This is a genomic window from Candidatus Sulfurimonas baltica (genome assembly GCF_015265455.1).
In the GTDB taxonomy this organism is placed as follows: domain Bacteria; phylum Campylobacterota; class Campylobacteria; order Campylobacterales; family Sulfurimonadaceae; genus Sulfurimonas; species Sulfurimonas baltica.
Genome location: NZ_CP054492.1, coordinates 1,900,907 through 1,958,577, shown reverse-complemented (window position 1 = coordinate 1,958,577; position 57,671 = coordinate 1,900,907). Strand labels below are relative to the sequence as shown.

The window sequence follows — 57,671 nt, the reverse complement described above, 5'->3', positions numbered from 1 at the left end:
TTCTTGAGTGGTTCTGCCAATTCCAAAAGTTTTTCTTTTGAGATGTATCCCATCTCATAGGCTATTTCTTCTATACAGGCAACTTTTAGTGACTGACGATTTTCAATAGTTTGTATAAACTGAGAAGCCTCCAGCAAAGACTCATGAGTTCCAGTATCAAGCCAAGCATAACCTCTTCCCATAAGTTCAACTTTGAGCCTATTCTCATTTAAGTAGTCTTGGTTTAGAGTTGTGATTTCTAATTCACCTCTGTCACTAGGTTTAACATTTTTCGCTTTTTTTACCACATCGTTAGGGTAAAAGTAAAGACCGATTACTGCATAGTTTGACTTTGGCTCAGTAGGTTTTTCTTCAATAGAAGTTACATTACCAGCTTTATCAAACTCAGCAACACCATAACGCTCCGGGTCACTTACGTAGTATCCAAACACGGTGGCTTTATTTTCCTCAGATGCATTTTTTACGCTTGTTGATAGAAGATTTGTTAATCCATGACCATAAAATATATTATCACCGAGTACTAAACATACATCATCATTGCCAATAAACTCTTCTCCTAAAATAAATGCCTGAGCAAGACCATCTGGACTTGGTTGAACCACATAAGAGAATTTCATACCAATATCAGACCCATCACCTAATAATTCTTCAAATCTTGGTAGGTCTTTTGGAGTGGAAATTATTAAAACTTCAGTTATACCAGAAAGCATTAGTACAGAAAGCGGATAGTATATCATTGGTTTATCATAGATAGGCATTAACTGCTTGGAGACGCCTTTAGTTATAGGGTAAAGTCTTGTACCAGACCCTCCTGCTAAAATTATTCCTTTCATAAAGACTCTCCTTCTTTTAGCTTATTTAATCCATTTAAACAAATATAGCGATTTTTGTCAAAAGCCTCTTTTAGAATTTTATCATTTATTCCAAGGTCCACATTATTAAAACCTTTTTTGTGATAAAGATGATATACATTAGCAATATTTCTACAAGATATTACTTCAATACCGCTTGCTCTGAAGCGCCAGTTGATATCAACATCTTCACCAACAGATGGTAGTTTAAAGTCTTCATTGAACCCATTTATTGACTCCATATCTTCTTTATAACATGAAAAATTACAGCCTATTAGATAATTGATGTGTTTTTTTTGAATGATTTTATTATATAAAAAGCCTTTTGGATTAATATATATTCCATCTTCATAATGCCTTACATTGTCTTTATGTAAAGATATAATTCTTCTTATAAAGCTATCTGATAATTCATCTATGGTTAATTCATGTGCTAAAAGTTTTTGAGTGTAGTTGGGACCAAGTTCTACTCTTTTACCTGAGCAAACTCTTTTTGGTTTTGAGCAATAAATATGCCCCTCCACAAATCGTTTGTGCAGGACAACATCACCATCTATAAATATAAGATAATCACCACTTGCTTTTTTTATAGATTTGTTTAAGGCTATGTTTTTTCTCCATTTTAAATCTTCTTGGTTTAAATGTATAAGGTGTGGGATTGTTAAACTATCTATAAACTCTTTCATCTCAGGAGATTGACCATCTTCTGAAACAATTATCTCATTTACATTTATAGTTTGATTTAAAATAGAGTCCAAAACAAGCTTAAGTGCTTTTACATTTTTATAAACTGAAATTATTATGGTTGTTGTCATATAATTGTTTTTTCCATCTTTAATCTTCATATTTGTTTAGCCTTTTATTAGATCTTCTTTTTTTGCATGAATCCATTTGCCTCTTGGCTTATCAATATATTGAAAATACTCGTTTGTAAAACTCCCTTGCACACATGTAATACGGTAAAATCTGTGATTTACCTTTTTGTCTCCAATAGCAATGTTTAATACATTAGGACCTGTTAGGTTATATATTCCACCATCTAGATTTTTATTTACTATGTTGTCTACAATAATGTTGAGGCTTTTTTCTAAAACGGGATTATTTTTTTGGCTAGCTATAAAGTAGTTACTGTAGTGCTGCTTTGTCAGTAAAAAAACCTCTGTATCATCAGGTTTGATTATTTTAGATAGTGGCCATACAAGATGAGCATCGATATCCATGTATGTTCCGCCAATATGGTTAAGCACAAACACTCTCCAAAAATCAGCCTGTGAAGCACCGTCTGTCAGTTGTTCAAATGCCTCGCTTATCTCTTTTGGAGCATTGGTTTTCATATACTCTAGTCTTGCCTCTGTGCTTACATAACGATACTCATGATCCAAAGACATAAGACGATTAAACAAGTAGTTTAAATATACAGGCAAGCTTACATTGTTCGTGTAGTTTGTTTGCCAAATAATTTTTGGAATCTTACTTGCAGTTTTTGACGTAAAAATAGGTTTGCTGATTTCAGGAATTTTAAAACGCTTTTTTGGAAAAATATAATGAAACGGATAACATAAAGTTTTGGTAATAGTTCCTAAAATTTTAATTAAACGGTTTGATACTAGAATTGGAAATGACATTTTCGCCCCATAGAGATTTAAATTACAAAAAATGTTTCCAAATTTGTAAAAGAATAATAGCAAAAATATGTTTTGATTTACTTGAAATTGTTCTTTCTCAGAAGGTCAATCTATTTTATTTGTTATTATAATTAATGTAATATACGTTTATTAGTTTCTTGGAGATATATTTGAAAAAAGTTTTAAAAAGATTTTTACCATACATAAAAGAGTACAAATTACAATATTTTTTAGTTTTAATAGGGATAATATTAACAGTTAGTGCAACAGCAGCAACAGCGCATATTATGAAACCATTGATGGATGATATGTTTATAAACCGTAAAGAGGAGATGTTGTTTTTTATCCCTCTCGGACTGATAGCAATTTATTTTTTAAAGGCAATTGGTCGCTATATACAGTCCGTTTATATGAGCTATATAGGTCAACATATAGTAACCAGATTCAGAGAAATTTTGCTCGAAAAAATGATAAATCTAGATATGGGATTTTTATACCTAAATCGAAGCGGTGAGTTGATTTCCCGTGTAACCAATGATATTGGGAGAATCCAGTACTTTGTGGCAAGTATGCTTCCCGAGCTGTTTCGTGAGAGTTTAACAGTAGTTGCTCTTATTGGGTATGTTATATATTTAAATCCACATTTGGCATTTTACTCTTTGGTGGTTTTACCTGTAGTTATTTATCCTCTAATTTTAATAGCAAGAAAGTTGAAAAAATATTCACACCGTTCACAGGATAAAAATGCTGATGTAGTAACAAGGCTGACGGAAGTTTTCAACAACAGTGAAATCATTAAAGCAAATGCAACTGAAAAGTATGAACTAAACCGTTTTAGCGTTCAAAACTGGCAATTTTTCAAAATAAACATGAAAGCAGTTTATGTAGGGGAAATTGTTTCTCCAATGCTAGAGATAATTGGTGCAGTAGGTCTTGCTGCAGTTATTTTCATAGGTGGAAGAGAAGTCTATAACAACAATATGACAGTAGGCGAATTTACGGCATTTTTAACAGCTGTTGGGCTTGTTTTTCAGCCTGTACGCCGTATTGGCTCAATATACTCGAAAATTCAAGATGCTGTTGCTGCGAGTGAGAGAGTTTTTGAAGTAATAGATACAAAAAGTAAAATTCAAGATGGAGAGAAACTTCTTAAAGAAGATATTGTACATGTAGAGTTTAAAAATGTAAAACTGAAGTACGAAAATGCTTACGCTCTAAACAATATAAACATAGATATAAAGCAGGGTGAAAACATAGCTCTTGTCGGGGATAGCGGTGGCGGAAAATCTACCTTTATCAACATGCTTATACGCTTTTATGACCCTGATGAGGGAGAGGTTTTAATAAATGGCAAGAACATAAAAGAGTACAAACAAAATTCGCTAAAACATCATATATCTTTAGTGACGCAGAGAATATATATATTTCAAGATACATTGGCGGCAAATGTTGCCTATGGTGAAGAAAATATAGATGAACAAAAGGTTCTGCAAGCTTTGGAGTTGGCAGATGCCTCTAGTTTTGTTTCATCTCTTGAAAATGGGATTTATACAAAAATGGAAGAGTTTGGCGCCAATCTCTCAGGTGGACAGCGTCAACGTGTTGCAATTGCCAGAGCAATTTACAAGCACTCATCACTGCTTCTTTTTGATGAGGCAACGTCAGCACTGGATAATGAGAGTGAAAAAAGAATACAAGAGGCTTTGAATGAATATACCAAAGATAAAATTACCGTAACTATTGCGCATAGATTAAGTACCATCGAGCATGCCGATAAAATTTTAGTTATGCAAAAGGGTAGAATAGTTGCAAGCGGGACACATAAGCAACTTCTGCAAGAATCAGAAATTTATCAAAAATTAGCAGGAAAGTTTAAAAATTAAATTAATCAGTATTTCAACACTTTTTAGAGATAATCGCAGTAATAATATAAAAAACTAAAAGTTTTGTGGCCAAAGTGGTCCAAGCGAAGCCTTAAAAGCTCTGCTTTAGAAGACATAAGGATTAAAATGTTAGATTTTGCAAAATTTACAAAGTACTCAAAACCGGGTCCACGCTATACGAGTTATCCAACAGCATTGGAATTTAGCGATGCATATGGTTATGATGAGTATATAAACAAGTTAGAGTCTCAGGATTCATCACGTCCGATTAGTCTTTACTTCCATTTGCCTTTTTGTAGAAATGCATGTTATTTTTGCGGTTGTAATGTTGTTTTTACATCTAGAGAAGACAAGATGACACGTTATATTGATTACTTAAAAAGAGAATTGAAAATACTATCTTCACATGTTGATTGTAACCGTGAAGTATTGCAAATGCACTTTGGCGGAGGTACACCTACCTTTTTTAGTGCTTCTCAACTTAAAGAGATTATTCAAGAGATTAAAAAAACATTTCCAAATTTTAGAGATGACGCAGAGATTAGCTGTGAGATTGACCCTCGTCATATAGATGAAGATCAAATGCGTGTTATGCATGAAGAGGGTTTTAATCGTGTAAGTTTTGGTTTACAAGATTTTAATGAAAAAGTGCAAACGGCAGTTCACAGAATTCAGCCTTATGATATGAGTAAAGCTGCTATGGACTTAGCCAGAAAGTATAATATGGTTTCTGTAAATGTGGACCTTATTTATGGGCTTCCTTTTCAATCATTAGAGACTTTTAAAGAGACCCTCGCTCTTTCACTGACCTTAGATCCAGATAGATTTGCAGTATTTAACTACGCACACGTTCCTTGGCTTAAAAAGACTATGAGAAAGATAGACGAAACAACTCTTCCTCTTCCTGATGAGAAGCTTCAGATTATGCAGTACACAATCGATTTTTTAACTTCAAAAGGTTATAAAATGGTTGGAATGGATCACTTTGCTAAGCCTGAGGACGAACTATTTAAAGCTATAGAAAAAGGTGAACTTCATAGAAACTTCCAAGGTTATACCACAAAAGGTGGAGCTGATTTAATTGGTGTAGGGCTAACTTCCATTGGTGAGGGTATAGATAGTTACAACCAAAACTTTAAAGATATGAAAGAGTATGAAGCGGCTATTGATGCTGGAAAACTCCCTTTTGAGCGTGGTGTTGTTTTAAATGAAGATGATTTGATTCGTCAATATGTAATAATGGAACTTATGAGTAATTTTAAACTTGATATAAATAGGTTTAATGAAAAATTTGATGTTGAATTTAAAACTTATTTTTCAGATGCAATTGAGGCTCTTAAACCTTTTGCAGAGGACGAACTTTTAACTATGGATGACAGCAAAATAGAGTGTAGTCATACAGGAACTCTGCTCATTAGAAATATTTGTATGCCGTTTGACGCTTATATGAAAAAACATACATCAAGCTCTAAAGCATTCTCTAAAACGGTATAAAAATTGAGTAAAACAGCACAAGATATTTTTGATTACGCTAATACTACGGATGATTGTATAAAGTGTGGAAAGTGTATACCGGTTTGTACAATACACAATGTAAATGCCGATGAGGTTACTTCCCCACGTGGTTTTTTAGACCTTCTTGGTGCATACCAAAGAGGAAATTTAGAGTTAGATGAAAATGTAAAAAGTATCTTTGAGAGCTGTTTTTTATGTACTAACTGTGTTGATGTCTGTCCAAAATCTATCCCTACGGATATGGTTATAGAACAAGTACGTTCAGACATAGGCAAAAAGTTTGGAATAGCCTGGTATAAAAAAGCTTTCTTTTTACTTCTTCGTCACCGCTGGCTTAATGATATAGCTTTTAAACTTGGCTGGACTTTTCAGACATGCGGATTTAAAATTAAAGCAGATATTAACTCAATGAATTCTCGCTTTAATCTTCCAATGTTAAAAACAGACAGACTTCTTCCTAGTTTAACAAAAACATCATTTCTAAACTCCCATAAAGAGAATATAGATAATGGCGGAAAAAGAAAAGTGGCTATTTTTATAGGGTGTTTGGGTAACTACAACTACAAAGAGGTTGGAAATGGTCTTTTAGAGATTTTAGGACATTTGGAGATTGATGTATTTTTGGCAAAAGATCAAAAGTGCTGTTCGGCACCGGCTTATTTCACGGGTGATTTTGACACTGTAGATAATAATGCCAAGTATAACATTGAATATTTTGAGAGTTTTTCTAAAGATGTTGAGGCTATCATCATCCCAGAGGCTACATGTAGCGCTATGATAAAAATAGACTATGAGCACTACTTTCACGACCAACCGGAGTGGAAAGCCAGAGCGAAAGCTTTAAGGGATAAAATTTTTATGGCTACTGAGTGGCTTCAGCACCATACACATTTGGAGCAACTTTTGGCTTCAAAGAAAAAAAGCACAAAAATTGTAACTTACCATGACCCTTGTCACGCTAAAAAGATGCAGGGAATTCATCAAGAGCCTAGAAATCTAATACGCAAAAACTATAATATTGTTGAGATGAGTGATCCAAATGCTTGTTGTGGATTTGGGGGTGTAACTATGCAGAGTGAGAAGTTTCATTTTGCAAAAGCTGCCGGTATTCCAAAAGCCTCAATGATTGAAAAGACTAAGGCTGATGTTGTCAGTGCAGAGTGCAGCGCATGTAGAATGCAGATAAATTCATCTATGAGCTATGCCGGAGTGCAAACTGTCTTTAAAAACCCTATAGAACTAATTGCTGAAGCTTTGAGAAAATAGCCATATATGACAGCATGGAACAATATATATGACACTTTTGATCCAGTAGCTTTTACTATATTTTCTTTACCGGTTCACTGGTATGGAATTATGTATGTTTTGGCACTCCTTAGTGCCCTTTATATTGGAAAATATTTCATTAAAAGAGATAAGCTAGATTTCAAAGGTAAAGAGATAGATAACTATTTTCTATATGTAGAAATCGGTGTTATTCTCGGTGCAAGACTCGGTTACATACTTTTTTATGATACTCAAACTTTTTATTATCTCTCTCATCCATGGCAAATCTTCAACCCTTTTGTAAACGGTGAATTTGTTGGTATCCGCGGCATGAGTTATCACGGCGCTGTTTTGGGTTTCTTGATAGCTACTTACATGTACTCTAAAAAGCACAAGATAGAGTTTGGCAAAATTATGGATTTAGTAGCTCTTAGTGTTCCTCTCGCATTTGTTTTTGGTAGAATAGGAAACTTTTTAAATCAAGAGTTAATTGGGCGTGAGACAGACGTCCCATGGGGGATAATGGTTGATGGTATTCTTCGTCATCCATCGCAACTTTATGAAGCAATTTTAGAGGGTTTCGGTGTCTTTGTTGTTGTCTACATGTACAGAAATTACAAGAAATTCAGCGGTGAGCTGATTTTAGTATATGCCATCAGTTATGGAATATTTAGAGCGATAGCGGAGATCTATAGAGCGCCTGATATTCAGATAGGTTATGTATGTTGCAATGCTGTAACTTTTGGGCAGGTCTTAAGTTTGGCAATGAGCTTAGTCGGGATTATTGCCTGGTTTTATTTTAATGAAAAAAGTAAAAAAGTAAAAGCTTAGTTACTTTCTGTCATTGCGATGAAGTTTTTTGTCTCTCTCTACTGAAGATCTCCAAAAATAGTTTACAAGATAATATCCAAAAGTTGAACCAACAATAGAGTAAAAAGCTGTTCCAACATACAGAGGTATGAAAATTTTCCCTATGTTTGAGCTAAACCAATCTAATGTCATCTCAACAGGTGCCACTTCCATGCCTAAGAAAAAACTCCCAGTCATATATTCTATATAGTACATTGCAGGCATTGTTATTGGGTTACTAAGCCAACACATAGCAATTCCAATAGCCACATTAAATCGGAAAAACGGCATCAATGCAACTACCGCTAACATCTGCATAGGCATAGGAATAAAGGCTATAAATAGACCGATAAAAACACCTCTTGAGACCATTTTTCTATTTGTAGATAGATATTCTTGAGGGATTTTGTATTTTTTTATAAAAGATTTTAGTTTTTCACTTTTGCTTGTGTTTTTGAGTGTTTTTCTTATCATTAGTCATGCCATTCTTAAAAGTGCGAAGATTATATCTATAAAGAACTTATATCTTTAATAATATGTTAAAATTCCATTAATTAAAAATAAAAATCTCTCACCAGAGGTGAAGCTTTAGTGGCTGAATAAAATATGGACTATTTCATATTTTATGAGATTTAATAAGAGGGATATACATGTCATTCGAAAAACTAGGCGTTATGAAACAACTTCTTGGCGCGATAAACGATTTAGGCTATAAAAATCCTACTACTGTTCAAACAAGAGCTATACCTTTGGTATTAGCTAAAAGCGATGTGTTCGCGACAGCTCAGACTGGAACAGGTAAAACTGCTGCATTCGGGCTTCCGATGATTCAACGTCTTCGTGCCAACTCTAATGATGCAAATAGGGCGATAAGAGGTGTTATACTATCTCCGACTCGTGAACTATCAATTCAAATACATGAAGATATGAAAAGTTTTGCAAAGTATATGGATCTTAGCATCGCTCTTTTAGTTGGAGGAAAAGATATAGAGGCTCAGCAAAAAATCCTTAAAAAGGGTGTTGACATTGTTATAGCAACTCCGGGGAGAATGCTCGAACATGCAGAGGGTGGATTAAGCCTTAAGGGTGTGGAAATTTTTGTCCTAGATGAAGCAGATAGAATGTTAGATATGGGGTTTGTAAAAGAGATAAGAAAAATACACCCAATGCTCCCAAAAAGACATCAGAGTCTTCTTTTTTCAGCAACATATAGCGAAAAAGTTAGAAAACTATCAAAGCTTCTTTTAACCAAACCGGCATTTATAGAAGCATCTAAAAAGAACTCAACTGTTGATACGATTAACCAAAAAGTTTATCTAGTAGACCGTGAGAGAAAAGCGGAACTATTGGCTTATATAATTGGTTCAAGAAATTTCAGACAAGTTTTAGTATTTACTAGAACCAAAGCGAGTGCGGATGAACTTGTTCTTGAGCTTAAAAAAGATGGCTTAAAGTGCGGAGTAATCCATGGTGACAAAACACAAGCTAACCGCGTTAAAACACTAAACGATTTCAAAGAGGGGAATATTAAAGTACTTGTGGCAACTGATATCGCTTCACGTGGTTTAGATATTGAACACCTACCTTATGTTATTAATTACGAACTGCCATCGGTTCCTGAAGATTATATTCACAGAGTAGGGCGTACAGGTCGTGCGGGGCGTGACGGTGAGGCAATATCACTAATAGATATCTATGAGAAATATGATATAAAAGAGATAGAGAGACTTATCGGGATAAAGATTCCTCAAGGGACTGTTGAGGGTTTTGAGCCAGACCCTACAATAAGAAGAAAAGATGAAGATGAGATAAAGCTAAAGAGTGAGCATAAAAAAGCAGAGAAAAAAAGACCAACTAAAAAAGTTGCTCAAAAAGTTACTGCCAAATCAGTAAAAACTGCAAAAGTTGTAAAAACAACCAATAAAAAAAGAAAAACAACTAAGCGTGATTAATAAATTTTGTTAGAGATTCTTTACAAAGATGAATACTTGGTGGCTATAAACAAGCCATCAGGGCTTTTAGTTCATCGTTCTCCGATTGACAGACATGAGACTGAATTTGCTATCCAGCAACTTCGTGACCAGATAGGTCAATATGTCTATCCTGTTCACCGTTTAGACAAACCAACCTCCGGAGTCTTGCTTTTTACGCTTGATAAGGAGAGTGCAAAACTTATGAGTGAGCAGTTTAGACAAAGAGAGACTGAAAAAACTTATTTAGCAGTTGTCCGTGGCTATACAGAACAAAGCGGTTTTATAGATCACGCTTTAGTGGAGAAACTTGACAAAATAGCAGATAAAAATGCCAACAAAGATAAAGAAGCTCAAGAGGCACAAACAGAGTACATTAGATTAGCAACTGTTGAAGTTCCGTTTTCGGTCGGCATATATGACAAAACTCGCTACTCTCTTGTAAAACTTCTCCCTAAAACAGGCAGAAAGCATCAGCTTCGCCGCCACATGAAGCATATCTCTCATCATATTTTAGGAGATACGAAGTATGGAAGAGGCGAGCATAACATTTTTATACGAGAAACCTATGATTGTCATAGACTTCTGCTTCATGCAAGTGAGCTGAAAATAAAACATCCGTACACAAATGAACTCTTAACTATTAAAGCGCCGCTGGACTCTACATGTAAATCTATATTTAACTCTTTTGGATGGAGTGAAATACTTATATAAGCTTTATACTATTGATGTATAATCATTCTAAATTTACTCAGGAGTCTTCGTGGAAGCAATCTACCCATACGCAAATATAATACATCTGATTTTAGCAATTATTTTTTTAGGATATGTATTCACTGATGTAGCAATTATTTCAGCTTTAAAAAATAAATTTAGAGCTGATACAGACAAAAGGATAAACGACACATTAGGTGCAAAAAGTTTTAAAATATTTCCTATAACCCTATTGTTCCTTGTTTTAACGGGAGGTATGATGATGTCAAAATACATAAACTCGAATGCAGGTTTTTTTGAGACAGACTTACAAAAGCTGTTTGTTATTAAAATAGCTTTAGCGTCAATTATTGTCGCCGGTGTACTTTATAACCTTTTTACAAAATTTACAGGACGAAAAAAACCTGCTTTTATGCAGAAGCACTTTCATAAACTAGTTTTAGTCTTAGGATTTTTTATAGTTATCATTGCAAAATGGATGTTTATAGTTTAGGAGTTAAACTATTATAAAAATGAGTAAAATTAAATTTCTTGCAACCTTAGTAATTCTAATTTCTTTATCAATATCAATAGTTTTTAAAGAGAGTGCAAATAACATATCTTATCAGACATTAAAAGATGATGCTGTTGTCATTGCATTTGGAGACAGCCTCACATATGGTTATGGTGTGGATAAAAAGTTCAGTTACCCATCGCAATTAGAGAATAAAACAGGCTTACATGTAATAAATGCCGGTGTTTCCGGCGAAGAGTCGTCAGAGGGTTTACTTCGCCTCCCTTCTCTTTTAAAGCTAAAACCTAATTTAGTGATTCTTTGTCATGGAGGTAATGATATTTTACGAAAACGTTCACATGAGCAACTTAAGATGAATCTACTGAAAATGATAAATCTTATTAAAGAGAGTGGTTCTGAGGTTTTATTGGTTGGAGTAGCTGACTTTGGTCTGCTAGGATTTAAAACACTTTCAGTGTATAATGATGTAGCTGAACAAACAGGTGTTATGTATGAAGAGAATATGATCTCTTACATTGAATCAAAAGCATCTTTGAAAAGTGATAACATACATCCAAATGAAAAGGGCTACGAGATGATAGCCGATTCTTTAATAAAGATTCTCAAAAGTAATAAATTGATTTAATCACAAAAAAAGGTAAACAATGAAGGTATCATCCAAATTTATTTCTATAATACTTATTGCAGTTGCAACAAACAGTTATGCTACAGACAAAAAAGTAGCTTCATCACATGGAATTGACTATCCAATGGGTTGGCAAAACTGGTCAACTATAGCTGTGTCTCACAGGACTGACAATAATACTTCTCGTGTAATTTTAGGCAACAACATTGCAGTTGAAGCTGCAAGAAGCGGTAAAACAAATCCATGGCCAAATGGTGCGATTCTTGGAAAAGTTGTATGGAAAGATACTGAGCTCAAAGATTGGAAGAGCGCAACTGTGCCAGATGAATTTGTACACGCAGAGTTTATGTTTAAGAATTCTGAAAAATTTAAAGAAAGTTATGGTTGGGGCTGGGCGAGATGGGTTGGGTTGGAACAGAAACCTTTTGAAAAAGGGATGCAAGTGTGCATATCATGTCATACCCCTGTTGAAAATATGGACTGGGTTTATACTCATCCGGCAAAGTTTCCTAAGTAACTTAGTTAAAATTTACCTTTAACTGTAGTTAATCCAAGTGCGGCCCAGTCAAGCATCCCTCCACGGTAATAATAAATTTTTTCCGCAGGGAAACCATTTCTAATCATAGCCCTCATTCCAGTAGGCGATTGTGCACATACCGGGCCATTGCAAAAACCATATACTTTCATAGCTTTGGAGCAGTCCCAATTATCCCCTTTTTGCTTACATCCTAATTCATCTAGTCGAACTTCTATCTCCGAATAAGGTATGTTGATAGCTGTTGGTATAGTTTCATCTTCATACCAATTTTCCATACGCATATCGACAATAACCGCTTCTTTGTCATTTAGCGCATTTAACATCTCTGCTTCAGTAACGGGGTTTATACCCTTAGCTGGAACATATGGTTGAAAAAACCCTTTGTTCTTTCCGCAGGATGTCATTGTTCTTTTTATTTCAAGAGCATTAGCACCACTACCGACTATAAAGGTTGTTTGTTCTGGAGTAAATAAACCTAAGTATTCTACGTTTTGTGAATCTGATTGTGCGTGTAAACCAACAGAATATAGAAAAAATAGAGATAAAAAAAGAGCATGTTTTGTTGTTTTCATTATTATTTCCTTTAGTAAAATAAAATTGTAGCTTAATATGCTAAATTATTTCATATAAAAAAAAAGTAGTTTTAAAGTTGATTTTTTTAGGGGTTTTAAGAAGTGATGTTTATGTTGTTTTGAGCGGAAAAACCGCTCAAAGAAGAAAGATTACAGACCTGTAACGTTTTCTGCTTGAGGGCCTTTTTCGCCTTCACCAATTTCGAAAGTAACTTGTTGACCTTCGTTTAGTGAAACACGACCGTGACCAGTGTTGTTAATTTGACGGAAGTGTACGAATACATCTTTACCACCATTTGCTTGCTCTATAAATCCGAAACCTTTGTCACTATTGAACCATTTAACTGTACCATCTACTAATGCTGCCATTGTAAATCCTTTGTGTTTTAATACACCATATTTCTATGGTGGTTGAAAATCTAATATAAAGTTTCTTTTTAGGTGAATTTTACTGTTAACTAGGAGTCATCAATATAAAGCAATCTAAAGATGTAACTGAAATCATCTTTCATTGCCGACATTCTATCTGAATAATAAACAATATGTCAACAAATATGTGTTTTTGTCTATGCGTATTCCAAAAACAACTGCTAAAGTGCCGTTTTCAGGGGATGATAATTTTTTCTTTTATTTTAACTAGGTGTTGCACTTACTACTTGAATTGGCGAATGACTCTGCAAATGTACGATAAATACAGAAAAAGAGAGAATATTAAAAGAGCTTTTTTAGGTGAAATATAGTGGACACAATATGGACACAGTAAGTAAATAAATCAGTTGGAGAGTCCGTGTATAATGGGTTATAAGAAGTATGGCTCCGGATACTGGAAATTCTAAATCAACATAATAAAAACTACAAAAGACTATAAACAAGGACTTTGTAGCTCTATCAAAATCTTACATCTTCTTTATAATTAGTCATTCTTAGGCACAGTTTGGGCACAAAAATTTAAGATATATAATGTTAAATCCAATGTGCTAAATATGGCTTAATTATAATATCATATGCTTCATCATGTGTGTTATCCATATAGATGAGAAATTGTAAAGCAGTTACTTCTGTAGGTGTTAATCTCGTTCTATCTTCATTATATACTCTAACTTTTTTAATATCTATATATGACTCTTTAATGAAAAGTTTTTTAATTGATGTTAGACCTTTTATATCATATTTTTTGTCATTAAACTTGATGTTTAGAAAAAAAAGTTCTTTATTATATTCTATGATTTCAATCATTTAGGAATTCCTTTTTTTTGCTACATTTTTAAATACACAAAAGACTACGTCCACTTTTATTAGTATGATACTAACATCTTTATTTGAAAAAAGTATATTAAATTAAAATTTGTTGTATAATGACTTATATTAAATAAAGGTGTTATTTATGATAGAGGGTTTATGGTTAGTGGAGTTTCAGAATGTTCAAAATGCGGGTTCTGGTGTTGTAGTGTTTGAAACAGGGCGTATATTTGGTGGGGATAGTGCTTATTATTATTTAGGTGAGTATAGTAGTGTGCATCATAAATTTACAGCAAAAATTGATGTTAATAAGCATAATAGTAGTCTTCCAAATATTTTTCACCCATTAACTAATATTACAATTTTATTTCAAGAACAGGATATAAGTAATGGTTTTGGTAACACTATTCTAATTGGACACCTTCAGGAAGATACATCTCGTCAGATTGCGGTTAAGTTTACAAAACTAGCAGAATTACCATAATATAAAGATAGTTTTAGAAACAAATAATTTTAAAAAAATGGATATATAATTTATGATTACACTTTCTCCATATATAATAAAGCTTTTTAACACCGAAATTCGTCGGTATGAAAATGTAAATACTGGTCTTTTTTCTTTAGTGTCAATATTTGAGACATTTCATGATGAAATTCTAGTTAATGCAAATGTAGACGTTGATGAGAAGAAAGCAATCAAGGCTGGTTCTAAAAATATTATGACAAATTCGATTGATGGTATTTTTAAAGTTGGTGAATATGGTTATGAAAGCGAACTACATCATACTGTTAGTAGTAGTTCTACTACGCGTACAATTCAAGAAGCAGAATTATTACCCTTTTATTTTTACCTACAAACTGGCACTGGTAGTGAGAATGCATTGCTTTTTTTACAAAGATTTAAAATTTTTGGTATTCGTACGATACTAGAAACTTATTTACAGGAACATATTAATACTATATTTCCACGAGATAAGTACATGTTACATATAGACCCTTTAGTGTTTCCAGAGATAATAGGGAGTTACTTCGCAACTAGTGAAGTAAAGCGTATAAGATTTATTAAAAGTACATACTCAGATATAGCGGATATGTATAGTCAAGATAATATACATGCATATGACGCTGAATTTAGTGTTGCTATTAAAAGGAACAGAACCTTTGCCCAACAATTACAAAGACCAGTAAGTGATTTATTTTCCACAACTGACCCAAGTGATTATCCAACTATGATTACTCAATTATCTACTCTTGTAGGAGCTCCTACAGTTAACTATGATAATGTTAAGGTGGAACTACGTAGAGATGGCAAAACAAAAACGGTTGATTTAGTTAATGCAAGAAAAGTTAGACATAGTTACGATGTTACTAATGATGTTGTGCTTGGTGCAAATGGTCATCCAACTATTGATAGTTTAAGATTGGTATCAGCAAGTATATCTACTAATTTATCTGATATGATTTGGGATTAATTAAATGTTTGTAAAAATGAATATTTTAGATATTGTAAAAAATAATTTTAAGACCTTTGTTGATGCTAGAAGTGGAAAAATTATAAAAAAAGATATTACAGTTTTTATAATAATTCCATTGATTATTAGTATTTTGGTGTTGTATAGTGGTTTTTCTCTCGGCAAGGAGAATTCAAATATTTTTCTAACAGCATTCTCAATTTTTTCTGCATTATTATTCAATATGCTGTTTATTTTGTTCGACATTATAAGTAAAACAGTTAAAGAAAATGATCAATCTACAGAAACAAGAAGACTTAAAGTTAAATTACTTAAAGAGACATTCACTAATATATCTTTTACCGTACTCCTTTCTGTTGGAATTGTAATTAGTTTACTGTTCTTTGTTATTTTTATAGATCATAAAGATATGGAATTATTTGATATTCTTCAATATAAAATTACATTAAATGGAATAGTTTCTCTTATTGTTATTTATCTGATAACAATGTTTAGTATGTCATTTTTAATGGTTCTAAAACGAATTGATATTTTATTGTCCAATGAAATATAGTCATTATTAATAAGACCTATAACGCTTTTGTATGAACTATTAGATGTTAATCAAAAATTAACAACTGACTTTTTTAAGACTATCGCTCTAACTCTTCCAAAGAAAAATTGGGATGCTTTAATCCTAGTTGCACTTAAAACTACTATACACAACCTTCACCCCACCATGCCATTTTATCTGTTGCAAAGTTATATGGAAAAGATATTTCAATCTATACATCAACGAAAAAAACACAATATACACACTCGTGGTTTTATTAATGAAGAGGAAGCTATTGAAGTTTGGCACAATACTTATGATGAGATGATAGAAGAATTATCAACTAGTAATGATATAGAAGACAAACTACATTTAGATTTGATTTATTATATATATGATATGTTGAAATATGACCAAGTGACTGTAATTGATGACGAAAAATATCTTTCTTCATATATAAATTTATCTCATTTCGGTTGGCAACATTATGAACTCTTTGAAACTCGTGTAGCAATAGAGAAAGCAAAGAGTGGTGATAAAAATATTGATATAGCTACTAATCGTGGAAAAACCGTAAATGATAGAGTTAAATTTTTAAAACCTAAATTTGAAGTTGATATGATGCACCCAAGTATTGATAGCAAAGAGTCCGAACTTCAAATGGAAGTTGTAAAAGAATATTGTGATAATACTAGAATGATGGCGAGAAGCATACATTATTGTGCAGAAATTTCAAAACATGAAGACAAACATTTTGAAATAAATGCAATTGGCAAAATGAAACCATATGTTAACAGTGATATGTACATATCAAAAGCTGATATTTATAATAGCTGGTACGCATATGTAATTGGCATATATAAGCATTCATCACATCAAAGTGTACCAATAGAGAAAGCTTTAGAAGTGGCTAGATTATCTTCATATTATTTATTTCCAAGTTTAAGACATATAAAAGAACCTATAGTTCCATTAGAAAAAGCTAAACAACCAATAAGAGAACGGTCAATTTTTAATGGATTTAGACTCCATGAGTTTACTGATAAAAGATTGAAAATAAACCGTTCCGAAGAAGAAATAGAATTTACAGAACACTTCTTAAAGTCATTTACAAACGCTTTAAAATCTTTAAGTAAAAGTTAAACTTTACAAACTTCCTTATCTCCCCGTTAATAACTGACAAAAAAAATGGCATTCCTATAAACTACGCCTTGTAATTACGAATAACCAAAAATGACTAGCTAGTCTCCAAAAACAAATGTCATAGGAGACAAAAAAATGTTAAAACTAAGTGCTGTGTTACTGAACACATTCAAAACAGACGAGTACACAAACAAAGAGACTGGAGCAACAACTCCTTCACGCTCAAAGCTACAGCTTTTAATAAAAAAGCCAACTAAAAATGGTTCTGTAAAGCAAGAGCTTATCGACATAAGTGTCAAAGATGAAGTATTTCTAAAACACAAAGACTCAATAGGTAAAACTATTGAAGTAGATGTTGGATACTTTGGACAAAACATAACTTTCTTCGGAATCTAACACAATAAAGCTCAGAGTCTTTGAAAGAGTCTGAGTTTGTAACGAGCTGTAATCTATGTCGGCTAGAAGCGCCTGAGCATCTAGAGACAGAGATTAAAAGCCGTTACCAATCACACAAACACTAAGAATACTGTTGATTGATAAAACTACAAGGCTATAGCTATGCCTAAAATATATCAATTCTAATTGCAAAGGGGGTTCTAGTAACACCCCCTGACGTAAGTCATAAAGAATATATACAAATGTTCTTCAAAGTAAGAGTGCAAGGCACTTGATAGGAAATATACAATGGAAAATAATAAGATAAAAAATATACCTCATATCAGCGGTACAGATGCTCTGTATTATTTCGCTCAAAGCGGTGGCAAATATGATGCGTTTTATGAAAATATCATAGAGCAAATAGAAGATAAAAAAACAGAATTCACAGCTCTTAACTATGCTTATGCAGATAATGACATAATCATTACTATCAACAACATAGATGTAAAATATAGTGGAATGGGTAGAGATGGCTTTTTATGGTTTAACCATGAATTCTTTAGAGTTGGATTTAAAGACTCAGAAAAAGCTCAGAACATTCACAACATCAGAGTTCAATTAAATGCCATTGGAATATATACATTGGGTTTAAAGTCACTTGTTGAATACATAAACACTCAACTGTTAAAAGGTGCTCTATTAAAACCTAACTATTTTCCAGTAACAAGGATAGATGTAAATATGTTCCTGCAACATAATTTCAACTATCTAAAAAAAGAGATGATACTATCTAAAAAGAAAAATCACTCTGCAAATATTGGGGAGCGTTCAACTGGATATGAGTTAGAGACGTACTATGTTGGTAAAAAACCTTTTTTGCTTAGAATCTACAACAAACTAAAAGAACTAGAAAATGCATCAGAGATAAAAAAAGAGATTATGCATAACTACTTTGGAGTTAATGGATTGGATATAAACAAACCTATATTTAACGTTGAGTTTGAGATGCACAGAGAGTTTTTAAAAGAGTATGGGATAGATACTATAGAAGACGCATTGAATCGTTCACAGAGCTTGTTTGAGCTTGGATGTAAGTTTATAAAACTCATAAATATATCATCACTTACAGATGCTCAAATTAATTCATCCAATCGTAACAGAGCAGAGATACTACCAGTATGGGAATATATCTCAACTCACTATGATAATAAAGAGTTTATGCAGATAACTACGCCTATGGAGAAGATTGAAAAGATATCTTACAGATACTCTCTTGAAGATGCTCGTAAACCAATCAAGAGACAAATAATGAGACTTTTAATTCATGATAACTCTCCAACTCTTTTATATTTTTATGAGCTACTCCAAGATGCAAAAGAAACTTACCAACTAAGAAAAGACATCATAAAAGTACATGATGTCTATGTAAAAGAGAAACAGACATTTGAAGAGGATTTAAAAACATACTCTAATGATGGACTGATTGCGTTTGAAAAGAGACTCTCAAAAGAGATGCAAGGCGTTATGCCAAACGATTCTCAATATGATGAACTACTGACTAAATATCATGAACTACTTGATGAGCTTACTAAGCGTGGACTCTTTAAGATGCCGTTTTAGGAGTAGGGCGATGAACATAGAATTTGAAAGTTTAAAACTACTTCCTAAAATGTTTGAGTTAATCCAAAAGCTAAATTCTAATCTAGAGAACAGCTTCACAAAAAGATGGTTAAGTGTACGTGAGTTGGCTGAATATCTCAGTTATTCAAACGATAGAATCTATAAGTTAAAAGATGAGTATTTTATAGAGGGCATACACTTTTTTAAAAAGAGTGGTAAAATACTGTTTGATAGAGTTGCAATAGATTCTTGGATGGTCGAAAAGGAATCCAATGAAACTGTTCAATCGCAACGGCAAATTGTGGATAACGTTTTATCATCAATCAACTAGATATAAAAGAACTCTAAATCTTGATGATACTAAGGCTAACCGTAAACTTGCTACTAACAATATAATTCCTGAGCTTATCTATAAGCTAAACTCAGGAAAGTTCTTTGAAACTGAAAAATCTAAAATACCAACTGTTAATGAATATGCAAAGATTAGTTTAGAGCTTCACTCTAAAACGAGAAAGCCTACAACTACCTATGACTATGAGACTTCTCTTAGACTTCATATCTATCCGACATTTGGTAATAAAAGATTAAATATTATAAAACCCTCAGATATACAGCTATGGCAGAACAAGTTACTTGATACTTTAAAGCCTAGACGAGTAAGAAACATAAGAGCTACATTTAACACTATATTTGAAGATGCTATGAGAGATGAGATAATAGATAAAAATCCAATATCTAGAATTAAAACTCCTAAGCTAGACAAGATAGATGTTAAGTCATTCTCATTAGAGGAAATGAAGTTAATTATCTCAACTGCAAAAGATGAGATGAAAGCTTTTACTGCTCTTGGTTTCTTTACTGGTTTAAGAAGTGGAGAGATGATAGGTCTAAAATGGGATGATGTGGATTTGCTAAACAAAGAGATTCATATTAAGAGAGCTATTAAGATGGGAGAGATATCTACTCCTAAGACTAAGAACTCAATCAGAACTATAGACATATTAGACAATTTACTTCCATATCTACAAGAGCAGTATAACTTGACTTCAAAACATAAAAGCTATGTATTTTTAAATAAGTATGATGAACATTATTATGACATCAAACGCATTAGAGATTCAAAGTGGAAGAACTTACTCAAGGAATGTAACATTGAATATAGAACAATATATCAGATGAGACACACGTTTGCTACTGTAATGATAGAAAATAGTGAAGATATACTTTGGGTTAGTAATATGCTTGGTCACGCTGATGCTTCAATGACTCTGCAAATGTATGCTAAATATAGAAAAAGAGAGAATATTACAAGAGCTTCTTTTTTAGGAAATATATAGTGGGAACGTTTGGGCACATTATGGGCACAGTAAGTAAATAATTCAGTTGGAAAGTACGGTATTTAGGGGTTTAAAAAGTAATGGCTCCGGATACTGGATTCGAACCAGTGACCAAGTGATTAACAGTCACCTACTCTACCGCTGAGCTAATCCGGAATGTAAAAAGTTCTCTTAAAAAATGGTGTCAGAGGGGGGACTCGAACCCCCGACCCCCGGCTTATGAGACCAGTGCTCTAACCAGCTGAGCTACCCTGACATCTTTAAGAGGATGGAATTATAACCATCCAAAGCTTTTACTTTCCTTTTATTGGTTGATAACTATAGTTTTTTATTATGAAGTGAGATGTCATGTGTGATTTAAGTTTAATTATTATATTATGTTTATATAATTATTTTAAAAGGAGTTTATATGACTTTCAAAAAACTGTTTATTTTCTTTGGTCTAACGCTTATATTCACTGGCTGTGCAACTATGCAACATACAAAAACACATGAAACACCCACTAGTGAGATACCTGAGGTTAGCAAGAGTATTAAGGAGAAAAAAGCGGATGAGCCAAGTGGTTTAAAGAGAAAAGTAGCCATAGGGCGCTTTTCGAATGAAACGAGGTATGGACAAAGTTTTTTTATTGATGAAAATAACGATCGTATAGGAAAGCAGGCTATGGATATTTTATCTTCAAAGCTTTTTGAAACAGGTAAATTTATTATGCTTGAACGTGCAGATTTATCGAAAATTCAAAAAGAGCTTGAAATGGAGGGATCTTCTTCATTAAAAAATTCTGCTGATTATCTCATTTTAGGCTCTATTACTGAATTTGGCAGAAAAGAGGTGAGTGATGTCGGCATTTTCAGCAGAGTAAAAAAACAAGAAGCTTTTGCCAAAGTTCATATCCGTATTGTAGATGTTAGTACTGGACAAATTATCTATTCCGAGGAAGGAAAAGGAAGCGCATATAGTGAAGCCGGAAGTATAATGGGTGTTGGTGCAAAGAGTGCATACGATGGTCAGTTAAATGACAAGGCTATAGATGCTGCTATCTCAAACTTGGCATCCAACATTATAGAGAACATGTTAGACAAACCATGGCGCGGGTATATTCTTGGGTATGAAGATGGTAACCTAATAACTTCCGGCGGGAAAAGTCAAAATATTAAAGTCGGAGATAATTTTAATGTAATCAAAGAGGGCAAAAAAATCAAAAATCCTCAGACAAACACAATGGTTACACTTCCAGGAAAAAACATAGCAACAATTGAAATTATAAATACTATTGGTGACACTCCAGATACAGAAGTTTCATTGGCAACCGTAACGAGTGGCAATCTGAATGAATATACTGTAAAAAAAGAGTTCTCGGGACTTTATATTGAAGTTAAAAAGGATAAATAATGCGATATTTTTTAATTAGTCTTGTACTGTTGTTAAGCTTGTATTTTTCGGGATGTGGCTACAAAGAGGGCGTTTCAGCGGGTGATAAAAAATCATTTTTGTATTTTTCTGGTGATACTTCAGGGGTAACAGTATTTGTGGATGATTCAAAAGGCTTTATAGTGAAATCTGGTAGAGATAATCAATACAAGATAAAACCGGGCAAACACACCGTGCGGATATATAGAGATGGCAATCTTATTGTTAATCGTGAAATATATGTTGGTGACAACATTGCCAAAGAGATTGGAATAGAGTAATGAGAATCTCAAATAAGATAAAAGTATTGTTTTCAATAGCTGTAGCTTTTAGCATGGTTGGTTGTGCTCAGCCAAAAGTTCTTTACAATTATGGGGACTACAGCGACAGCTATTATGCAAACAAAAAAAATATGAGCGATGAATCAACATTGAAGCTTCAGCAGTCTATGGAACAAGCAATAGAAAAAGCCGGTGAGAGTATATCTGGCCGTGTACCTCCAGGGATGTATGCCAATTTAGGCTACATGTATCTAAAGAGCGGCAATCCCAATGGAGCAATTTCAAATTTTAAAAAAGAGAAGTCAGTTTACCCTGAATCAGCACGTTTTATGGACCGTATGATTAAAAAAGTCGAACTTGTGGAGGGTAAATTAAAATGAGTAGCATGAAATTTTTTAAGATGGCAATATTTGTTTTAATCACATTGTTGATTTCAGGTTGTGCACAAAAACAGATAACAAAGGCGAATGCATATCCGAATATGTATGAGGAGTTACCGCGCTCTATTTTAGCGCTTCCTCCAATGAATGAAAGTAGTGATGCTCAGGCAAAAGACTATTATATGACAACCGTTGAGGTTCCTTTGGCTCTCTCAGGATATTATGTATTTCCAGTAGAAATGGTTAGCGATATTATGAAGCAAGAGGGAGTTTATGATACAGAGGAACTTTACAAGATGCCTCTTGGCAAGTTCTATGAATATTTTGGTGCTGATGCAGTTTTATATACACGTATAAAAAAATGGGATGTCTCATATATGGTGCTTGCTTCAAGCCTGACAGTTAGCATTGAAGCAGAAATTGTATCAACAAAAACATCACAGCAATTATGGAAACATACTGGAACAGTAACAGTTGACCTAGGCGGAGGAGATACAGGAAATGGACTTGCAGGCCTAATCGCAAAGGTAGTGATTGCAGCTGTAAATACCGCTTCCGCAGATTATGTTAAGTATGCACATGTCGCAAACTATAGATTGCTTTCTACGATACCTGTTGGACCATATCATGAAATGTATCTAAAAGATCAAGGTGTTGAGTTGGGCAACCAGAGAGGATATAGGTAAGACAGAATGAAAAAAACATTTTTACTATTCTTTGCTTTTGCTATTTTGTTAGTTGCTGATGAAGCACATGAGATTATGCAAAAGGTTGACAATAATATTCGCGGTAAAAATATTTATATGAAAATAAACATGAAAGTGGTCTCTTTATTACATGAGAGAAATATGCAGATGGAGACTTGGTCGCAGGGTAGTAAAAAAAGTTTTGTTAAAGTTTTGTATCCGCCAAAAGACAAAGGGATTACTTTTTTAAGTCTTGACAATCAGATGTGGCAGTATGTTCCTAAAATAGAGAGAACTATAAAAATTCCACCATCCATGATGCTTCAAAAGTGGATGGGAAGCGATATAACTAACGATGATATGGTTAAGCAAAGCTCTATTGTAGATGATTATAACCCTAAGATAATTAAAAAAGATGGCAATATCGTGACTATGGAACTTATACCAAAAGAAGATGCTGCAGTAGTATGGGGAAAGATTGTATCTCAGATAGACACTTCAACCTATACCTCTAAAAAAGATATATTTTATGATGAGAATATAGAAGAAGTAAGAGTATTTATTTATAAGGATATTAAAAAGTATGGAGAGTATTATCTCCCTACATATTGGCGCGTTCAATCAGTAGATAAAACAGACAACTATACAGAGATAACTCTTGATAATGTAAAATATGATATGGATATTTCTGAGCAGTATTTTAAAAAAAGTGCGTTGAAGAGATTCTCTAGGTAATGTTTAACTTAGCGCTCAAAAATATTATTTTTTACAAGGGTCGTTCCATAACGACAGCCGTTTTGACTTTTGTATCTGCTATGCTTTTTGTAGTCTTTGTATCATGGCAAGATGGCTCCCACAACTCTATGCTTGAAAACTCACTTAAAATATATACTGGTGCAATTGAGATATACCATAAAGATTATCGAGATATCGGTGGTAATGAGTATCTTATACAAGATGCCAAAAACATCACCGACAAACTCTCAAAAATAGAGGCCATTGAGATATTTAGTACGAGATATGAGACTTACGGTCTGCTATCAAGCAAAGAGTACTCGGCAGCTTCTATGATAGGGGGTGTGGAACCATCAAAAGAGATAGTCTTAAGTTCATTATACTCAGCTCTAAGAGAGGGTGAGTTTTTGAGTGAAAACTCAGGAAACTGTCTATATATGGGTACAGAGTTGGTTAAAAAACTTCGCCTACATGTAGGTGATGAAGTTAGCTTTATCGGGGGTGCAAGTGATGATTCCTTTGCTGCAGATATCTTTAAACTCTGCGGGGTTTTTAAAACAGGTTCATTTGAGTTTGACGGGAGTTCTTCTTTTATAGCCAGAAGCTATTTTGACAAGCTTATGTATGCGCAGAACAAAGCTTCATATATAACAATTAAGTTGAAAAATCTTGATGATATAGATGCTGTAAACAGTGAGATATTAAATGTTTTAAATGATGAAAACCTTGAGTCTCTTACATGGAAAACTCTTATGAAGACAATGGTTGAGGCTATGGAAGTTGACAGTGTCTTTGGGTATATCTCTTTGTCACTTTTTCTTGTCGTAATATTTTTTGTGATTATGATTTACGGCTTTGTAAATGTTAGTTCGCGCATAAAAGAGTTTGGGGTTCTTAGATGCATAGGGTTATCAAAATCAAATATATTTTTATTGCTCTTTTATGAGATATTAATACTTTCCAGCGTTGCCATCATCCTAGCCGTACCCATAGCTGGTTATATCTGCTACTATTTTGAATTAAACCCTGTTGTTATCGAGGGGATTGCCGAGATGTACAAGGATTACGGGATAGTTTCAGATGAGATACCGTTTGACTTCAATATGTTTACTATATCTTGGAATATAGGAGTCATATATATACTTAACTTTTTGAGCATTTTATACCCCTACATGTACATAAACTCATTTGAACCGATTGAGGCGACAAGACATGTATAAACTAATCCTTAAAATGGCTTGGAAAAACTCATTTTTGAGACCGGCTAGAACGCTTCTTGTAATAATTATGATTGCCATCAGCATGAGTATGATGCTTGGTATTCAAGGTCTCTATGACGGAATGGTTGTCAGCATGATAGATAAGAACAAAAGAAGCGAGAGCGGAGATGTAAGCATCTATGCAAAAGATTACAGAATCGAAAAAGATATAAAATACAGAGTTGAAAATGCAGATAAGATAAAAGAGGATATTCAAAAGATAGATGGTGTTGAGGCGGTAGTTCTTAGGCTTAGAGCAGATGGGCTTCTCTCAACGGCCAGAAAATCATCCTTTGCCTCTGTTATAGGCATAGATTTGGAAGAAGAGGAGAAATTCGGAGCGTTTAGTGAGTTTTTAAAAGAGGGCAATATTAATCTGCAAAAACGTGGCGCAGTGATAGGAATAGAGCTGGCAAAAATATTAAAAGTCAGTATTGGTTCAAAAGTCATCTTCTCAACGCAAGATAGCTCTGGGGAGATAAATTACATAGCACTTTATGTTAGAGCGATTGTTCAGACAACAAATATTTCAATTGACAGTAGCGGTATTTTCATAGATATAAAGCAACTCTATAAATTTTTAGGAACAACTTCAAAAGAGGCTACTCAGATTTCTGTTAAAAGTAAAAATAAAAAACTCTACGGCACTTTAAAAGAAAAATATTCACACTTGGATGTTAAAAGTTTTTTAGAACTCCAACCGATGATAAAACAGATGGAGGATATGATGGTTATATTTAACTCCATAACTTTTTCAATTGTCATGAGTGTTGTATTTATCGGGATTTTTGGTGTTATGTATGTATCTGTCTTAGACAGGATTCGTGAGTTTGGCATTATGATGGGGATAGGGATGCATTACAAATATATACGACTGCAGATATTTTTAGAGGCTATAGTGGTCGGACTTCTTGGGTATTTGGGAGGTGCTTTTTTAGGCGCAATATTGCTTATCTATTTAAGAGATTACGGACTGGACTTAAGCTCTTTTTCGGATGCTTTAGAGATGTGGGGTTATGAAGCGGTAATACTCGGAACAATAAAACTCTCATATTTCACTACAACCTTTGGGGCGATAATAGCAGCATCACTCTTAAGTGTACTTATTCCGCTGAGAAAAATAAAAAAACTAAATCCAATCGAAGTTATAAAGGCTCAGATATGATTAAACTGCAAAATGTAAATAAGTATTTTTATAAGGGTGAAGAGAGAGAAGTTCATGCACTTAGTGATATAAACCTAACTATAGAAGATGGGGAGTTTACTCTTTTTAGTGGTCCGTCAGGTTGTGGAAAAACAACACTTTTAAATGCAATAGGGGCTCTTGACAGTATTGATAGTGGAGAGATATATCTTGATGACAAAGAGATAGGTTCACTTAATGAAGAAGATAGAACAACACTAAGACTAAATGAACTCGGTTTCGTGTTTCAAGCGTACAATCTAGTGCCGGTTCTAAATGTTGAGCAAAATATAGGTTTTGTTATGAAGCTTCGCGGTTTCAGCGATGAGGAGATAAAAAGAAGAGTAATCGAAGTTGCCACAATGTTAGAGATAGATAATAAGCTTAAATCACTTCCAAATGCACTAAGCGGAGGACAACAACAAAGAGTTGCAGTTGCTAGGGCGGTGGCAGCAAAACCTAAGATTATTTTGGCAGATGAGCCGACCGCAAACCTTGACTCTAAAAACTCGCAAAAACTTATGGATATGATGAAAGAGCTTAATGAAAAAGAGGGTGTGAGCATACTTTTTGCCTCACATGATGAGCTTATACTCGAGAGAGTGCGACGAGTTATAAAACTAAATGATGGTGCGATTGTAGATGGCTAAAAAACTTTTGTTAATTGTAGTTTTGCTGCTACATGTAGCATACGCAGATTTTGAGTATAAGATTAGCAATAGTAACTTTACAATCTCTCAGGGCTCTATATTTGCAAATGAAGATGAAACCTACATGTACAACTATAACAGGTTGCGGTTTCGAGGTGATTATATAGAGAGTGGCTTTTTTAGTACTCTCATTGCTGATGGGGTTAACTACCTTGGAGATGAGTTTATTAACTCCAACACATTTGAATATATAAAGCATGTTAAATCAGATACTCCGCTTAAAACAAAGACAAATGAGGGTTCACTTTATGCAAAGGTGTACAGGTTGTATGGCGGCTATGAAGATAATAAAAACAGAGTGGTAGTCGGTCTGCAAAATATATCTATGGGAGTAGGGCGAATATGGACACCTACAAATCTGTTTAACCCTAAAAACTCGTATGCTCTTGAACCTGATGAGGTTTTTGGTGTGGCGGCACTCTCCTATACAAGGCACATAAGCGACATGTCACATGTAAGCTTTGTTATCAGCCAAAAAGAGGATAATAGCCTTAAATATCTGGCAAGATATAAAGCATTTTTAGGGTTCGGGGATGTAGCGGTTAATCTAATTAGCTCCGATAAGATTAAGATGGCAGGTTATGAGATAGAGGCAAATTTGGGTGATACGGGTGTTGAGGTTAGAAGTGAGGGTGCTTATATGAAAAACAAACTTCTACATGTAGACTTAAAAGAGAGGGAAGAGGAGCTGTTTGAGGGGATTATCGGGGCAGATTATGGCTTTGAAAATGGGGTGACTCTTGTGGTTGAAGCTCTATATAGTTCTAAAAAATTCAGTTATGAAGAAATTTTGCTAAATATTGATTCCGAGGCTCTCTCAACTTTGCTATATTCAAACTTTTACATTGGAACTTCTCTGGCATACAGTTTTACACTTTTCATGGATGCCTCGCTAACTTATGTTGAGAGTTTCAATGAGAAAAACTCACGTTTTATTTCGCCGAGTCTTACATATACTCTAAACGATTTCAACTCATTTAAAATAGGTGCTTTAATTCAAAACGGAGCTAGTAATAGCGAATTTGGAGCGAACCACAACAGTTACTATTTTAATTATTCACTTTCATTCTAATTTACCGGTAATTAACTAAAATTTAAGTAAAATTCCACTTATAAAAAGTATATAAGGATGTATATGAATTTTCAACCATTAGGCGAGAGAGTCTTAGTAAAAAGAGTAGAAGAAGCAAATACTACAATGAGTGGAATTATTATTCCTGATAACGCACAAGAGAAACCATCTCGTGGTGAAGTTGTAGCAGTTAGCAAAGAAGTTACTAACTTAGCGTGTGGAGATCTTGTTTTATTTGCTAAATATGCAGGAAGCGAAGTTTCACTTGGCGCAGATAAGTTTTTAGTTTTAAATTTAGAAGATATTTTTGGAATAATTGGTTAATTAAGTAAATTAAAAAAGATACTACTATATTGGGTCTTCTGCCGAAGAAACCAAAGCGGTAGCGTAGGTAGCGGAATTGCTTCCGATACCGTTATAAATCAATGAAGGGTTCCCTTCATTTTATAAAATAAAATTAAGGAATAATTAAATGGCAAAAGAAATAATTTTTTCAGATAACGCACGTAATGCATTGGCTCGTGGTGTTGCAAAATTAACAGACGCAGTAAAGGTGACAATGGGGCCTCGTGGTCGTAATGTTTTGATTCAAAAGAGTTACGGTGCACCAATAATCACTAAAGATGGTGTTTCAGTTGCTCGCGAGATTGAACTTAAAGATAAACTTGAAGACATGGGTGCTCAACTTGTAAAACAAGTGGCGTCAAATACTGCTGATGAAGCTGGTGATGGTACTACAACCGCAACTGTTTTAGCAAATGCAATTTTTTCTGAAGGTCTTAGAAATATTACTGCCGGAGCTAATCCTATTGAAGTAAAACGTGGTATGGACAAAGCTTGTGAAGAGATTCTTAAACACCTAAAAGCAGCATCTAAAACTGTAAATGGAAAAAAAGATATTGCACAGGTTGCAACTATTTCTGCTAATTCTGACAGTGCAATCGGCGATATGATAGCTGAAGCAATGGATAGAGTTGGTCAAGATGGTGTAATCACTGTTGAAGAGGCTAAAGGTATCTCTGATGAATTAGAAGTAGTTGAAGGTATGCAGTTTGACCGTGGTTATTTAAGTCCATACTTTATAACAAATACTGAAAAGATGATAGCTGAGATTGAAAATCCTTGGGTACTACTTTGTGATAGCAAAATCAATTCACTTAAAGATTTGCTTCCAGTTTTAGAGCAGGTTCAAAAAACTTCTCGTCCACTTTTAATCATCGCTGAAGATGTAGAGGGTGAAGCACTTTCAACGTTAGTTGTAAACAAGCTTCGTGGTGTTTTAAATATCTCTGCTGTTAAAGCTCCAGGTTTTGGCGACAGAAGAAAAGCAATGCTTCAAGATATTGCAACTCTTACAGGCGGTGTTGTAATAGCTGAAGAGACAGGACACAAACTAGAGAGTGCTACTATTCAACTTCTAGGTCAGGCATCTCGTGTTATTATAGACAAAGACAATACAGTTATCGTAAATGGTGCAGGAACTGAAGAGGCTGTTAAATCAAGAATAGCTGAAATTAAAGTTCAGCTTGACGCTACAACTTCTGAGTATGATAAAGAGAAACTTCAAGAGCGTTTAGCAAAACTCAGTGGCGGCGTAGCTGTTATTAAAGTTGGTGCTGCAACTGAAACTGAAATGAAAGAGAAAAAAGACCGTGTTGACGATGCACTTTCTGCAACAAAAGCTGCTGTTGAAGAGGGTATTATCATAGGTGGCGGAGCTGCATTAGTTCGTGCTGCAGCAAAAGTTAAGCTTGATTTAACAGGTGATCAAAAAATTGGTTGTGAGATTATCCTTCGTGCTGTAAAAGCTCCAATGAAACAAATAGCTCAAAATGCAGGTTACGATACAGGTGTTGTTGTTAATGCCGTAGAGGGTGCAGAGAATGAGAACATAGGTTTCAATGCTGCAACTGGTGAGTATGTTGATATGTTTGAAGCAGGGATTATTGACCCTCTAAAAGTTGCTCGTGTTGCTCTTATAAATGCTACTTCAGTTTCAAGTCTTCTTTTAACTACGGAAGCTGCTATTTATGATATTCCAGAAGAGACCCAAGCAGATACAAACGGCGGAATGCCTCCACAAATGGGAATGCCAGGTATGATGTGAGACCCGTAAAGAAAACGAGAATTTCTTCTCGTTTTTAGGGTCGGAACCACAGTCGATGTCACGCAGTGACCGACGAGGACTAAACTATAACGACAATTTCTTGTCGTTTATCGCTTTCGAATCAAGAGCTGATGTTTGAACGAAGTGAGAACCAGCTCGCGAAGGACAAATAGCGGAACCACAGTCGATGTCACGCAGTGACCGACGAGGACTAAACTACAACGACAATTTCTTGTCGTTTATCGCTTTTTTGCAACTTTTAAACTAAAGTCTAAATAATCTTTATACAATCTTCACCATTGGGAACAAGACATAAAAAACTGTATGTTTCATCTCCGATTGTCTCATAACTATGCGCTGCTCCAGCAGGGATTAGCAGAATATCTCCAGCTTCAGCCTCAAATGTTTCATCATCAATCTTTACAAGTGCTCGTCCACCCAATACATACTGTTCATGCTCAATTATATTTGTATGCATAGGCATATGACCGCCAGCTTCGATTGTAAAATTACGCATTGCAAAGTTTGGTGATTCATCAGAAGAGAGAAGCATTTTCATACTTACTCCTTTGCCAGCTTTTTGAGGTATTGCCTCAACCGTATTAATCTTTTTGTGTAAGTACATGTATAGCCTCTTTGAGTAAGAAATAAAATTTTCAGTAGCATAACATAAAAATGTAAAGTAAAAAACAAACAATACGAAGTATAATTCAATATAAAATAAATTATGGTGACATTATGAAAAAAGAAATTCTTGAACGTTATGAGCGTGCTGAGAGTGGAGAAATTTTAATCGATGTATCTACGGAAAAAGTAGAATATTTATATAACGATTTTGATAAGAGGGCTCATTTTTTAAAAAAAGATTTAAATCAGGATTTAGTTGATTATATTATAGATTGTGTCACAGAGATTGAAAAAGAGAAATTTATTATTCAATTCAGCCTTGAAAAGGAGACAGATGATGAGTCTATATTCAGAGTCAAAAACAGCATAAATAAATTTTTTGTATATATGCAGGAGTTAGAGTCAAGAAATATGAATGATATGGTTAGAACATCAATGATTTTGTTTTCTATCGGGCTTGTACTCGCAACGTTCTCTGTCGTGATAAGTAAAAGTCAATTAGTTGAAACTAGTGTCGTTGCAGCAGTTATTGCTGAAGGATTGACTGTTGCAGCGTGGGTTTCACTTTGGGAGTCTTTAGCTACTTTTCTAATTAAGTGGAGACCACACAAAAAAAAGACTCTACTATATAAAAGTATTGCCAATTCAAAAATAATATTTCACTTCAGTGGAAAAAAAAATTAATCTATATTTGTAACACATGAATTCAACTCAATTGTAAAACAAGCACCACCATCTATATTGGCTACTTGTAGTTTTCCATTGTGGTGATTTTCAACAATTGTTTTAGACATATAAAGACCAAGCCCTGTACCGTTTCTTTCATCTTTAGTTGAAAAATATGGGTCAAATATTCTTTCAATTACATCTTCTGGTACCCCGCCACCGTTATCTTCAATTGTGATAATGTTTTTATTAGTCGTGATTTTTATTTGAGGATTTTTAATCTGTTTTTCTTTAAAATTATCTTGAGCATTTTGCAGTATGTTTATAATAACCTGCATCATTTCACTATCGTATAACTCTATTTTTTCTTTAGAGTTATGCTCTTGTATTATCTCTACATTTGCATTCTCTAATAGCGCTTTAATTATATTTAATGCCTTTTCTATAACTACTGACAACTCTATTGAAACTGATAGTTTATTTGTTTTATAGAAGTTTCTAAAGTCGTTTATTGTCGATGTTAAATTTTGTACAAAATCACTTATATCACCAAGTTTTAAAAATAAGTAGTTTATAAAATCTTCTTTTCCTTCTTTCGTTTCTAAGTCATATATACCAAGCTCTATTTTCATCTCAATGTCCAGTGCTGTTGTGGAGATTGCAGATAGTGGCTGTCTCCATTGGTGAGCTATCATGCTTATCATCTCACCCATTCTCGCAAGACGTGACTGTTCAATAAGCTGTTTTTCCTGCTTCCTGCTTTTTTCAGTCTCCTCTTTTATAGATTCAATTGCTTGTTCTAAGTTTTTTGTTTTTTCAAAAAGGTTGATATATAAATTTATTCTGTTTAAAAACTGATACTTCTCAATGGGTTTAGTAAAGTAGTCAATTGCTCCAACTTCGTAACCCTGTTTTATAAATTCATCTGATTTAAATGCAGCAGTCAAGAATACAATTGGTATATCTTTGGTCTTTGGATTTAGCTTTAAAAATTTGGCAGTTTCAAATCCGTTCATTCCCGGCATTTGTATATCTAAAAGAATCAAATCAATATCTTGAACTAAAACAATTTTTAAAGCCTCTTCTCCGCTTAAAGCTTTTATGACATTAATTTTTTTTGTATGTAGTTTGTTTTCTGTTAACAGACTCTCTAGAGAATACAAATTTGCCTCTATGTCATCTACTGCTAAAATATTAATAACCATCAAAGTCCCCTTTTATAGACTTTATTTTTTTTATTTGCAAGAGCTGTATAGTCATGTTTTTTAGGAATGACTTCGCTCTCGCCTAATATTAAATATCCATTTTTATACAAAGATTCATATATAGTGTCAAAAACACTCTCTTGGAGTTTGTTGTCAAAATAGATAAGAACATTTCTGCAAAAGATTATATGAAATTCATTAATAGAAGAATCCGATACTAAATTATGTTTGAAAAAGAGAACCTTCTCTCTTATATGCTCTTTTATCTCTATATACTCATCTTTTATGTTAAACCAGTTTTCGAGCTTCTTTTTGCCACCACTCTCAATGTAGTTTTGTGTAAATTCGTCTAACTCACTTTTTGCAAATAGGGCATTTTTAGCTTCATTTAAAATAGTGCCATTAAAGTCTGTTGCATATATTTGGCTTTTGTCGAGTAGTCCTGCCTCATCAAGCATAATTGCAATGCTATATGGTTCATCTCCTCTTGAACATCCGGCACACCAAATTCTAATTGATGATAAATCTTCTATATTTGGCAGTATATCTTTTCTGATTTGTTTAAACACTTCAGGGTTTCTAAAAAATGTTGTTACATTTATTGAAAATGCTTGCAGCAGTTTAGTAAATACATTGTTGTCATCAAGCACTAACGACTCAAACTCTTTAAAGTTAGTTATTGAATAGTTGCTCATTATCAGTTCTATTCTTCTAGCCAATGATTTTCTGTCGTAATATCTAAAGTCATAACCGTAGATAATAAATATATTTTCTAAAAAATGTTCAATCTCATCATCAATATCAATGCTTGCTGACAAAAGTGAATTAAGGTAATTGTTGATATGTTTTAGCGGCAATATTTTTGTGTACTCTTTTGTTTGTATAGCATTTAACAGCATATCTTTTGCTTGACACTCTTTTGGGTCTTCTATAATAATTTTAGAATTGTTTTCATGCAGCTCTTTAAGCGATGAGCTGCCGTCTTTTCCGTAACCGCACAAAAGTATTGCCAAAAGTGCGCTTTTATACTCATATACCAAAGATTTAAAAGTTATATCAATGGAGGGTCTTGCAAAGTTTAGTTTTTCCTTATCATCAAGATATATAAAACCATCCACTACAAGCAGGTTGTTGTTAGGAGGTGCAATATATATAGTGTTTTTTTCTACATGCATGTTTGAGGTGGCTTCGCAGACTCTATATTTAGTTATGTTTTGCAAGATATCGCTAAGGTGGCTTTTCTCATTTGGTAAAATATGAATAACAATAAAAACAGAGATGTCAACATAAGGCAAGGACTCTATGATGGACATAACTTTTTCAAGACTCCCCGCACTGCCACCAATTGCGATAGATTTGATTTTTTCTCTAGAGTGTTTATATCTTTTATCTTGGATAGAGTCTATGCATCTGTTTTTTAAACCAAATTTGGATAGATAGCTCCATAAACTTCTTTGGGTAGTTGTAATAGTAACTCTATTTTTTAGTTTGAACAACTCTTTTATGACTAAAGTCGGGATAGATTGAATATCAATAAAAGTAACTTCAAACAGTGTCTTTTTATCCTCGTTATTCAACTCTTTATGCAACTCAACAATGTCATTATGGTGACTTATGCTGTTTTCTATAAGTATTTTTTTTATATTTTGACTGTGCGAAATATGAATCATTATTTCTCAACCCAAGCACTGATAATTTCCATCAACATTTTCATCTGAAGAGGTTTGGTTATATAGTCGTCATACCCTGCATCAAGTGCATTTTGTCTATCTTCGCTTAGCGCTTTTGCAGTTACGGCTATCACAGGTATATGTTTTGTTTTTGTATTCTCTTTTATAACTTTGGCAGCTTCATACCCATCCATAACAGGCATCATTACATCCATCAAAATTATATCAACATCAAGATTATTTGAGAGTGTATTTATAGCTTCTTGTCCGTCATTGGCAGTAATAACATCTGCGCCCTTAGAGCTGAGAGCCTCAAGAAGCACATAAATGTTTCGTATGTCATCATCAACTACCAACACTTTTTTGCCACTTAAGTCTATACTCTCTTTGATGTTTGTTGTACTCTTAACATTTACTCTGCTCATAAACTCATGAATCTCATCATCACTGTTTTTTATCTCTTGTATTACACTAGTGATTTCACTCTCGGTTATAGGCTTTTGAATATAACCCTCCGCCCCATACTCTTTTGTGAGTTTAACTCTATGATCACCCGAGATTACAAACACTGGTATTTTTCTTAAAGATGGATCTGTTTTAAACTCTTTTAAAAGGTCTATCCCGTCTATATCCGGAAGCCCTAAATCCAGCAATATGCCTTTTATATTGTATGACCTTGCCAAAGTTAATCCGCTAGTTCCCGTATGGGCGATGAGTGCATACTCACCTTGAGAATTTACCTTCTCTTTTAGTATATCAGCAAAGTTTTCATCATCCTCTATTATCAGAAAAGCTCTGTCTTTTGCTTGCAATGCAGACCTGTCGTCTTTTACCTCTACATGTAAAGCTGTTGCCTCTATCTTCTCTTTAGGTTTTTCGCTCTCTTTTTTATCAAGATTTGGAATGATAATGCTAAAAGTGCTCCCCTCATTCTCTTTGGAATCAAGAACTATCTCCCCGTGCATCATCTTTATAAGTTCCAAACTTATCGAGAGTCCAAGTCCAGTTCCGCCATACTCTCTACTTGTTCCGCCATCGGCTTGTTGGAATGCTTCAAATATAGACTCCTGTTTATCTTTGGGTATTCCTATCCCCGTATCGCTTACCGATATCTTTATTTTCTCATCTGCTGCACTCTCTACATGTAGCGTTATCGTTCCCTTTTTTGTGAACTTAAGAGAGTTTGAGATTAGATTTCTTAGAACCTGTCCCAGTCTGTCTCTGTCATTTTTGATGAGACCTTTGTAATCATCTATGGCTTTAAAGGTAAGATTTTTTTGTTTTGCTATCTCTTCAAACTGTACTTGAAATCCGTCACACAATTCGGTTGAATTAAACTCATCTATAATCAACTCCATCATACCCGCTTCGATTTTAGAGAGATCAAGCACATCACCTATAAGTTTTAGTAAGTCATTCCCACTGCTGTTTATGACATGTGCTTTTTTAACTTCGTTCTCATCAAGGTGATTTGCGTTATTTTCTTGAAGCATGTCAGAGAGTAGAATAATTGAGTTTAATGGAGTTCTAAGCTCATGAGACATATTTGCCAAGAACTCAGATTTATATTTAGTAGATGCAGTTAAATCTCTTGCTTTTTTCTCCAGCTCGTTTTGTGATTTAAGGAGGGAGTCGTTTTGAGCTTCGAGCTGTTGGTGTTGCTCTTCCATCTGGGCATTAGCCTCTTCTAGCTGTTGCTGCTGCTCTTCCATATTGGCATTAGCCTCTTCAAGCTTTTGCTGTTGCTCTTGCATCTGAGTATTTATTAACTGAGTCTCTTTTAGCAAATCTTTTACTTTTTGGTTTTGAATAGCAGTTGAGAGTGCAGTTGTTATAACCCTGTTTGAAGCGTTGAAAAACTCTATCTCTTTTTCATTAAACTGCTCGTTTGAACCAAGCTCTACAACGCCGTAGAGCTTATCCAGATATATAAGAGGGAAAGTATATATGTTTAGCGGTGTTTGAGTTATGGTTCCAGCTTCGACTTTTAGGTTGTTTTCATCTATGCCCTTTAGCAGTATTGGCGACCTTTGGAGTGCCACTTGTCCAATAATTCCCTCTCCGAGTTCAAGAGTATCTCGTGAGTTGTCTGTTTGAATGTAAGCATACGTCCCCTCAAGTGTCAATAGTTTATTGTCATGGCTGTAACTGTATAAAACTCCAACCCCTGCATGCAGATAATTACCAAGGTGTGTGATTGCTATCTGTGCCACATCCTCCACACTGATATCACCTGTCAGTTGCTCATTCAGGGCAGTTAGCCCGTCTTTGACCCATGCCTGCTTTTCGTTTGCTTTGATGGTTCTGTTTAGCTCATCGTTTAATCTTTGGTCTTTTTCCCTGTTTTGCGCCACCTCTTCTTTGACTCTGCTCTCCAATGATTGGGCTAGCTCCTCTAGTTCCTGATGCTGGAGTTTCATATTGATGTTAGCTTCTTTGAGCTCATCTTGTTGCTCGTGAACTTTATTTAGAGGCAAGAAAACGCCCTTGAGCAGAACAAAGTATTCAACAATTGCAATTATGATTAGTAGTGCCGAGGAGACAATAATTAAATCGTTTTTTAACTTGTTTGAGCTGCTTAAAATTTCCTCTTCATCTATCTCTGATAGTATTGCCCAATCTAAATCTTGACCGATTTTAAGAGGGCTATAGGCTGAGAGCACTGATTTTCCATTATAGTTTGTAACCAGTTTTGTATCTTCTGCTCCTCTGAGCGCCTCTTTGGCAGATTGTGTATCAAAAGTTTTTGCCAACATAGACAAAGAACTGCTGCTTCTAATAAGTTTATCTTGTCCTATGAGGTAGTCTTCTTGGGTCTCTCCGTAACCATACTTAAATTGCATAATCTTACTTATGCTTTTATCTGATATTTTAAATACTAAAACAGAAGTGAGCTCGCCATTCGTGTAAATGGGGGAGCCCAAAAACATAATATTGGCATTATTGCTCGGTGCATATGGTTTCATATCTACAAATACAGCTCTTTTTGAAGCAATAACTTTTTTCCACACTTCTGCCAATGCAGAGTTTTTCAACTCCCCGGTAACTAGATTTGCTCCTAAATCTGACTCTTTTTCTTTTGAATACATCACATGTCCATGTTTTGCACATACTATAAGAAGGTCGCTATAGTCATACTCTTTAGTGAAATTTTGAAAAAATTCCTCATGGGGTTGAATCTTTTGTATAGCAAGAGTGTGAGTGGCAGGATACGGCTCATCGCCTTTTGCTTTTAGCTGGTTATGGACATATATTAAGTCTGTTACAAGATCTCGCGTATTGGAAGCTTTTGCCAACACGTTTATATGAGCGATTTTCTCATCTAAAAATTTTTTAATTTGAGCATTTTTAGTTTTATTTATCGAGGTTAAACTGTGGTATTCATGTTCCATCATCGTTTGTTTTGAATCTAGAACTGAGAGTGTGCCCCCAATGACTGCTAGTACAATCAGGCCGAGTATCGTAATGGATACTATTTTTGTTTTTAGTGTGATTTTTTTAAACATTTGCACCCTATATATGGCTAAGGCTCTCAAAAAAGTAGAGCCTTTTTATTTCTTTAAAGGTAGGTTATCTGGCTTCTTTGATTGCGTCAAGCGCAGCTTCGTAATTTGGCTCGGCAGTAACTTCTTCAACAATCTCTTTGTATACGACAATGCCACTTCTGTCAATAACAAAAACAGCTCTTGCACTAAGACCTTTTAACTTCCCGTCTTGCATCAGCACGCCATAAGCTTTGCTTAGAGCCTTGTCTATGTAGTCAGATGCTACTGTTAGATTTTCAATACCCTGAGTAGTACAAAAACGCTCAGAGGCAAAAGGTAAATCCATAGAGACGACCGTTGTTTCGCAAATATCCAAATTATTCACATCCTCATTAAACCTTCTTGTCTCAGCAGCGCAGGTATCGGTATCAAGAGAGGGAAGTGTGATGATAAGCTGTATCTTATCTTTTGCTCCGCCAATCTCAACATCGCTTAAATCGGTACCGATTGCAACAGCGGATGGTGCTTTGTCACCTACATTGATAGTTGTTCCGGTTAAGTTTACAGTTGCGCCTAAGTATTTTGTTGTTGCCATAAAGTTTCCTTAATTATTTTTATTAATATTATCATAAAGTAAATGTAATTTATCTTATTCGGTGTCAAAAACTTTTTTGAATCTCTCTTATATCCTCTATCTTATCCATAAAAACTCTCTTTTTAGAAATAACATAATTTATCTGTTCATTGTTGATTTGTGAGAACTGTGTTTTTGATGTTTGAACTGTTTTAAAAAGATAGTTGCGTCTAGATGTTAAAAAGAGTTCTATCTTCTCAAAGCCGAAGTTCTTTTTGACAATTTCCAATATATCATCAGGATTTGGAATATTTAGTGTATGTTTGGTCGGATTTTTTTCAAATATTTCAATCTGCTTATCAATCATCTCTTTTACGCAAAAGATGCTATCTTCGGCTATTTGATGGTAGGAGTAGCTAAGAGCACCGTTAAAAAAAGCGAATTTTTTATGAAGCGCTCTTATATTTCCTAAAATTGCTCTGTGGTAGGAGAGTATAATGTTCTCGTACACTTTGGCAACAAACTGACGTGTGTTTGCAAACTCCAAGTCGGATGCAATCTCTCTGTTTTTTTTAATCAGCTCATAAGGCTCTTGCCACGACTGTACTGCATGTTTTAAGATACGAAAAACATCTCTGAAATCTTCACTGCTTTGAAGTTGTATGTTTTTCAAGTGCAAGATTGCAGCTTTTACCTGTTTGTCGAGTGACTGATTCTCATAAAAGAGTTTTTGCATAATTGCTTCACTCTCTACATGTAGCGTCTCGTATGTATGGGTTTTAATAACATTTTGGCGAAAAAGGTTCTTCTCTTGCGTGTAGTAGCTTGCATCTTTTGTTTTAATGTTTTCATAGATGGTGTCTGCTATGGTTTGCATAATAGACTCTATTTGCTCAAATGTTAAGATTAAACTCTTGGAGTGTTTCGCATAAACCGAGTCAAAAGCTTCTAAAATCTCACTCTCTTTTTTTACAAGTATCTCTACTAAGCTCTCATAGACACCAAGTATAGTCTCATACTCTTTTATTAATATATCGCAGATAGAGCTTAAATCTTTTTTTATTGCATAAGCTTTTGCGGCTTTTGCCTGAGGTCTTATCGTGTTTTGTATAAAATTAAGAACCTCAGTAATATTTGAACTCTCCATCAGCTTCTTGTTGTTGGAGTTATCCTGTTTTTTGATACTCTCTACCTCTTTTGAGAACTTTGCAAAATCATCATGAAAAAATGTAAGCTCTTTCGCATCTATATTGATGTTGCTTGACTCTTTAAATGCCTTTTGTAAAGAGTAAAGAGCAGTGTTGATTAACACATCCTTTTGATTGACCCTGGAATCAAGAGCCTGTTTAGCTGAGATGGGTATTACTTCTGAAAAGAAAGTGCTGAAATTCTCTTTTATGTAGGAGAGAGTTGTCTCAACCTGCTCAGGGCTAAATTTATCTTTTTGGTTTAAAACACAAAGAGATTTGTCTTTGAAATTCTCTAAATACTCCTGAAGAACCTCCGCTTCGCTCTCTTTTCCGGCATTGTCGAGAAGTGTCAGCCAGATAATCCCGTCTACATCACGTAAAATTTTTTTGGTGACTTGGGTATCACTAAGCGACTGGGAGTTTAGACCCGGAGTGTCTACAAAAGTTATATCTTTTAATATATCCATAGGGACATAAAGGGTTAGATATTTTATATCTTCAACGGCTTTTCTTTGGTCGGTAAACTGAGCTATCGTCTCTAGGGCGTGGTACTCATTTGCCCCATTGTTGTAGCTCACTTTTAGTTTATACTCTTCCCCGTAGTTTATAAAGTTTACCTTGGAGGTAACAGGGGTAATTCCTGTTGGGAGGATGTCCTTTGAGAGCAGGGCGTTTAAAAATGTTGATTTTCCAGAAGAAAATTGCCCTGCAATAGCTACTTCCATCGGATACTTGCTACGGCGTAAAAGCTTGTTAAAAAGATTTTTTAGCTGAACAGATGGCAGGAATTTTTCATTTAGAAGTGCTTTTTGAATACGCTTTATCTCACCGCTTATACTCTCATCAAACAGCTCCTCTTGAAGAAACTGCTCTTTATACTCTTTTACAATGGCCTCTAAGTGTTTCATAGTGCAGACCTTTTTGCAATGAGTTCTATGTTTTTTATCCGTTGGTATAGTTGTTTTGATTTTTCATGTTTGGTATTTTCATCTTCTTTAATTGTAAGTATATAATTTTGAAGAAGCTCTTCGTTTTTTACAACCTTGTCGTTTATAGTATCCAGCGGTTCGCTTAGGCTCGCAAAAAACTCTTTGAGGAGTGTTTTGCTTAGATTGAGAGCCTTTTGCTGCACCTGCTCTTGAATATATATAAACTCATCTTTTATAATAGTGCTTATCTCTTCATCTATTTTTGTCAGTTTTGTGAGTGAAGCGCTCCCTAGCACTTTCGAGATTCTGCGTATAAGTGTTTCGTTGCTTATTGTCAAAAACCCTTTTTTAAAAGCATCGTCAAAGTGTGGCTCCTGTGCTTTATCAATCTCATCATATTGCAGAGTTATAATCTCGAAAATCTTAGATGTTTTTTTAATAAATTTGTAACGGTATTCACGAATAATATCAACCAACCCATGTTTTAGTGCAGTTTGTATAATTCTGCTTATAGAAGATACCAAAGGTGCTTTTTTATCTTTTTCGAGAGTATATAGTGTCTCATCCATAAGACGCTGCTTCATAATATTTTGCAGCTCTCTTAGCTCATTTTGTAGTTGGTTCTGAAGTGTTTGAAGATAGTTTGACGCCTCTGCCTCATAACCTGCTATCTGATCTTTTAGACGCTTGGAAGCCTCTTCTTGTTTGCTTTTTTCAATTTTTAAGAGTGTGAGTTCTGAGTTGATTTCATCTTCTGTTTTAAAAAGAAGTGAATTCTCAAACTTTAACTCCTCAATCTGTGCATGTATGACTTTTTGCAAACGGTTTCTAGCTGAGCGGATAATAAGAGAGCTTCGTGCATTTGTTTTTCCAAAAAGGGTCTCTTGGAGATACTCTTCAACTTCGACAATACCACTTTGTTGCAGTGTAAATCCGGCATCTTCTGCCTCTTTGGAATGCCCAGTTTTATGTAGTAGCGCCATTTTCCCTGAGAGTGCTATAAAGTGAAGTGTTTTAAGAACGAAGTCAAGTTTTGAACCGCTGTTTTGCTCATGGAGCTTACGCTCAATACTCTCTCTCGTATATGCTATAACCTCTTGAACATCTTTACTGCTTACCATATCTATGCGAGTTATAACAATAAGAACTTTTGTTATGTTTTGAAATAAGACGGCATCAATAATAAACTCTATATCTTTTTGAGTAGCACTTTGACTCACATTCATCAGATGCAAAAGTACATCACATTTGGAGATATACTCTTTAGTTATCTCTTCACGCTGCACAACGATATCATCAAGTCCGGGAGTATCCACTATCTCAATTGAATCTTGTAAATAATGCAAGGGAGTATATAGCTCCACATGTTGTACAAGGTTGCATTTTTTATCACTAGTGCTAGCAGAGGTGTAGTCACTCAGCTTATCAATGTCTATCTCATCTTCACGCGATTTATCCAATATATAGCTATCTAAATCATCTTTGAAATGGTTTTGAGTCTGCTCAACAAATTTGGCAATCGACGCAATGCTTTTGGCACTGTTTTTTATATGTTGCCACTGAGATTTGTTCCAATAGATGACTTTTGCCAAAGGCGTTCTGCTGTATTTTACAACAGTCAGATTGGCAGTCTCAGGAACAACGCTTGTCCCTAAAACCTCTTTCCCCATAAGAGCATTAAGCATAGTTGACTTGCCTGAGTTCATAACTCCTGTAATACCAATGGAAAAAATTTGCCCATGAAGATAGTCTGAAATTGTCTGCAACTCATCACTAGAGTTAACAACTTTTTTTAACTCAAATATATCAACAAGAAGTGCTTGCTTATCAGCTCTAAAGCTTTTATTTATGTTTTTTACCCCTGCTGCTACATCATCATTTTCATTGTATTTTGATGGATCAAAAAGTGAGATTAGTTTTTCCAAAGAGGGCTGATCAACAAGAGACTCTTTTTCTAAATATGAAAATGCATTATGCAGATGTTTAATATTGCTATTTGTCCTATGCTCTAAAAAATGTTTAATAATAGTGTACTGAAGATGGTAGAGTGCATCTAAATTCTCAATTTTTTGCGCAGTGAATTGTAAACAGAGCTGGTGAAAACTCTTTAAACTAGACATCTTTTCAAAACTTTTACGATTGAGTGATAAGATAAGTGCAGAGACCTCAAAAAAAGTGTCGTCATCGATTTTTTCATCTATAGCCATACTGTTTTCAATAGAGGAGTGCATTGCATGATAAAGTAAAAAATAGTTATTGACTAAACTGATGAGAATCCTTTTTACTTAAAGATTAATTGCAGGATTATATCAGGTATCCGCCCCGATTGGAACTTTATTAGTATCTTTTATATATAATCTTTTAAAAAAATAGAGAGTTTAAATGCAAAATCCTTTTGAATCAGGTCATATCAAAAATTATATACTTCTTTACGCAAGTGTCGTAGCCACCATGATACTTTTTTTTATAGCTTCTACTCTTTTTAATGATGTTAAAACAATGGATAAAAAAGTATTCAACAGCGAGGTAAGTGAAACTCTACATGTAGAGAATAAAAAAGATGTAGCAGAAGAAAAAAGTGAACAAACAAAATTTAAACTTCTGGACAAAGCCTACTAACAACTCGGATAAAAGATAATGTTTATCTAATTTAAAGCACTTAATATGTACAATTCCTTTAAATGACCGATGGTCAGTCATTTATTAAAGAGGTAATTATGGCAATTATAGTCGACAAAGTACAAAAGAGAAAAGATATAGCACTCTCCTGCAAAAACATAGTATTTGAAAATGGTATAAAAAGTTTAACAATCTCTAGTTTGGCAAAAACAGCAGGTGTTGGAAAAGGTACTATTTATGAGTATTTTAAAAACAAAGAAGATATTGTTTTTGAGATTGTAAATATTTCTATACAAGAGAGAAATGTAATTCTAGAGAGTAGAATTTCTGAGATAGCTGTAACAAAAGATAAAATCAAACTGTTTTCCAGCTTTTTTTATTGCGATGAAGATATGGAACTTAGGGGTCTTTACAAAGAGTTTATATCAATCGCTTTAAGTTCCCCAGATAAAGATATGATTGAATTTCAAACAGAGTGTCATAATGCCTATTATTCATGGTTTGAAAAAATTATTCAAGATGCTGTAGATAATAATGAAATAATTGAGGAGTCAAAAAAATTAGCAAGAGGTTTGTTTGTTTTTGCAGAGGGGATGTTTATCTCCAGTCAAGCCACCAACTCAATCGGGAGTCTTAAAAATGAGATAGATAATTTTATAGATTCACTATTTGATTTAATAGAGGTGAAAAAATGATTAAGCTACTGCTTTTACTTGTTCCTGTATTTATATATGCAGAGAACTTAAAATCACTCCTTGAGTATGCAAACAAAAACAATAATTTAGTTATATCAAAAAAATTAACGCAAGATGCAAAAGCCAAAGAGGTGGATTCTCGTGAGAGTTCATTCTACCCAACCATCGATGTAGGAAGTTCATTACAAAGTTTAAATGAGAGGTCTCCTTTTACTCCCGGAGTAGTTTATAGCGGGTATGCAAAAGTTGGTTTTGACATATATGACGGCGGAAGAAAGTCGTCTATGACGGAGCAAAAAATAAGTGAACATAAAGCTAGTAACTTCGATGTAGAAGCTATGAAAAACAGCATAACTCTGCAGATTGTGCAAGACTTTTATACGCTAAAGAGTTTAGAGGCTTCTTTGCTCTCAAGAGATGATGCAAAAAAATCTTTAATGGCACAGCTAGAGCGCATGCAAAGGTTTTACAGTGCAAAAGTAGCGACTAAAGACGATGTAGATAGACTCCAATCAGCGTATGATACAAACATATATGAGATAGAGTCTATAAAACTTCAGATTTTCAGCGTTAAAAAGTCACTGGAGTTAAAGGTCACAAAAGAGATAGGTACATTAGATGACTCAAAGTTTAAAGAGTTGGTTCAAAGTGAGTATGAATTATCAGAGAGCATAAAGTCTTTAATAGCTACACAAAACTCAATTCTAAAAACTGCTGAGGCTATAAGCAGTTCATATTATCCTCAGGTGAGAGTTGAAGATACTTATAGTTTATATGGTTATGACAAAACAGACGCCTTGCATCCTGAAGGTGCGGATAATCAAAATAAACTTTTATTGACACTAAATTTAAGAGTGTTTGATAACGCTTCTATAAAAAAAGAAAAAGAGGCAGTTGTTATAAATGCACAAGCTTTAGGCAGTGAAATAGAGTATAAAAAACATGAACAAAAGCTTCAATATGAAGTGGCACTCTCTCGTATAAATACAAGTAAAGTAAAAATTATAAGTGCTAAAAGTGCTTTGGTTTCGGCAAATAGTGCTTTTGAACTAATTAGCAAGAAGTATGATGCTGGAATTGTCGACAATATAGTTTATCTTGATGCTTTGAACACTCAAACAAATGCAAAAGCACTTTATGAGACATCACTGAATGATTTGGAGATAGCATACGCTGTTTATTACTACTACGCCGGAAAAAATATAGAGGAGTTTTTACAATGAAAAAAATAATCATAGGGGTTTTCGCCCTGATAATAAGTCTGGGTGCTTCAGAGATATATGCGACGTTTAACATCGAAGCAGATAAGAGTGCAAATTTGGCACTATTTTCGGGTGGTATTATAGAAAAGGTACATGTAGATATCTCCTCTGTTGTAAAAAAGGGCGACATATTGGTAGAACTTCAAAATGATGACCTAAAAGCGGCTTTGCAAATTGCTGAAGCTTCGTTGGATAATGCCGAGGTCTCTTTAGAGTTTGCTAAAAAAGATTACGATAGACAACTTCTTATAAAAGACCTTATTGATGAAGCAAAGTTTGACCAGTATGCTCTTGTATATGAAAAAGCAAAAGTAGCAGCTAAACAGGCTCAGGCAAACTTGGCTTTTCAAAAATCTCTTTTGGATAAAACAACACTTTACGCTCCGTTTGATGGAGTAATCTTTGAAAAAAGCGTAGAAGTTGGTGACGTGGTAAGCGGAATGATGCTTAGAACAATTTTGAAAATTCAAAGTAAAGATGAGAGAAAACTAATTTTAGAGTTTGACCAAAAGTATTGGAAATCAGTTAAAGCTGGAGATAGCGTAAAGTACACAGTTAACGGTGATGAGAAGAGTTACACAGGTAAAATATCTAAAATATATCCACATGCAAACAGCGACAACAGAAAGATGAAAGCGGAAGTTAAAGTGAGTGGTTTCGTAGTTGGTCTATTTGGCGAGGGGTATATAGTTATACCTGAGACAAAGTAGTTTTATATGTATAAGTATGCAATAAACAGACCAATAACAACGCTGATGTATGTTATTACATTGGTTATATTTGGGTTGATGAGTTATAAGTCTATGCCATCAGCGCTTTTTCCTAATGTTGATTTTCCACTTGTAACTATAAAAACAGTTTACCCGGGAGCTGAGGCTAGCACAATAGAGTCTCAGGTTACAGATAAAATCGAAGAAGCAGTTTCACGAATAGGGGGAGTTGACAGCATAACTTCTACAAGCAGTGAAGGTGTAAGTATTGTAATTGTTAAGTTTTTTCTTGAACGTGATATAAATGAAGCAACAAATGATGTTAGAGATAAAGTCTCAGCAGTAGAGCTTCCAAAAGATGCTAAAACACCACTGGTAAGTAAGCTAGATATTGGCGGAGCATCGATTATAAATATTTTTCTTACAGCTAAAGATGAAACAATTCAAAACCTTATGTTGTTTGCAGATGAAAAAGTAAAACCAAAACTGCAAAAGATAAATGGAGTCGGAGCAGTAAATATTATAGGATATAAAGATAGAGAGATAAAAATATATCCTGACCCGAAATTATTAAATAAATTCAATATTACAATTGCAGAGTTGAATTCGATTGTAACCGCAGAGAATGTAAAAATTGGCGGCGGCAAGCTAATAACTAAAACACAAGAGTTTATTCTTAAAACAAAAGCTGATGCTCTAAGTGTGCAAGATTTGAAAAATATTAAAATCAAAGATGATATAAAACTAAAAGATATAGCAAGAGTAGAAGACACTTTAAGCGATGCAAAAAGCTATGCTTCATTTAATGGAGTTGAAGGTGTTATGCTAGAAGTTCAAAAGATTTCAGGTACAAACACTATCGATATAGTCAACGGCGTGAAAGCGAGCATTCCTCAGTTGGAGGCTTTAGCCGGAACTAAATATGAAGTAAAAGTTCTTAATGATACCTCGCCATTTATTATCCACTCTCTAAAAGATGTTGAGTTTGATTTAATTTACGGTGCAATATTGGCATCAATTATTGTTTTTGTGTTTTTGAGAAATATAACTATTACTTTAGTTTCTGCTTTATCAATTCCAGCATCTATTATGGGTACTTTTGCACTTATGGATTATATGGGTTTTGATTTGAATAAGATGACACTTATCGGACTTACTTTAGCCATAGGGATTATTATTGATGATGCTATTGTTGTCATCGAGAACATTTATAAAAAGATGGAAGAGGGTATGAGCAAGCTTCAGGCAGCTGTTGAAGGGACAAAAGAGATGGCATTTACTATCTTGGCAATCTCTGCGATGCTTTTGGCTGTTTTTATTCCGGTATCTATGATGAGCGGTATAGTTGGGAAGTTTTTTGAGAGTTTTGCGATGACTGTTGGTTTTGCAATTATTATTTCATACACGATTGCTCTAAGTTTTATCCCAAGTTTAAGTGCTAGAGTTTTACACAAAGGCGAAAATAAATTTTATAACCTAACTGAACCACTGTTTGTACTTTTAGAAAAAGCATATGAGAAAACTTTAAAAATAGTTTTGAGATTTAAAGTGATAACATTAATTGTTGTTTTTGCTATATTTTTTGCATCTCTGAGTCTTTTTCCTAAGATTGGAATGGACTTTATACCAAAAGAGGATAAGTCTGAATTTGAAATAAAAATAAAAGCAGACTCAGGAATTTCACTAGAGGAGATGATTAGACAATCCAAAGAAGTAGAGAAGTTGGTACAAAATGATTCAAATGTTGTCTACACTACTCTAAGCATAGGATATACAACCGCCCAAGAGAAACATAAAGCAATAATTTATGTAAAGCTTGTAGAAAAAGACAAAAGAGAGTTAAATCAAGAAGAGGTTACACAAAACTTTAGAAAACTGTTTAAACTATCTCAGCAGAACAACACTTTGCAAAAAGATATGTTTATAACTGCAGCAGCTATACCAAATATAAAGGGAGCAGGGGCAAGTGTACCTTACCAAATAGTTTTAAAATCTGACTCTTTTGAAGCCTTGGAAATTGCAAAGAAAAACTTAACAGAGCATATGGCCAAAAAAGAGGGGTTTGTGGATATTGATACAAATTTAGATGATCCCAGACCACAAATAGATATAAATATATTAAGACATAGTGCAAATAGGCTTGGTATATCAGCTACTAGCATAGCTCAGGCAGTCTCCACAGCTTTTTCAAGCGACTTGGAGATTTCGTACTTTGAAGAAAACGGTAAGCAGTACAACATAACTTTAAGGTTTGATGATGAACAAAGAGTAAGTATAGATGATATTAAAAAGATTCAACTAAGAGCTAAAAATGGTGAAATGGTTTATCTTGATGGATTGGTTACATTTTCACAAAGTAAAGCCTTGGCGTCTATTAACCATTATGATAGACAGCGGCAAGTTACAGTATATTCCGACCTTTTTGGACTTGACCTTGGCGGAGCAGTTGCATATACAAAAGCAAGTATTGACAAGCTTTTGCCTGAGGGAGTTACATATAGATTTACGGGATTTGCAGAAGAGATGGAAAAAACAGGTAAAGCCTTTGGTGCGGCAATCGGAATGTCTGTTATTATAATGTTTATAATTTTGGCAATTTTGTATGAGTCACTTATACAGCCAATTATTATTATGGTTGCACTTCCTCTGAGTATTATCGGTGTGATGTTGGCTCTTTACATATCTGGACTGCAGTTTAGTCTTTTTGTAATGATTGGATTTATGCTGCTTATGGGAATGGTCGGTAAAAATGCAGTACTTCTTGTAGATTTTGCCAACGGTGCAGTAAGTAGAGGGAAAAGTGCAGACGAAGCGTTAATAGAAGCCGGAGAAAAGAGACTTAGACCAATTTTAATGACTACAATTGCTATGGTCTTTGCAATGTTACCACTAGCAATAGGAGATGGATTAGGGAGTGAAACAAAAGCACCAATGGCAATATCTATTATTGGCGGGCTAATTAGTTCTATGGTTTTAACTCTTTTAATAGTACCGGTAATTTACAGGTTGATTAGTCCCCTTGATAGGTGGTTGAGAAAGTTTTATGAGGTTAAAAAGATATAGTTACTCTTTAGTAACTATATAAAGTTATGTCTAATATATAACTACAAACTACTATAAATATCTATAAACCCCTTATTCTAGCGCTACTATAAGAAATCACTTAACTACAAGTTGATATAATTACCTACTAATTAATACAGTTATCCCTACTAAATAGAGTCATTTTTTTCTAAAGTAGGGATTGTGGCTAAAGGCAGTAATCATGGTACTTAAACCAGTAAAAATCAATCTTAACAACGGTACAGCAAGAGGGATGTACATCTTACTTACCAAAGATGAGATAAGATATACAAAGGATAACGAAACCAGACCACCAAACAGAGCTTACAAGATAGAGGTAGCAGTTGAAGCTATGCATAGCAATAAAAGATGTAGAGGCAAGAGTACTTTTTCTATTGTTGTGGGTACATCAATCTCTAAAGCTGTTTCATCTTTACTTGGGAAGAAAGAGAAGATGAAAGAGACCCTTAGATTAAAAGGTACATTAAAAGTTGAAAAAGTAGTATTTGAAAAGATAGATACTAAAGATAGAAAATTCAAATCACTTTACAATGCTTGGATAAATAATAAAAAGATAACCACTGCTGAGAATACTGTTAAAGCATATAATGGTTCATATACATCGTTTATAGAGGGCTCTAAGCTTGATAAGAAATCAGTTGATGATTTTACAGTAGATGATATACAAAACCTAATACACGAGCTTATCAATCGTGGGATAAAACCAAAAACGATAAGCTTATTAAAGATAGTTATTAAAAATGTATTAGATATAAATGATGTTCAGCTGAACTGGAAGAAGATTGTACTGCCTAAGATTGTAGCAAAAGAAAAATTCAGTGGTACGGATGATGAAGCAAAACTAATTGCTAAAACATTACTGGAGTATAAACACCCTGTAGCAAGAGGTGTATTTTCATTTTTATTAAGTGGAAGAAGAATTGGGGAAACTCTACTAATGGAGCACAAGCATATTGACTATACAAAGAGATTGTTTACACTCCCTGCAGAAAATACTAAAGCACATACGGAAGTTAAATATCAATTAACACCACTCCTTATAAATGCGATTAAATCTCAAAAAACGACTAAGGGATTAATATTTGGGTTTAAACATGAAAGCATTATGTATCACTTTAAAAAAGCAATGGGATCTATTGGTGTACATAATATGGTTATGCATGATCTTCGTTCTATGGTTGCAGTAACAGCATTACGAAATGGTGCAAATATTTACAGTGTAAGTAAGATGTTGTCTCACAAAAATCTATCTACTACTGAGGGTAGTTATCTTGGTAGTGGTAGTGAGATGGCAGCTGAAGCACAAGATACGTTTACTGCACTTTTAGCAGCTCCGGATGACGTAATAGATGTAGAGATTGAAGAAGATAAATTTACAGTTCTTAGAAATCTTTATCCAAATGCTTCAGATGAAAAAATATATAAAATTATTGAGATGATGAAATAAAATTCTATATTACCAAAGAATTAGAATACACGATATACGGCATATGATTGTTTCTACTTAATTCCATAATGGCACTCTACTAGCAGACATATCTGTCATGCTTGGACATCAGTCTGTGCAGATTACAGGAAGGGCATAGTCAACGACTTAAAAAAGCAAGCAACTAGAGCAGTACAAGCCTTAGATACACTTGTTAATCCTAAAAATGATGGTGAGACTAATAAAAAGTTGGAAAAACTGAGAATATTATTACCAGAAAAAATAGAGGAGCAACTTTTGGCTTTATTGGAAGTTCTGTAACGTTACAGCATATAATGACCTAAGTGTTCTTTTTTTTAATTACTTTCAGTCCACCTCTTGGTTTTATTATCTTTTTCTCTTCAATTAGTGGAGATTTTTGATTATCTTTTTCTGTTTTAGTATCAATTTCAACTGTATCGGCAATAACTGAAAATGTTCCATCAAAGTTCATAATAGTGATTTCTGTGTCAGATGGTTTTATTTTTGTAGCAGTATTCTCTATATATGTTTTCCCTCTTTTATTATTATCTTTTTTCTTTTGTTCCAGCTCTGTCTTTTTTATGTATTGACTCAAAGCTTGTAGAGAGCTATTTTTAATTTTAGAAGCATTACCATTTTTTCTAAAATCCTTCTTTTTAATCTCTTGAAGAATCTCTGTTTTTGATACTTGATTGTGGTAATAATCCATAATTTTCTTCCTATATTTATCAAACATAGATTTTGTTTTTTTACCACTTTTCCTACCAAGACTTGTCCCATTATTTTGGCGAGTTCGCTTTGCATCTAAAACCTTCTTATCTCTTTTTGATTGCTCTAAAGATAGCAAAGAAAATAGTACCTTAAATAGTCTCTCATCTTTGAAATATAGTACTAAGTTTTCATTGATTAAATGGAGTGTAATACCCATAGTTTTTATCGTAACAATTCTATTTAATATACTGTATGTTGAACTGCCCAATATATCTAGTCCAACTACAACAAGACTATCTCCATACGATAAATTTTCAAGAACTTCATCAATATTGTTTTCTACTTTATTTTTATTAGTATTTTCTTTGTACAGATAAGTTTTATTTATGATTATGTTGTTATCGCGAATGTAGTTATTTATTAGGTTTTCTTGCGCCTTAACAAATTCTTCATCTGTTGATACTTTTATATAAGTGTAAAATTTCATATTTTTTCCCATATAATTATTCTATATTATTATCCCTTAGTTATAAATTAAAATAGCTATATTATAATTTAGCATAAAGTAGTGATAACTGGTTATATCTTCTTTGTTATATTTTAATAGTAAGAGAATATGCTATAATAAATGAAAGAATTGGAGTAGTTATGGAAATTGAATCTAAAAGAAGTTCCCTTGTTAAAGAGTGGTTCAAAAACCTACTAGAGGGTAATATAAATAATGAGATATTGCTTTTAAAAAATGTTACTGAAAATGTTTCAGAAATGTTAACTTTTTTGCTAAAGAAGTATAACTGCCCTAGGAATAAATACAAAATTGCTAATGCATTAGAATATATTAGTACCTTTCATAAAGACAAAGATCTAAACATAATTTTGATTTTACCAATGAACAAAAATAGCTTATTTATAGACAATATGAATCTACTGAATAGAAGCTTATTGTTTATTCCAAATCAAAATGAATTTTATGCAAAAATTGAAGATTATGTAGACTTAAGTATGATGCAAAATTCTAGTCAAATTGAAATATTAGAAAAAGAAAGATATTTATATTATATAGAAAAAATAGATCCCTTACATTTGATAAAAAACCGTACAAAAACTGAGATAATTGCTTATCTGAAATTTGTTATTGATGAAGGATTGATACCTTGGTTTTTAACAGAAAGCTATTCGGTACTTATTGACAAAAGCAATTTCAAAATAGGAAGCCTTTTTAATAGTATACAGAGTGATTTAGAGATGTTAAATAGTACTCAAGTTTTAACATCTCGGCTTGCTATAATAATTTATAGAGTAGCAATGTTAAGCCCAGAATCAACTACAACAGAAGTTGGAAGATATTTTCATAAAAAAATTGGTAGTAAAAGTAAAACATACAATTATAAGCTTCTTCATAAACGGTATAACTTAGATAGTGGAGTAGTAGATAAGGAATTGGGTAGCAATAATTTTAAAGCTTATGATTTAACCAAGAATGAATCTGAAAAAGCGATTAGAGTAGAAATAGCTAAAAACCTTTTATCCCTTAACCTAGTAGTCTTAAATAGTAAGAAAATTGCTGATGCTACAAAATTACCTATCGATGAAGTTGAAAAACTATTAAAAAATTGAAGTTTAATAGTTTCACCTGAACCCTTCATAGCTCTTTAAGCAAATACACACTTTTCTAGAATATTTTTTGATTCATATTTATATAATGAATAGGAATAAATTTAGAAAAAATGAAAAAGCTCAATACACCTAGTATTCTAGGGTAAATGAAACACTTCATAATAAGGTACTTATAATTATATAAATCAAGAGTAATATCTATGTGAGATACATACCATATAGATCCATGAGTACAACTAACTTTATTCCTATTATTTAAAGATAAAGGGTGTCAAGTGAGAGCAGTAACAAATATAGATAACATAACTTTACAAATTACATGTGATGATAAAGAAGAGCAAAGAGAGAAGTTAGAAGGATTGATAGCTTTTGTAGAAGAGAGAGATTTCTTGAAAGTAATACGTCCCCAGTATGCTAAGAAAGAGCGGGATATAAAAATACGTAACAAAAGAAATACCATAGCGAAAATAGGGACAGGTGTGTATTGTGCTGGTAAAGACATGAATGGTAAAAAAATAGTGAAACACTACATCGCTATTAAATTTGCAGGCTTGTCTAAATACATAAAAAGGCTGGATAGCTTATCTAATAATCTTTTGTTCTCTATAGCAGCTTATATGAACTCTCATGAGAGTATTGAGTATACTTTAACAGCTATCGATATATGTATAGATTTAGAGTGCAGGTTTGAACATATGGCTGTAATTTGTACTAAGCATGTGTCTAGGTCTCAGTACTATGAATTAACCGAGAAGCAAACATACATAACTACCAATAACATTGAAAGAATGTCTAAAGCTAAGCTAAAGAGAGCAGCGTTAAGGTCGTACTTCTATTATAAAACACGAAAGGATAAGCTTGATTACCCGCTAAGCAGATATGAATTGAAACTAAACTCAAAATTCTTGAAAACTCATGGTGTAAAAATGGATGCTATAGAGAATGCACTTAATCGCTATCATGTAATGTATTTCAAAGATTTAGCTGTTAAAAAAACTACGATTGAAGAGTATACGAGGTCTGAGTTAGATAGACAAAAGAAAATTGATACACTGAAACTTGAAGACTATAGAGTCTATGCTGATATAAATTACATTGAACATTTTTTAAATGTTTTATTCAATCTTGATGAGGCATTATTAACTGTAGATAGGTATGATATTTAAGGTGCTGTCAGAAAGCGAGAGATAGGTAGGATGAGCTTTGAAAGGCATAGACTTACCATACATGGTTTATAACAATAACTTCATATACCAGCTTACAAGTATTGATAACAATGACATCTTTGGTAACCTTACCTAAGCATATTTAGATAAAAATTTTAAACCAACTACTAAAATGAGAAACTAAGAATTTCTAAAATAAAAAGTACGAGGATAAAATATGAAAACTAATTTCGATGAACTTTTACCAGCAGGTATATTATTTTCTATTAAGACCATAAACGATATGTCGTTGATAAAATCTGATCTACTTAAAAAGCTCATTTATAGCCAAAAAATAGAAGTTACAAAGCTAAATTCTAAAAATTTTATATCGAGAACAGCCCTCGTCGCTTATTTAGAGGCTAATACGATACCTGCTGAATAATTAAAAACATAACAATAAATTAACAAATATAAAGACATTCACAATAAAGCTGCTGATACAAGACACATTCTGAACGATTTAATACTTTCCATATAAACAAAAATAACCTTACACATTTTCTTACAAAAGTAGCCACAGCTCAACTGAAAAAGTACCATAAGCATAGTATTAATACTATGCTTATGGTTAGGGTATTTTAAAAACCTTGATTCTACTTATACTTTCGATCTCACTCTAGGTTGTATTTTTTCAAATTCTTGCATTATTTTTTTAAATAGCTAATTTCTAATGAGATAGTCAAATCTTTGTGAACGAAAAGGATTTAACTACTTATATCACACTAAAACAAAGGCATAATCATGGAGAGAAAATTAACAACACATCAACAAGAGGTATTTGAAGAAATTGTAAATACTATAGAGGGGAACTTATTTACATTTGATAAACGTAAAGACATAAATGACAGGCTGTTGTCTTTAACAGGGCAAGCTGGCACAGGAAAGTCGGTCCTGACGACAAAAATTACAAAATACATCATAGATAAGCTAAATGCAAATAACTGCTACAGTAACGATAGTATTGTCGTAACTGCTCCTACCCACAAAGCAACTAGTGTATTACGAAATATGCTTCTTGCAGATGATATTAAGGCTGAATGTAAGACAATTTACTCTTTCTTAAATATAGAACCAATATACGATTACAATACTGGGGAAGAGAAATTTGCTGTAGCAAGAGGAAAACATACTCCAGCAGCAGCATCTTTACTTGTAATCGACGAATCTTCAATGATATCAGAAGAGTTATATAAACTCATTCTTGAGACCATAACTACTGGAAAAGTCAATACTATACTTTTTATAGGAGATCCCTTTCAACTTTTACCAGTTGATAACAGCGATGAAAATGAAGTATTTAAGATAAAAAAACAATTTGAACTGACCCAAATCGTTAGACAGGCTGAAAACAGTCCAATTATAAAACTTGCAACAAAAGTTCGTAATATGATAGAAACCCAAAAATTTGGGGATTTAAATAAGCTTATTAAAGAGAGTAAATCGGATGACATAGAGCTATTTGAGAGTAGAGAGGAGTTTCTAGAAAGTTTTTATGAAAACGATCAATGGTATAAAGAAGATAAGATTATCTCATCTTTTACAAACAATCAAGTTGACAATTTTAACAAAGATGTGAGAGTGCGATTTTGGGAAGAAAGAGGTATAAATAATCCTGCTCACTTTTTAGCCTCAGATATGATTAGATTCAAGAAGGCTCTTATAGAAAATGGTTTTTTCAAAGATAATAATCGAACAATTTATAGTAACAACCAAGAAGTTATGCTTAATCATGCCGAACTTGTTGATACAGGAAAGGATGGGTTGCGATTTTGGAAGTGTACCGTAGTAGGAAGAAAATACACAGATTTTATAAGAATCATTGATCCGGACAGTGAGTTACTTTACAATGAAAAACTTGAGGGTTTAGCTAATCTTGCGAAAACTACTAAGTATCCATATAAAATGGGGTTTTGGAAGGATTATCATCAGTTGAAGAATGCATTCGCAAATGTCCAGTACGTGTATGCTGCAACAATACATAAATTACAGGGAAGTTCATATAATTTTGCATATATAGATTTAGCTTCACTGCTCCATAATAAGCATATTTTAGATGATATGAAATTTAGACTAGTTTATGTTGCAATAACTCGGGCAAAATTGGGTTTAAAAATATTGTATTAAAATCATTTGCACCTAAAACTATTTGAGTTATTAATATTAGTAAAAAAGTTATTTTCATTATTCTGCCTTTAAAAGCTCACTTTTTTTGTTCCATAATCCCCTAAGGTTTGTGGAACTTTGCAGTTTTTACTTTTTGAACACTTTGTGGAACACAGAAAACTAATTTGAGTGCTTCGTGTTCCACAAATAAGAGTACTTGAAATATTTTCTATTATTGTTCAAAAGCACTAGCATTATGAGTTAAATTACTAACCATATAATCACCCCAATCTTGAATTGACTGTAATATCGGAATAAGCTTTTTAGCTTCATCTGTAATAGTGTATTCTACTTTGGGTGGTACCACTTGATAAACTTTTCTAGTAATTAGTTTATGAGTTTCTAAGTCTCGTAAAGTTTGAGTTAGCATTTTTTGTGTTATCTTTGGAATAGCCCTTTTTAGTTCGCCATTTCTCATTACGCCATTGTTTAAGTTCCATAATACTAGACCTTTCCATTTTCCACCAAACATATCAACGGCTAATTCAAAAGAACAATTATAAGTTTTATCTTGATAAAATATTTCCATTAGTATCCTTTAGGTATGTATATTACTTTTTAGTCTGTATTGACATTATTGTATGTGTAGTATACCATTACAAGATATAAGATACAAGACAAGAAAGGAAATAATATGAAAATTCATCATTTAAGAAGTGCTACATTTGTTATAGAATCAAAAGATAAATTTATTTTAATAGATCCAATGCTTAGTGCAAAAGGTCAGCTACCACCTTTTGCTTACTTCAAACACAAGTTACAAAAAAATCCATTAGTAGATTTACCTGCTAATTCTAAAGATGTATTGTCAAAGATAACACACTGCCTGATTACTCATTCTCAAAAATGGGGGATAGAACTTCTAAGTCATACTGACCACTTAGATAAAGCAGGTGTAAATTACTTACAAAAAAACAATATTCCTGTTGCTACACTAGAAAGGGACTCTTCTTATCTTGAAAAACGAGATATTAATGTTGTGACTAAATTAAAGTTTTGGGAAGAAAATAGTTTTGCTAATGCTAAAATAATTGCCGTTCCTGCTAAACATGGACATAGTTGGATGCATAATTTTATGGCTAATGGAGCTGGACTTTATTTAGAACTACCAGATGAGCCTTCTATTTATATAAGTGGGGATACAGTCTTAACAGATAATGTAAAAAAAGCACTTCAAGAATTTAACCCTGATATTACAGTTGTAGCTGCGGGGAATGCTAGTCTTGATTTTGGAGGAGATATTTTAATGCCACTAAGTGAAATATTGGAATTTATAAAATTATCTCCAAACAAAGTAATTGCAAATCATTTAGAAGCGTTAAATCATTGTCCTATTACTAGA

General features: G+C 33.7%; 56 protein-coding genes and 2 tRNA genes (2 of these 58 running past the window's edge). 40 read left to right on the top strand and 18 right to left on the bottom strand.

Annotation, left to right across the window (positions count from 1 at the left end; genetic code table 11):
* The 3 genes in view from rfbA to HUE88_RS09805 are tightly spaced (at most 6 nt apart) and all read right to left on the bottom strand, a layout consistent with a single transcriptional unit that may run on beyond the window.
* Positions 1 to 833: the 5' portion of a glucose-1-phosphate thymidylyltransferase RfbA gene (rfbA, locus tag HUE88_RS09815; protein WP_194368568.1), read on the bottom strand. 58 nt of this gene lie to the left of the window's left edge; only the first 833 of its 891 coding nucleotides appear in the window; it begins with the start codon at positions 831 to 833; the stop codon falls past the left edge of the window.
* Positions 830 to 1,696: a glycosyltransferase gene (locus HUE88_RS09810; protein ID WP_194368566.1), complete on the bottom strand. Its 867-nt coding sequence runs from the start codon at positions 1,694 to 1,696 to the stop codon at positions 830 to 832. Before HUE88_RS09810 ends, rfbA begins: the two co-directional genes overlap by 4 nt.
* 6 nt (positions 1,697 to 1,702) lie before the next feature.
* Positions 1,703 to 2,476, bottom strand: coding sequence for a glycosyltransferase family 32 protein (locus HUE88_RS09805; RefSeq protein ID WP_194368564.1), 774 nt, complete (start codon positions 2,474 to 2,476; stop codon positions 1,703 to 1,705).
* Positions 2,477 to 2,646: 170 nt separating this feature from the next.
* Between HUE88_RS09805 and HUE88_RS09800 the strand changes: the two genes are divergently transcribed.
* The 4 genes from HUE88_RS09800 (at position 2,647) to lgt (ending at position 7,971) form a co-directional block, all read left to right on the top strand.
* Positions 2,647 to 4,359, top strand: coding sequence for an ABC transporter ATP-binding protein (locus tag HUE88_RS09800; protein WP_194368562.1), 1,713 nt, complete (start codon positions 2,647 to 2,649; stop codon positions 4,357 to 4,359).
* Positions 4,360 to 4,485: 126 nt separating this feature from the next.
* Entirely contained in the window at positions 4,486 to 5,853 is a 1,368-nt protein-coding gene (gene hemN / locus HUE88_RS09795) for an oxygen-independent coproporphyrinogen III oxidase (protein WP_194368560.1), read from the top strand.
* A 3-nt stretch (positions 5,854 to 5,856) separates the two neighbouring features.
* The gene (locus HUE88_RS09790) at positions 5,857 to 7,140 is read left to right on the top strand and encodes a (Fe-S)-binding protein (RefSeq protein ID WP_194368558.1); all 1,284 of its coding nucleotides are present in this window, start codon (positions 5,857 to 5,859) and stop codon (positions 7,138 to 7,140) included.
* A gap of 6 nt (positions 7,141 to 7,146) precedes the next feature.
* Positions 7,147 to 7,971 (top strand): prolipoprotein diacylglyceryl transferase, encoded by an 825-nt coding sequence (gene lgt, locus HUE88_RS09785; protein ID WP_194368556.1) that lies wholly within the window; start codon positions 7,147 to 7,149, stop codon positions 7,969 to 7,971.
* Here the strand turns inward: lgt and HUE88_RS09780 are convergent, their stop codons facing one another.
* Entirely contained in the window at positions 7,972 to 8,463 is a 492-nt protein-coding gene (locus HUE88_RS09780) for a DUF2062 domain-containing protein (protein ID WP_194368554.1), read from the bottom strand. It lies immediately after the preceding gene.
* Between the two features lie 176 nt (positions 8,464 to 8,639).
* Here HUE88_RS09780 and HUE88_RS09775 point away from each other — a divergent pair, with 176 nt between their 5' ends.
* Genes HUE88_RS09775 through HUE88_RS09755 form a run of 5 tightly spaced genes read left to right on the top strand, consistent with a single transcriptional unit; the run spans position 8,640 to position 12,329 of the window.
* Positions 8,640 to 9,941: a DEAD/DEAH box helicase gene (locus HUE88_RS09775; protein ID WP_194368552.1), complete on the top strand. Its 1,302-nt coding sequence runs from the start codon at positions 8,640 to 8,642 to the stop codon at positions 9,939 to 9,941.
* 6 nt (positions 9,942 to 9,947) lie between these two features.
* The gene (gene truC / locus HUE88_RS09770) at positions 9,948 to 10,673 is read left to right on the top strand and encodes a tRNA pseudouridine(65) synthase TruC (protein ID WP_194368550.1); all 726 of its coding nucleotides are present in this window, start codon (positions 9,948 to 9,950) and stop codon (positions 10,671 to 10,673) included.
* 49 nt (positions 10,674 to 10,722) lie between these two features.
* Positions 10,723 to 11,166: a hypothetical protein gene (locus HUE88_RS09765; protein WP_194368548.1), complete on the top strand. Its 444-nt coding sequence runs from the start codon at positions 10,723 to 10,725 to the stop codon at positions 11,164 to 11,166.
* A gap of 19 nt (positions 11,167 to 11,185) precedes the next feature.
* Positions 11,186 to 11,812, top strand: a complete 627-nt coding sequence (locus HUE88_RS09760) for a GDSL-type esterase/lipase family protein (protein ID WP_194368546.1) — start codon at positions 11,186 to 11,188, stop codon at positions 11,810 to 11,812.
* Between the two features lie 19 nt (positions 11,813 to 11,831).
* A complete protein-coding gene (locus HUE88_RS09755) occupies positions 11,832 to 12,329 on the top strand; it encodes a cytochrome P460 family protein (protein WP_194368544.1) in 498 nt (165 codons plus the stop codon).
* A gap of 5 nt (positions 12,330 to 12,334) precedes the next feature.
* Here HUE88_RS09755 and HUE88_RS09750 read toward each other — a convergent pair whose 3' ends face one another.
* The 3 genes from HUE88_RS09750 to HUE88_RS09740 all read right to left on the bottom strand — a co-directional run bounded on the left by HUE88_RS09750 (position 12,335) and on the right by HUE88_RS09740 (position 14,158).
* Positions 12,335 to 12,922: a rhodanese-like domain-containing protein gene (locus HUE88_RS09750; protein ID WP_194368542.1), complete on the bottom strand. Its 588-nt coding sequence runs from the start codon at positions 12,920 to 12,922 to the stop codon at positions 12,335 to 12,337.
* Positions 12,923 to 13,072: 150 nt separating this feature from the next.
* Positions 13,073 to 13,291, bottom strand: a complete 219-nt coding sequence (locus HUE88_RS09745) for a cold-shock protein (RefSeq protein ID WP_194368540.1) — start codon at positions 13,289 to 13,291, stop codon at positions 13,073 to 13,075.
* Between the two features lie 594 nt (positions 13,292 to 13,885).
* Positions 13,886 to 14,158 (bottom strand): hypothetical protein, encoded by a 273-nt coding sequence (locus HUE88_RS09740; protein ID WP_194368538.1) that lies wholly within the window; start codon positions 14,156 to 14,158, stop codon positions 13,886 to 13,888.
* A 148-nt stretch (positions 14,159 to 14,306) separates the two neighbouring features.
* Between HUE88_RS09740 and HUE88_RS09735 the strand changes: the two genes are divergently transcribed.
* The 8 genes from HUE88_RS09735 (at position 14,307) to HUE88_RS09700 (ending at position 20,643) form a co-directional block, all read left to right on the top strand.
* Positions 14,307 to 14,645 carry a GrlR family regulatory protein gene (locus HUE88_RS09735; RefSeq protein ID WP_194368536.1) on the top strand — a complete coding sequence of 113 codons (339 nt, stop codon included), beginning with the start codon at positions 14,307 to 14,309 and terminating at the stop codon, positions 14,643 to 14,645.
* 52 nt (positions 14,646 to 14,697) lie between these two features.
* Positions 14,698 to 15,633: a hypothetical protein gene (locus HUE88_RS09730; protein ID WP_194368534.1), complete on the top strand. Its 936-nt coding sequence runs from the start codon at positions 14,698 to 14,700 to the stop codon at positions 15,631 to 15,633.
* A gap of 4 nt (positions 15,634 to 15,637) precedes the next feature.
* Positions 15,638 to 16,186: a hypothetical protein gene (locus HUE88_RS09725; protein ID WP_194368531.1), complete on the top strand. Its 549-nt coding sequence runs from the start codon at positions 15,638 to 15,640 to the stop codon at positions 16,184 to 16,186.
* Between the two features lie 27 nt (positions 16,187 to 16,213).
* Positions 16,214 to 17,308 carry a hypothetical protein gene (locus tag HUE88_RS09720; protein WP_194368529.1) on the top strand — a complete coding sequence of 365 codons (1,095 nt, stop codon included), beginning with the start codon at positions 16,214 to 16,216 and terminating at the stop codon, positions 17,306 to 17,308.
* Positions 17,309 to 17,443: 135 nt separating this feature from the next.
* Entirely contained in the window at positions 17,444 to 17,704 is a 261-nt protein-coding gene (locus HUE88_RS09715) for a hypothetical protein (RefSeq protein WP_194368527.1), read from the top strand.
* Positions 17,705 to 17,992: 288 nt separating this feature from the next.
* Positions 17,993 to 19,306 carry a hypothetical protein gene (locus tag HUE88_RS09710; RefSeq protein WP_194368525.1) on the top strand — a complete coding sequence of 438 codons (1,314 nt, stop codon included), beginning with the start codon at positions 17,993 to 17,995 and terminating at the stop codon, positions 19,304 to 19,306.
* Between the two features lie 10 nt (positions 19,307 to 19,316).
* Complete coding sequence (locus HUE88_RS09705; RefSeq protein WP_194368522.1) at positions 19,317 to 19,637, top strand: helix-turn-helix domain-containing protein; 321 nt, start codon at positions 19,317 to 19,319, stop codon at positions 19,635 to 19,637.
* Positions 19,579 to 20,643 (top strand): site-specific integrase, encoded by a 1,065-nt coding sequence (locus tag HUE88_RS09700; protein ID WP_194368520.1) that lies wholly within the window; start codon positions 19,579 to 19,581, stop codon positions 20,641 to 20,643. The genes HUE88_RS09705 and HUE88_RS09700 overlap by 59 nt, the downstream gene beginning before the upstream one ends.
* An 81-nt stretch (positions 20,644 to 20,724) precedes the next feature.
* Here the strand turns inward: HUE88_RS09700 and HUE88_RS09695 are convergent.
* Positions 20,725 to 20,799: transfer RNA gene (locus HUE88_RS09695), tRNA-Asn, on the bottom strand.
* Positions 20,800 to 20,822: 23 nt separating this feature from the next.
* Positions 20,823 to 20,899 (bottom strand) — tRNA-Met (locus HUE88_RS09690).
* A gap of 153 nt (positions 20,900 to 21,052) precedes the next feature.
* Here HUE88_RS09690 and HUE88_RS09685 point away from each other — a divergent pair.
* The 11 genes from HUE88_RS09685 to groL all read left to right on the top strand — a co-directional run bounded on the left by HUE88_RS09685 (position 21,053) and on the right by groL (position 30,467).
* Complete coding sequence (locus HUE88_RS09685; protein WP_194368518.1) at positions 21,053 to 22,036, top strand: CsgG/HfaB family protein; 984 nt, start codon at positions 21,053 to 21,055, stop codon at positions 22,034 to 22,036.
* Positions 22,036 to 22,335, top strand: coding sequence for a hypothetical protein (locus HUE88_RS09680; RefSeq protein ID WP_194368516.1), 300 nt, complete (start codon positions 22,036 to 22,038; stop codon positions 22,333 to 22,335). The genes HUE88_RS09685 and HUE88_RS09680 overlap by 1 nt, the downstream gene beginning before the upstream one ends.
* Positions 22,335 to 22,715 (top strand): DUF4810 domain-containing protein, encoded by a 381-nt coding sequence (locus HUE88_RS09675; protein WP_229860063.1) that lies wholly within the window; start codon positions 22,335 to 22,337, stop codon positions 22,713 to 22,715. Before HUE88_RS09680 ends, HUE88_RS09675 begins: the two co-directional genes overlap by 1 nt.
* A 5-nt stretch (positions 22,716 to 22,720) precedes the next feature.
* A complete protein-coding gene (locus HUE88_RS09670; protein ID WP_194368514.1) occupies positions 22,721 to 23,401 on the top strand; it encodes a DUF799 domain-containing protein in 681 nt (226 codons plus the stop codon).
* 6 nt (positions 23,402 to 23,407) lie between these two features.
* A complete protein-coding gene (locus tag HUE88_RS09665) occupies positions 23,408 to 24,136 on the top strand; it encodes an outer membrane lipoprotein-sorting protein (RefSeq protein ID WP_194368513.1) in 729 nt (242 codons plus the stop codon).
* A complete protein-coding gene (locus HUE88_RS09660; RefSeq protein ID WP_194368512.1) occupies positions 24,136 to 25,356 on the top strand; it encodes an ABC transporter permease in 1,221 nt (406 codons plus the stop codon). The genes HUE88_RS09665 and HUE88_RS09660 overlap by 1 nt, the downstream gene beginning before the upstream one ends.
* Positions 25,349 to 26,560 carry an FtsX-like permease family protein gene (locus HUE88_RS09655; protein ID WP_194368511.1) on the top strand — a complete coding sequence of 404 codons (1,212 nt, stop codon included), beginning with the start codon at positions 25,349 to 25,351 and terminating at the stop codon, positions 26,558 to 26,560. The genes HUE88_RS09660 and HUE88_RS09655 overlap by 8 nt, the downstream gene beginning before the upstream one ends.
* Positions 26,557 to 27,228, top strand: coding sequence for an ABC transporter ATP-binding protein (locus tag HUE88_RS09650; RefSeq protein ID WP_194368510.1), 672 nt, complete (start codon positions 26,557 to 26,559; stop codon positions 27,226 to 27,228). Before HUE88_RS09655 ends, HUE88_RS09650 begins: the two co-directional genes overlap by 4 nt.
* On the top strand, positions 27,221 to 28,360 hold the full coding sequence (locus tag HUE88_RS09645; protein WP_194368509.1) for a hypothetical protein: 1,140 nt from the start codon (positions 27,221 to 27,223) through the stop codon (positions 28,358 to 28,360). Before HUE88_RS09650 ends, HUE88_RS09645 begins: the two co-directional genes overlap by 8 nt.
* A 63-nt stretch (positions 28,361 to 28,423) precedes the next feature.
* A complete protein-coding gene (groES, locus tag HUE88_RS09640) occupies positions 28,424 to 28,684 on the top strand; it encodes a co-chaperone GroES (protein ID WP_194368508.1) in 261 nt (86 codons plus the stop codon).
* A gap of 148 nt (positions 28,685 to 28,832) precedes the next feature.
* A complete protein-coding gene (gene groL, locus HUE88_RS09635) occupies positions 28,833 to 30,467 on the top strand; it encodes a chaperonin GroEL (protein ID WP_194368506.1) in 1,635 nt (544 codons plus the stop codon).
* Positions 30,468 to 30,738: 271 nt separating this feature from the next.
* On the opposite strand, the gene HUE88_RS09630 is transcribed toward groL, so the two are convergent.
* A complete protein-coding gene (locus tag HUE88_RS09630; RefSeq protein ID WP_194368504.1) occupies positions 30,739 to 31,092 on the bottom strand; it encodes a cupin domain-containing protein in 354 nt (117 codons plus the stop codon).
* 113 nt (positions 31,093 to 31,205) lie between these two features.
* On the opposite strand from HUE88_RS09630, the gene HUE88_RS09625 reads away from it, so the two are divergent.
* Entirely contained in the window at positions 31,206 to 31,778 is a 573-nt protein-coding gene (locus HUE88_RS09625; protein WP_194368502.1) for a hypothetical protein, read from the top strand.
* Here HUE88_RS09625 and HUE88_RS09620 read toward each other — a convergent pair.
* The 6 genes from HUE88_RS09620 to HUE88_RS09595 form a co-directional block, all read right to left on the bottom strand.
* Entirely contained in the window at positions 31,775 to 32,965 is a 1,191-nt protein-coding gene (locus HUE88_RS09620; protein WP_194368500.1) for a hybrid sensor histidine kinase/response regulator, read from the bottom strand. The genes HUE88_RS09625 and HUE88_RS09620 overlap by 4 nt on opposite strands.
* Positions 32,965 to 34,635, bottom strand: coding sequence for a CheR family methyltransferase (locus HUE88_RS09615; protein WP_194368497.1), 1,671 nt, complete (start codon positions 34,633 to 34,635; stop codon positions 32,965 to 32,967). The genes HUE88_RS09620 and HUE88_RS09615 overlap by 1 nt, the downstream gene beginning before the upstream one ends.
* Positions 34,635 to 38,141: a response regulator gene (locus HUE88_RS09610; RefSeq protein WP_194368495.1), complete on the bottom strand. Its 3,507-nt coding sequence runs from the start codon at positions 38,139 to 38,141 to the stop codon at positions 34,635 to 34,637. The genes HUE88_RS09615 and HUE88_RS09610 overlap by 1 nt, the downstream gene beginning before the upstream one ends.
* Before the next feature lie 64 nt (positions 38,142 to 38,205).
* Positions 38,206 to 38,715, bottom strand: coding sequence for a thiol peroxidase (gene tpx / locus HUE88_RS09605; protein WP_194368492.1), 510 nt, complete (start codon positions 38,713 to 38,715; stop codon positions 38,206 to 38,208).
* Positions 38,716 to 38,779: 64 nt separating this feature from the next.
* Entirely contained in the window at positions 38,780 to 40,792 is a 2,013-nt protein-coding gene (locus tag HUE88_RS09600) for a dynamin family protein (protein ID WP_194368490.1), read from the bottom strand.
* On the bottom strand, positions 40,789 to 43,020 hold the full coding sequence (locus HUE88_RS09595) for a dynamin family protein (protein ID WP_194368488.1): 2,232 nt from the start codon (positions 43,018 to 43,020) through the stop codon (positions 40,789 to 40,791). Before HUE88_RS09595 ends, HUE88_RS09600 begins: the two co-directional genes overlap by 4 nt.
* A gap of 175 nt (positions 43,021 to 43,195) precedes the next feature.
* Here HUE88_RS09595 and HUE88_RS09590 point away from each other — a divergent pair, with 175 nt between their 5' ends.
* The 6 genes from HUE88_RS09590 to HUE88_RS09565 all read left to right on the top strand — a co-directional run bounded on the left by HUE88_RS09590 (position 43,196) and on the right by HUE88_RS09565 (position 50,630).
* Positions 43,196 to 43,432, top strand: coding sequence for a hypothetical protein (locus HUE88_RS09590; protein ID WP_194368486.1), 237 nt, complete (start codon positions 43,196 to 43,198; stop codon positions 43,430 to 43,432).
* A gap of 98 nt (positions 43,433 to 43,530) precedes the next feature.
* Positions 43,531 to 44,127, top strand: coding sequence for a TetR/AcrR family transcriptional regulator (locus HUE88_RS09585; RefSeq protein WP_194368485.1), 597 nt, complete (start codon positions 43,531 to 43,533; stop codon positions 44,125 to 44,127).
* Positions 44,124 to 45,350 (top strand): TolC family protein, encoded by a 1,227-nt coding sequence (locus tag HUE88_RS09580; RefSeq protein WP_194368484.1) that lies wholly within the window; start codon positions 44,124 to 44,126, stop codon positions 45,348 to 45,350. Before HUE88_RS09585 ends, HUE88_RS09580 begins: the two co-directional genes overlap by 4 nt.
* Positions 45,347 to 46,099 (top strand): efflux RND transporter periplasmic adaptor subunit, encoded by a 753-nt coding sequence (locus HUE88_RS09575; RefSeq protein ID WP_194368483.1) that lies wholly within the window; start codon positions 45,347 to 45,349, stop codon positions 46,097 to 46,099. Before HUE88_RS09580 ends, HUE88_RS09575 begins: the two co-directional genes overlap by 4 nt.
* A 6-nt stretch (positions 46,100 to 46,105) precedes the next feature.
* Positions 46,106 to 49,162, top strand: coding sequence for an efflux RND transporter permease subunit (locus HUE88_RS09570; RefSeq protein WP_194368482.1), 3,057 nt, complete (start codon positions 46,106 to 46,108; stop codon positions 49,160 to 49,162).
* A 202-nt stretch (positions 49,163 to 49,364) separates the two neighbouring features.
* Complete coding sequence (locus HUE88_RS09565; RefSeq protein WP_194368481.1) at positions 49,365 to 50,630, top strand: tyrosine-type recombinase/integrase; 1,266 nt, start codon at positions 49,365 to 49,367, stop codon at positions 50,628 to 50,630.
* A gap of 319 nt (positions 50,631 to 50,949) precedes the next feature.
* On the opposite strand, the gene HUE88_RS09560 is transcribed toward HUE88_RS09565, so the two are convergent.
* The gene (locus HUE88_RS09560) at positions 50,950 to 51,828 is read right to left on the bottom strand and encodes a recombinase family protein (RefSeq protein ID WP_194368480.1); all 879 of its coding nucleotides are present in this window, start codon (positions 51,826 to 51,828) and stop codon (positions 50,950 to 50,952) included.
* A gap of 161 nt (positions 51,829 to 51,989) precedes the next feature.
* Here HUE88_RS09560 and HUE88_RS09555 point away from each other — a divergent pair, with 161 nt between their 5' ends.
* The 4 genes from HUE88_RS09555 to HUE88_RS09540 all read left to right on the top strand — a co-directional run bounded on the left by HUE88_RS09555 (position 51,990) and on the right by HUE88_RS09540 (position 56,290).
* On the top strand, positions 51,990 to 52,958 hold the full coding sequence (locus HUE88_RS09555; RefSeq protein ID WP_194368478.1) for a hypothetical protein: 969 nt from the start codon (positions 51,990 to 51,992) through the stop codon (positions 52,956 to 52,958).
* A gap of 275 nt (positions 52,959 to 53,233) precedes the next feature.
* Positions 53,234 to 54,124, top strand: a complete 891-nt coding sequence (locus HUE88_RS09550; protein WP_194368477.1) for a hypothetical protein — start codon at positions 53,234 to 53,236, stop codon at positions 54,122 to 54,124.
* A gap of 217 nt (positions 54,125 to 54,341) precedes the next feature.
* A complete protein-coding gene (locus HUE88_RS09545; RefSeq protein WP_194368476.1) occupies positions 54,342 to 54,548 on the top strand; it encodes a DNA-binding protein in 207 nt (68 codons plus the stop codon).
* 359 nt (positions 54,549 to 54,907) lie between these two features.
* Positions 54,908 to 56,290 (top strand): ATP-dependent DNA helicase, encoded by a 1,383-nt coding sequence (locus tag HUE88_RS09540; RefSeq protein ID WP_194368475.1) that lies wholly within the window; start codon positions 54,908 to 54,910, stop codon positions 56,288 to 56,290.
* A gap of 211 nt (positions 56,291 to 56,501) precedes the next feature.
* Here the strand turns inward: HUE88_RS09540 and HUE88_RS09535 are convergent, their stop codons facing one another.
* Complete coding sequence (locus HUE88_RS09535; RefSeq protein ID WP_194368474.1) at positions 56,502 to 56,858, bottom strand: winged helix-turn-helix transcriptional regulator; 357 nt, start codon at positions 56,856 to 56,858, stop codon at positions 56,502 to 56,504.
* Positions 56,859 to 56,963: 105 nt separating this feature from the next.
* Between HUE88_RS09535 and HUE88_RS09530 the strand changes: the two genes are divergently transcribed.
* Positions 56,964 to 57,671, top strand: partial view of an MBL fold metallo-hydrolase gene (locus tag HUE88_RS09530; RefSeq protein ID WP_194368473.1) — the 5' portion only. 90 nt of this gene lie beyond the right edge of the window; the window shows 708 of its 798 coding nt (coding positions 1-708); its start codon is at positions 56,964 to 56,966; its stop codon lies off the right edge, out of view.

Excerpts from the sequence above, each read along its gene's own strand:
- HUE88_RS09810 (WP_194368566.1), bottom strand. The coding sequence starts at position 1,696 with ATGAAGATTAAAGATGGAAAAAACAATTATATGACAACAACCATAATA.
- HUE88_RS09805 (WP_194368564.1), bottom strand. The coding sequence starts at position 2,476 with ATGTCATTTCCAATTCTAGTATCAAACCGTTTAATTAAAATTTTAGGA.
- hemN (WP_194368560.1), top strand. The coding sequence starts at position 4,486 with ATGTTAGATTTTGCAAAATTTACAAAGTACTCAAAACCGGGTCCACGC.
- lgt (WP_194368556.1), top strand. The coding sequence starts at position 7,147 with ATGACAGCATGGAACAATATATATGACACTTTTGATCCAGTAGCTTTT.
- HUE88_RS09780 (WP_194368554.1), bottom strand. The coding sequence starts at position 8,463 with ATGATAAGAAAAACACTCAAAAACACAAGCAAAAGTGAAAAACTAAAA.
- HUE88_RS09775 (WP_194368552.1), top strand. The coding sequence starts at position 8,640 with ATGTCATTCGAAAAACTAGGCGTTATGAAACAACTTCTTGGCGCGATA.
- HUE88_RS09760 (WP_194368546.1), top strand. The coding sequence starts at position 11,186 with ATGAGTAAAATTAAATTTCTTGCAACCTTAGTAATTCTAATTTCTTTA.
- HUE88_RS09755 (WP_194368544.1), top strand. The coding sequence starts at position 11,832 with ATGAAGGTATCATCCAAATTTATTTCTATAATACTTATTGCAGTTGCA.
- HUE88_RS09750 (WP_194368542.1), bottom strand. The coding sequence starts at position 12,922 with ATGAAAACAACAAAACATGCTCTTTTTTTATCTCTATTTTTTCTATAT.
- HUE88_RS09745 (WP_194368540.1), bottom strand. The coding sequence starts at position 13,291 with ATGGCAGCATTAGTAGATGGTACAGTTAAATGGTTCAATAGTGACAAA.
- HUE88_RS09740 (WP_194368538.1), bottom strand. The coding sequence starts at position 14,158 with ATGATTGAAATCATAGAATATAATAAAGAACTTTTTTTTCTAAACATC.
- HUE88_RS09735 (WP_194368536.1), top strand. The coding sequence starts at position 14,307 with ATGATAGAGGGTTTATGGTTAGTGGAGTTTCAGAATGTTCAAAATGCG.
- HUE88_RS09730 (WP_194368534.1), top strand. The coding sequence starts at position 14,698 with ATGATTACACTTTCTCCATATATAATAAAGCTTTTTAACACCGAAATT.
- HUE88_RS09725 (WP_194368531.1), top strand. The coding sequence starts at position 15,638 with ATGTTTGTAAAAATGAATATTTTAGATATTGTAAAAAATAATTTTAAG.
- HUE88_RS09715 (WP_194368527.1), top strand. The coding sequence starts at position 17,444 with ATGTTAAAACTAAGTGCTGTGTTACTGAACACATTCAAAACAGACGAG.
- HUE88_RS09710 (WP_194368525.1), top strand. The coding sequence starts at position 17,993 with ATGGAAAATAATAAGATAAAAAATATACCTCATATCAGCGGTACAGAT.
- HUE88_RS09705 (WP_194368522.1), top strand. The coding sequence starts at position 19,317 with ATGAACATAGAATTTGAAAGTTTAAAACTACTTCCTAAAATGTTTGAG.
- HUE88_RS09700 (WP_194368520.1), top strand. The coding sequence starts at position 19,579 with ATGAAACTGTTCAATCGCAACGGCAAATTGTGGATAACGTTTTATCAT.
- HUE88_RS09685 (WP_194368518.1), top strand. The coding sequence starts at position 21,053 with ATGACTTTCAAAAAACTGTTTATTTTCTTTGGTCTAACGCTTATATTC.
- HUE88_RS09680 (WP_194368516.1), top strand. The coding sequence starts at position 22,036 with ATGCGATATTTTTTAATTAGTCTTGTACTGTTGTTAAGCTTGTATTTT.
- HUE88_RS09675 (WP_229860063.1), top strand. The coding sequence starts at position 22,335 with ATGAGAATCTCAAATAAGATAAAAGTATTGTTTTCAATAGCTGTAGCT.
- HUE88_RS09670 (WP_194368514.1), top strand. The coding sequence starts at position 22,721 with ATGAAATTTTTTAAGATGGCAATATTTGTTTTAATCACATTGTTGATT.
- HUE88_RS09665 (WP_194368513.1), top strand. The coding sequence starts at position 23,408 with ATGAAAAAAACATTTTTACTATTCTTTGCTTTTGCTATTTTGTTAGTT.
- HUE88_RS09660 (WP_194368512.1), top strand. The coding sequence starts at position 24,136 with ATGTTTAACTTAGCGCTCAAAAATATTATTTTTTACAAGGGTCGTTCC.
- HUE88_RS09655 (WP_194368511.1), top strand. The coding sequence starts at position 25,349 with ATGTATAAACTAATCCTTAAAATGGCTTGGAAAAACTCATTTTTGAGA.
- HUE88_RS09650 (WP_194368510.1), top strand. The coding sequence starts at position 26,557 with ATGATTAAACTGCAAAATGTAAATAAGTATTTTTATAAGGGTGAAGAG.
- HUE88_RS09645 (WP_194368509.1), top strand. The coding sequence starts at position 27,221 with ATGGCTAAAAAACTTTTGTTAATTGTAGTTTTGCTGCTACATGTAGCA.
- groES (WP_194368508.1), top strand. The coding sequence starts at position 28,424 with ATGAATTTTCAACCATTAGGCGAGAGAGTCTTAGTAAAAAGAGTAGAA.
- groL (WP_194368506.1), top strand. The coding sequence starts at position 28,833 with ATGGCAAAAGAAATAATTTTTTCAGATAACGCACGTAATGCATTGGCT.
- HUE88_RS09630 (WP_194368504.1), bottom strand. The coding sequence starts at position 31,092 with ATGTACTTACACAAAAAGATTAATACGGTTGAGGCAATACCTCAAAAA.
- HUE88_RS09625 (WP_194368502.1), top strand. The coding sequence starts at position 31,206 with ATGAAAAAAGAAATTCTTGAACGTTATGAGCGTGCTGAGAGTGGAGAA.
- HUE88_RS09620 (WP_194368500.1), bottom strand. The coding sequence starts at position 32,965 with ATGGTTATTAATATTTTAGCAGTAGATGACATAGAGGCAAATTTGTAT.
- HUE88_RS09615 (WP_194368497.1), bottom strand. The coding sequence starts at position 34,635 with ATGATTCATATTTCGCACAGTCAAAATATAAAAAAAATACTTATAGAA.
- HUE88_RS09610 (WP_194368495.1), bottom strand. The coding sequence starts at position 38,141 with ATGTTTAAAAAAATCACACTAAAAACAAAAATAGTATCCATTACGATA.
- tpx (WP_194368492.1), bottom strand. The coding sequence starts at position 38,715 with ATGGCAACAACAAAATACTTAGGCGCAACTGTAAACTTAACCGGAACA.
- HUE88_RS09600 (WP_194368490.1), bottom strand. The coding sequence starts at position 40,792 with ATGAAACACTTAGAGGCCATTGTAAAAGAGTATAAAGAGCAGTTTCTT.
- HUE88_RS09595 (WP_194368488.1), bottom strand. The coding sequence starts at position 43,020 with ATGGCTATAGATGAAAAAATCGATGACGACACTTTTTTTGAGGTCTCT.
- HUE88_RS09590 (WP_194368486.1), top strand. The coding sequence starts at position 43,196 with ATGCAAAATCCTTTTGAATCAGGTCATATCAAAAATTATATACTTCTT.
- HUE88_RS09585 (WP_194368485.1), top strand. The coding sequence starts at position 43,531 with ATGGCAATTATAGTCGACAAAGTACAAAAGAGAAAAGATATAGCACTC.
- HUE88_RS09580 (WP_194368484.1), top strand. The coding sequence starts at position 44,124 with ATGATTAAGCTACTGCTTTTACTTGTTCCTGTATTTATATATGCAGAG.
- HUE88_RS09575 (WP_194368483.1), top strand. The coding sequence starts at position 45,347 with ATGAAAAAAATAATCATAGGGGTTTTCGCCCTGATAATAAGTCTGGGT.
- HUE88_RS09570 (WP_194368482.1), top strand. The coding sequence starts at position 46,106 with ATGTATAAGTATGCAATAAACAGACCAATAACAACGCTGATGTATGTT.
- HUE88_RS09565 (WP_194368481.1), top strand. The coding sequence starts at position 49,365 with ATGGTACTTAAACCAGTAAAAATCAATCTTAACAACGGTACAGCAAGA.
- HUE88_RS09560 (WP_194368480.1), bottom strand. The coding sequence starts at position 51,828 with ATGAAATTTTACACTTATATAAAAGTATCAACAGATGAAGAATTTGTT.
- HUE88_RS09555 (WP_194368478.1), top strand. The coding sequence starts at position 51,990 with ATGGAAATTGAATCTAAAAGAAGTTCCCTTGTTAAAGAGTGGTTCAAA.
- HUE88_RS09545 (WP_194368476.1), top strand. The coding sequence starts at position 54,342 with ATGAAAACTAATTTCGATGAACTTTTACCAGCAGGTATATTATTTTCT.
- HUE88_RS09540 (WP_194368475.1), top strand. The coding sequence starts at position 54,908 with ATGGAGAGAAAATTAACAACACATCAACAAGAGGTATTTGAAGAAATT.
- HUE88_RS09535 (WP_194368474.1), bottom strand. The coding sequence starts at position 56,858 with ATGGAAATATTTTATCAAGATAAAACTTATAATTGTTCTTTTGAATTA.